Source organism: Marinomonas pontica (genome assembly GCF_026191375.1).
GTDB lineage: Bacteria > Pseudomonadota > Gammaproteobacteria > Pseudomonadales > Marinomonadaceae > Marinomonas > Marinomonas pontica.
The window spans coordinates 1-57671 of the sequence record NZ_JAODTL010000042.1; the positions used below are offsets into that span (position 1 = coordinate 1).

General features: G+C 44.4%; 53 protein-coding genes and 2 pseudogenes (1 of these 55 running past the window's edge). 19 read left to right on the top strand and 36 right to left on the bottom strand.

What is annotated here, in order from left to right; all coding sequences use genetic code 11:
• A partial coding sequence (locus tag N5P32_RS10925; protein ID WP_265729106.1) for an alcohol dehydrogenase catalytic domain-containing protein occupies positions 1 to 335 on the bottom strand: 335 nt, incomplete at its 3' end.
• Between the two features lie 157 nt (positions 336 to 492).
• Between N5P32_RS10925 and N5P32_RS10930 the strand changes: the two genes are divergently transcribed.
• Positions 493 to 1413 carry a LysR family transcriptional regulator gene (locus tag N5P32_RS10930; RefSeq protein ID WP_265216982.1) on the top strand — a complete coding sequence of 307 codons (921 nt, stop codon included), beginning with the start codon at positions 493 to 495 and terminating at the stop codon, positions 1411 to 1413.
• A 29-nt stretch (positions 1414 to 1442) separates the two neighbouring features.
• Here N5P32_RS10930 and N5P32_RS10935 read toward each other — a convergent pair whose 3' ends face one another.
• Complete coding sequence (locus N5P32_RS10935) at positions 1443 to 2342, bottom strand: LysR family transcriptional regulator (RefSeq protein ID WP_265729107.1); 900 nt, start codon at positions 2340 to 2342, stop codon at positions 1443 to 1445.
• 121 nt (positions 2343 to 2463) lie between these two features.
• Here N5P32_RS10935 and N5P32_RS10940 point away from each other — a divergent pair, with 121 nt between their 5' ends.
• From N5P32_RS10940 to N5P32_RS10950, 3 genes are read left to right on the top strand one after another with little or no spacing between them, the layout of a single operon-like run.
• A complete protein-coding gene (locus N5P32_RS10940; protein WP_265729108.1) occupies positions 2464 to 2916 on the top strand; it encodes an MBL fold metallo-hydrolase in 453 nt (150 codons plus the stop codon).
• Entirely contained in the window at positions 2849 to 3331 is a 483-nt protein-coding gene (locus tag N5P32_RS10945) for an MBL fold metallo-hydrolase (protein ID WP_265729109.1), read from the top strand. The genes N5P32_RS10940 and N5P32_RS10945 overlap by 68 nt, the downstream gene beginning before the upstream one ends.
• Positions 3325 to 3945: a DsbA family protein gene (locus tag N5P32_RS10950; protein WP_265729110.1), complete on the top strand. Its 621-nt coding sequence runs from the start codon at positions 3325 to 3327 to the stop codon at positions 3943 to 3945. Before N5P32_RS10945 ends, N5P32_RS10950 begins: the two co-directional genes overlap by 7 nt.
• Positions 3946 to 4021: 76 nt before the next feature.
• Here N5P32_RS10950 and N5P32_RS10955 read toward each other — a convergent pair whose 3' ends face one another.
• The 5 genes from N5P32_RS10955 to N5P32_RS10975 all read right to left on the bottom strand — a co-directional run bounded on the left by N5P32_RS10955 (position 4022) and on the right by N5P32_RS10975 (position 9388).
• Positions 4022 to 5086 carry a lipid A deacylase LpxR family protein gene (locus N5P32_RS10955; protein WP_265729111.1) on the bottom strand — a complete coding sequence of 355 codons (1065 nt, stop codon included), beginning with the start codon at positions 5084 to 5086 and terminating at the stop codon, positions 4022 to 4024.
• A 228-nt stretch (positions 5087 to 5314) separates the two neighbouring features.
• On the bottom strand, positions 5315 to 6688 hold the full coding sequence (locus tag N5P32_RS10960) for a TIGR00366 family protein (RefSeq protein ID WP_265729112.1): 1374 nt from the start codon (positions 6686 to 6688) through the stop codon (positions 5315 to 5317).
• 100 nt (positions 6689 to 6788) lie between these two features.
• Positions 6789 to 7964, bottom strand: coding sequence for an acetyl-CoA C-acetyltransferase (locus N5P32_RS10965; protein WP_265729113.1), 1176 nt, complete (start codon positions 7962 to 7964; stop codon positions 6789 to 6791).
• Positions 7965 to 7981: 17 nt separating this feature from the next.
• On the bottom strand, positions 7982 to 8641 hold the full coding sequence (locus tag N5P32_RS10970) for a CoA transferase subunit B (RefSeq protein ID WP_265729114.1): 660 nt from the start codon (positions 8639 to 8641) through the stop codon (positions 7982 to 7984).
• Positions 8642 to 8683: 42 nt separating this feature from the next.
• Entirely contained in the window at positions 8684 to 9388 is a 705-nt protein-coding gene (locus tag N5P32_RS10975; RefSeq protein ID WP_265729115.1) for a CoA transferase subunit A, read from the bottom strand.
• A 171-nt stretch (positions 9389 to 9559) separates the two neighbouring features.
• Here N5P32_RS10975 and N5P32_RS10980 point away from each other — a divergent pair, with 171 nt between their 5' ends.
• Both N5P32_RS10980 and fdhA read left to right on the top strand, forming a co-directional pair.
• Positions 9560 to 10441 carry a LysR family transcriptional regulator gene (locus tag N5P32_RS10980; RefSeq protein ID WP_265729116.1) on the top strand — a complete coding sequence of 294 codons (882 nt, stop codon included), beginning with the start codon at positions 9560 to 9562 and terminating at the stop codon, positions 10439 to 10441.
• 163 nt (positions 10442 to 10604) lie between these two features.
• On the top strand, positions 10605 to 11798 hold the full coding sequence (gene fdhA, locus N5P32_RS10985) for a formaldehyde dehydrogenase, glutathione-independent (protein WP_265729117.1): 1194 nt from the start codon (positions 10605 to 10607) through the stop codon (positions 11796 to 11798).
• A 66-nt stretch (positions 11799 to 11864) separates the two neighbouring features.
• Here the strand turns inward: fdhA and N5P32_RS10990 are convergent, their stop codons facing one another.
• Complete coding sequence (locus tag N5P32_RS10990) at positions 11865 to 13385, bottom strand: NAD(P)H-hydrate dehydratase (protein ID WP_265729118.1); 1521 nt, start codon at positions 13383 to 13385, stop codon at positions 11865 to 11867.
• A 185-nt stretch (positions 13386 to 13570) separates the two neighbouring features.
• Here N5P32_RS10990 and N5P32_RS10995 point away from each other — a divergent pair, with 185 nt between their 5' ends.
• The gene (locus N5P32_RS10995; protein WP_265729119.1) at positions 13571 to 13885 is read left to right on the top strand and encodes a VF530 family DNA-binding protein; all 315 of its coding nucleotides are present in this window, start codon (positions 13571 to 13573) and stop codon (positions 13883 to 13885) included.
• A gap of 134 nt (positions 13886 to 14019) precedes the next feature.
• On the opposite strand, the gene mdoH is transcribed toward N5P32_RS10995, so the two are convergent.
• From mdoH to N5P32_RS11010, 3 genes are all read right to left on the bottom strand, one after another.
• Positions 14020 to 16152 carry a glucans biosynthesis glucosyltransferase MdoH gene (gene mdoH, locus N5P32_RS11000; RefSeq protein WP_265729120.1) on the bottom strand — a complete coding sequence of 711 codons (2133 nt, stop codon included), beginning with the start codon at positions 16150 to 16152 and terminating at the stop codon, positions 14020 to 14022.
• A gap of 23 nt (positions 16153 to 16175) precedes the next feature.
• The gene (locus N5P32_RS11005) at positions 16176 to 17795 is read right to left on the bottom strand and encodes a glucan biosynthesis protein G (protein ID WP_265729121.1); all 1620 of its coding nucleotides are present in this window, start codon (positions 17793 to 17795) and stop codon (positions 16176 to 16178) included.
• A gap of 193 nt (positions 17796 to 17988) precedes the next feature.
• Positions 17989 to 18912, bottom strand: coding sequence for a LysR family transcriptional regulator (locus tag N5P32_RS11010; protein ID WP_265729122.1), 924 nt, complete (start codon positions 18910 to 18912; stop codon positions 17989 to 17991).
• 132 nt (positions 18913 to 19044) lie between these two features.
• Here N5P32_RS11010 and N5P32_RS11015 point away from each other — a divergent pair, with 132 nt between their 5' ends.
• Complete coding sequence (locus N5P32_RS11015; protein WP_265729123.1) at positions 19045 to 20958, top strand: FAD-binding monooxygenase; 1914 nt, start codon at positions 19045 to 19047, stop codon at positions 20956 to 20958.
• Positions 20959 to 21050: 92 nt separating this feature from the next.
• On the opposite strand, the gene N5P32_RS11020 is transcribed toward N5P32_RS11015, so the two are convergent.
• Positions 21051 to 21548, bottom strand: coding sequence for a MarR family winged helix-turn-helix transcriptional regulator (locus N5P32_RS11020; RefSeq protein ID WP_265729124.1), 498 nt, complete (start codon positions 21546 to 21548; stop codon positions 21051 to 21053).
• Positions 21549 to 21799: 251 nt separating this feature from the next.
• Between N5P32_RS11020 and N5P32_RS11025 the strand changes: the two genes are divergently transcribed.
• From N5P32_RS11025 to N5P32_RS11040, 4 genes are all read left to right on the top strand, one after another.
• Entirely contained in the window at positions 21800 to 22765 is a 966-nt protein-coding gene (locus tag N5P32_RS11025) for a PDR/VanB family oxidoreductase (RefSeq protein WP_265729125.1), read from the top strand.
• 54 nt (positions 22766 to 22819) lie between these two features.
• A complete protein-coding gene (locus N5P32_RS11030; RefSeq protein ID WP_265729126.1) occupies positions 22820 to 23893 on the top strand; it encodes an aromatic ring-hydroxylating dioxygenase subunit alpha in 1074 nt (357 codons plus the stop codon).
• Between the two features lie 87 nt (positions 23894 to 23980).
• Positions 23981 to 24994, top strand: coding sequence for a TRAP transporter substrate-binding protein (locus N5P32_RS11035; protein WP_265729127.1), 1014 nt, complete (start codon positions 23981 to 23983; stop codon positions 24992 to 24994).
• 282 nt (positions 24995 to 25276) lie between these two features.
• The gene (locus N5P32_RS11040) at positions 25277 to 26062 is read left to right on the top strand and encodes a cyclase family protein (protein WP_265729128.1); all 786 of its coding nucleotides are present in this window, start codon (positions 25277 to 25279) and stop codon (positions 26060 to 26062) included.
• Positions 26063 to 26153: 91 nt separating this feature from the next.
• Here the strand turns inward: N5P32_RS11040 and N5P32_RS11045 are convergent, their stop codons facing one another.
• The 15 genes and pseudogenes from N5P32_RS11045 to N5P32_RS11105 form a co-directional block, all read right to left on the bottom strand.
• Positions 26154 to 27119, bottom strand: a complete 966-nt coding sequence (locus tag N5P32_RS11045) for an NAD-dependent epimerase/dehydratase family protein (protein ID WP_265729129.1) — start codon at positions 27117 to 27119, stop codon at positions 26154 to 26156.
• A gap of 14 nt (positions 27120 to 27133) precedes the next feature.
• Entirely contained in the window at positions 27134 to 27466 is a 333-nt protein-coding gene (locus N5P32_RS18050) for a fumarylacetoacetate hydrolase family protein (protein WP_322783860.1), read from the bottom strand.
• Between the two features lie 29 nt (positions 27467 to 27495).
• Entirely contained in the window at positions 27496 to 28116 is a 621-nt protein-coding gene (locus tag N5P32_RS18055; RefSeq protein WP_322783861.1) for a fumarylacetoacetate hydrolase family protein, read from the bottom strand.
• A 24-nt stretch (positions 28117 to 28140) separates the two neighbouring features.
• Positions 28141 to 28716, bottom strand: a complete 576-nt coding sequence (locus N5P32_RS11055; protein WP_265729130.1) for a cupin domain-containing protein — start codon at positions 28714 to 28716, stop codon at positions 28141 to 28143.
• Positions 28717 to 28806: 90 nt separating this feature from the next.
• Positions 28807 to 29106, bottom strand: a complete 300-nt coding sequence (locus tag N5P32_RS11060) for a Rossmann-fold NAD(P)-binding domain-containing protein (RefSeq protein ID WP_265729131.1) — start codon at positions 29104 to 29106, stop codon at positions 28807 to 28809.
• Between the two features lie 5 nt (positions 29107 to 29111).
• Positions 29112 to 29936 carry an FAD-dependent monooxygenase gene (locus tag N5P32_RS11065; RefSeq protein ID WP_265729132.1) on the bottom strand — a complete coding sequence of 275 codons (825 nt, stop codon included), beginning with the start codon at positions 29934 to 29936 and terminating at the stop codon, positions 29112 to 29114.
• Between the two features lie 31 nt (positions 29937 to 29967).
• A complete protein-coding gene (locus N5P32_RS11070) occupies positions 29968 to 30327 on the bottom strand; it encodes a Rieske (2Fe-2S) protein (protein WP_265729133.1) in 360 nt (119 codons plus the stop codon).
• Positions 30324 to 32126 (bottom strand): efflux RND transporter permease subunit, encoded by a 1803-nt coding sequence (locus N5P32_RS11075; RefSeq protein ID WP_457920484.1) that lies wholly within the window; start codon positions 32124 to 32126, stop codon positions 30324 to 30326. Before N5P32_RS11075 ends, N5P32_RS11070 begins: the two co-directional genes overlap by 4 nt.
• On the bottom strand, positions 32110 to 32727 hold the full coding sequence (locus N5P32_RS18355) for a hypothetical protein (RefSeq protein WP_457920485.1): 618 nt from the start codon (positions 32725 to 32727) through the stop codon (positions 32110 to 32112). Before N5P32_RS18355 ends, N5P32_RS11075 begins: the two co-directional genes overlap by 17 nt.
• On the bottom strand, positions 32724 to 33806 hold the full coding sequence (locus N5P32_RS11080; RefSeq protein ID WP_265729134.1) for a WD40/YVTN/BNR-like repeat-containing protein: 1083 nt from the start codon (positions 33804 to 33806) through the stop codon (positions 32724 to 32726). Before N5P32_RS11080 ends, N5P32_RS18355 begins: the two co-directional genes overlap by 4 nt.
• 5 nt (positions 33807 to 33811) lie before the next feature.
• Positions 33812 to 34975, bottom strand: a complete 1164-nt coding sequence (locus N5P32_RS11085) for an MFS transporter (RefSeq protein WP_265729135.1) — start codon at positions 34973 to 34975, stop codon at positions 33812 to 33814.
• 237 nt (positions 34976 to 35212) lie between these two features.
• Positions 35213 to 36166 (bottom strand): VOC family protein, encoded by a 954-nt coding sequence (locus N5P32_RS11090; RefSeq protein WP_265729136.1) that lies wholly within the window; start codon positions 36164 to 36166, stop codon positions 35213 to 35215.
• A gap of 20 nt (positions 36167 to 36186) precedes the next feature.
• Complete coding sequence (locus tag N5P32_RS11095) at positions 36187 to 37344, bottom strand: alpha/beta hydrolase family protein (protein WP_265729137.1); 1158 nt, start codon at positions 37342 to 37344, stop codon at positions 36187 to 36189.
• A 170-nt stretch (positions 37345 to 37514) separates the two neighbouring features.
• Positions 37515 to 38810 carry a DUF1329 domain-containing protein gene (locus tag N5P32_RS11100; RefSeq protein WP_265729138.1) on the bottom strand — a complete coding sequence of 432 codons (1296 nt, stop codon included), beginning with the start codon at positions 38808 to 38810 and terminating at the stop codon, positions 37515 to 37517.
• Between the two features lie 83 nt (positions 38811 to 38893).
• Positions 38894 to 40509 (bottom strand): annotated as a pseudogene (locus N5P32_RS11105) (DUF1302 domain-containing protein).
• A gap of 146 nt (positions 40510 to 40655) precedes the next feature.
• Here N5P32_RS11105 and N5P32_RS11115 point away from each other — a divergent pair.
• Entirely contained in the window at positions 40656 to 41570 is a 915-nt protein-coding gene (locus N5P32_RS11115) for a LysR family transcriptional regulator (protein ID WP_265729141.1), read from the top strand.
• Positions 41571 to 41622: 52 nt separating this feature from the next.
• Here N5P32_RS11115 and N5P32_RS11120 read toward each other — a convergent pair whose 3' ends face one another.
• Together N5P32_RS11120 and N5P32_RS11125 are read right to left on the bottom strand one after the other, a co-directional pair.
• On the bottom strand, positions 41623 to 42858 hold the full coding sequence (locus N5P32_RS11120; protein ID WP_265729142.1) for an anaerobic sulfatase maturase: 1236 nt from the start codon (positions 42856 to 42858) through the stop codon (positions 41623 to 41625).
• A gap of 87 nt (positions 42859 to 42945) precedes the next feature.
• The gene (locus N5P32_RS11125) at positions 42946 to 44796 is read right to left on the bottom strand and encodes a sulfatase-like hydrolase/transferase (protein ID WP_265729143.1); all 1851 of its coding nucleotides are present in this window, start codon (positions 44794 to 44796) and stop codon (positions 42946 to 42948) included.
• Positions 44797 to 45400: 604 nt separating this feature from the next.
• Between N5P32_RS11125 and N5P32_RS11130 the strand changes: the two genes are divergently transcribed.
• Positions 45401 to 45748, top strand: coding sequence for a helix-turn-helix transcriptional regulator (locus tag N5P32_RS11130; RefSeq protein WP_265729144.1), 348 nt, complete (start codon positions 45401 to 45403; stop codon positions 45746 to 45748).
• A complete protein-coding gene (locus tag N5P32_RS11135) occupies positions 45732 to 46985 on the top strand; it encodes a type II toxin-antitoxin system HipA family toxin (protein ID WP_265729145.1) in 1254 nt (417 codons plus the stop codon). The genes N5P32_RS11130 and N5P32_RS11135 overlap by 17 nt, the downstream gene beginning before the upstream one ends.
• Before the next feature lie 848 nt (positions 46986 to 47833).
• On the opposite strand, the gene bamE is transcribed toward N5P32_RS11135, so the two are convergent.
• Positions 47834 to 48190, bottom strand: coding sequence for an outer membrane protein assembly factor BamE domain-containing protein (gene bamE, locus N5P32_RS11140; protein WP_265729146.1), 357 nt, complete (start codon positions 48188 to 48190; stop codon positions 47834 to 47836).
• Between the two features lie 833 nt (positions 48191 to 49023).
• On the opposite strand from bamE, the pseudogene abiEi reads away from it, so the two are divergent.
• The 4 genes and pseudogenes from abiEi to N5P32_RS11160 all read left to right on the top strand — a co-directional run.
• Positions 49024 to 49530 (top strand): annotated as a pseudogene (gene abiEi / locus N5P32_RS11145) (type IV toxin-antitoxin system AbiEi family antitoxin); the annotation flags it as partial.
• A gap of 1 nt (position 49531) precedes the next feature.
• Positions 49532 to 50422 carry a nucleotidyl transferase AbiEii/AbiGii toxin family protein gene (locus tag N5P32_RS11150; protein ID WP_067014182.1) on the top strand — a complete coding sequence of 297 codons (891 nt, stop codon included), beginning with the start codon at positions 49532 to 49534 and terminating at the stop codon, positions 50420 to 50422.
• A gap of 89 nt (positions 50423 to 50511) precedes the next feature.
• Positions 50512 to 50859: a helix-turn-helix transcriptional regulator gene (locus N5P32_RS11155; RefSeq protein ID WP_067014565.1), complete on the top strand. Its 348-nt coding sequence runs from the start codon at positions 50512 to 50514 to the stop codon at positions 50857 to 50859.
• Complete coding sequence (locus N5P32_RS11160) at positions 50843 to 52015, top strand: type II toxin-antitoxin system HipA family toxin (protein ID WP_265729148.1); 1173 nt, start codon at positions 50843 to 50845, stop codon at positions 52013 to 52015. Before N5P32_RS11155 ends, N5P32_RS11160 begins: the two co-directional genes overlap by 17 nt.
• Positions 52016 to 52311: 296 nt before the next feature.
• Here the strand turns inward: N5P32_RS11160 and N5P32_RS11165 are convergent, their stop codons facing one another.
• From N5P32_RS11165 to N5P32_RS11185, 6 genes are all read right to left on the bottom strand, one after another.
• A complete protein-coding gene (locus tag N5P32_RS11165) occupies positions 52312 to 52755 on the bottom strand; it encodes a DUF411 domain-containing protein (RefSeq protein WP_024024984.1) in 444 nt (147 codons plus the stop codon).
• Between the two features lie 23 nt (positions 52756 to 52778).
• Positions 52779 to 54371, bottom strand: a complete 1593-nt coding sequence (locus tag N5P32_RS11170) for a copper-translocating P-type ATPase (RefSeq protein WP_457920487.1) — start codon at positions 54369 to 54371, stop codon at positions 52779 to 52781.
• Positions 54356 to 55126, bottom strand: coding sequence for a YHS domain-containing protein (locus tag N5P32_RS18360; RefSeq protein WP_457920486.1), 771 nt, complete (start codon positions 55124 to 55126; stop codon positions 54356 to 54358). The genes N5P32_RS11170 and N5P32_RS18360 overlap by 16 nt, the downstream gene beginning before the upstream one ends.
• On the bottom strand, positions 55119 to 55346 hold the full coding sequence (locus N5P32_RS11175) for a hypothetical protein (RefSeq protein WP_031215207.1): 228 nt from the start codon (positions 55344 to 55346) through the stop codon (positions 55119 to 55121). Before N5P32_RS11175 ends, N5P32_RS18360 begins: the two co-directional genes overlap by 8 nt.
• Before the next feature lie 102 nt (positions 55347 to 55448).
• The gene (locus tag N5P32_RS11180; protein WP_265729149.1) at positions 55449 to 56162 is read right to left on the bottom strand and encodes a copper resistance protein B; all 714 of its coding nucleotides are present in this window, start codon (positions 56160 to 56162) and stop codon (positions 55449 to 55451) included.
• Between the two features lie 12 nt (positions 56163 to 56174).
• Positions 56175 to 57671, bottom strand: partial view of a copper resistance system multicopper oxidase gene (locus tag N5P32_RS11185; protein ID WP_265729150.1) — the 3' portion only. 600 nt of this gene lie beyond the right edge of the window; 1497 of the gene's 2097 nt are visible here — the last part of the coding sequence; its start codon lies off the right edge, out of view — the gene reads right to left on this strand; its stop codon occupies positions 56175 to 56177.

The following is a 57671-nucleotide window of genomic DNA, read 5'->3' on the forward strand; positions in this document are numbered from 1 at the left end:
CGGGTACGACAACCATCAGGATTATTCGCCTTACAAGCCGCACACTCACCACAGGTTACAGACGGACGAACAACAACCCGCTGTCCAACTTTTAGTCCTTGAACCTCAGCGCCAATGGCATTGATCTCACCCACAAACTCATGACCGAGGGTAACGGGCAATTTAGAACGCATCCATTCGTAGCTCTTCGTCCACTCATAAACATGCAAATCACTACCGCAGATGCCTGCTGCCAAAACCGAAATACGAACTTCCCTTGCCTCAGGCAAGCCCAACTCAGGAACCTCAGTTAACTCAATGCCCAATTCAGGCTTCGACTTTCTTAACGCAAGCATCAGATCTATCCCCAATCAACACCAAGCTCCATTGCACACCTTACAAAAGGAGGCATGGAAAAATTCATTATTGTGGGAAGCAGTATCTGACATTCAATTGATATATAACAAATATCAATTTAGTATGCTTTCTATATATTAAAGATATAGGTAAAACATGGAATTAAGACATTTACGTTATTTTATTACCGTCGCAGAAAGCGGTAGCTTCTCTGCCGCAGCGGAAAAGCTATTCATTTCTCAACCGCCTTTATCTATGCAAATTAAACAGTTAGAGGAAGAAGTGGGCGTCCCCTTATTAACGCGATTACCCAGGGGCGTGCGACTCACCCAAGCTGGCATTCGCTTCTTAGAAGAATCAAAAGCCATCCTGAACCACATTGAGCGAGCCAAAGATCTCGCGAAACATGAAGACAACGAACACGGTGGCCTCCTCAGCATTGGCTTCGTCCCTTCTGCCAGTCACACCGTATTGCCCAAATTGATCAGCAAACTTCGCAGTCTGCGGCCTAATATCGAAATCAAAGTCAAAGAAATGGTCACGGCAGAGCAAATTACCGCCATTGAAGAACACAAAATTGATGTCGGCATTGCACGACCTTCCACAGTCACACGAAATAATACCAACATCGTCGCTGAGCTTAATGACCCTTTTTGCCTAGCGTTGCCTCTGCATCATCCTCTAGCTAAGCAAAAATCGTTAACACTGAACCAAGCAGAACATGAGCCATTTGTTTTCTTCACCCGTTTCATTGCGCATGCCTACTACGACCAAATCATTGGATTGTGTATCGATGCAGGCTTTTTCCCAAAGACTCAATGCGAAGCCAGTACCATATACGGCGTATTAGACCTCGTCAGTTCTGGGCTTGGAGTGGCCATTGTACCCGCGTCAACCGTATTGCTGAGCACCAAAAACGTACAAATCGTTCCCCTCAAAAACCCAAGCCGCCCCAGCGGCATCGCACTCATGCACTCAGAAGAATCCGACAACGCCATAATCAAACTCGCCTCAACCTGTATGAAAGAAGCCCTATCAGACATTGAAGCAGAAACACGCGAACGGCTGATGCTCTGATGAACAAGTAATTAAAGGAGAACACACATTCACCAAGGATGCTTGGCAAAGTAGCGTTCTAGGTGATCGATCAAAGCACGAACATTGGGCGATAGATGTTTTCGCGAGGAATAAAGCGCGTAGATCATCAGGTCTTTGGGTTTCCAGTCGGGCAAAAGGTGTTGTAAGCGGCCATCTTGTATGTAGCGATTGGCTAAATACGTCGGTTGTAGACACACGCCCATGCCATTTAGTGTGGCGTGTAGCAGTGCCGTAGCTTCGTTGATACTTAAACGACAATCCAAAGAAACCGATTCAAATTGGTCGTTCTGGGATAGGTGCCAGATGTGACGTTCTAAGTTTTTATACCCCAAACAAGCATGATGTATTAAATCTTGCGGATGTTGAATCTCGCCTCTTGTTTGACGAGATTTTTCAAGATAAGCCGGAGACGCTACCAAGACAGATTCACACACGGCAATGGGTTTACCGATTAGGGAAGGATCTGGATTCGAGGCGATTCGTATGGCAAGGTCGATGCTTTTTTCAGTTAAATCTGCAGTGCTGTCTTCTAAATCAATATCGATATGAACTTTAGGATGTTGATACATGAAATCTTGAATAGCGGGCATAAGTTGGGAGAAACCAAATGACATGCTGGTGGTGATTCGCACTAGGCCCGATAGCGCGTCGCTAGTGTTGACCATGGCGGTGATTTTATCGGCTTGTTCTAGCCACTGCTCCACATCTTTTAAGCAGGCCTCCCCAGCACTGGTGAGGGAGATCTTTCGGGTCGTACGATGCAACAGACGAATTTTCAACCAATCTTCCATAGCTTCGATATAACGCGTCACCATGGGGCGTGACATATTTAAACGATCTGCGGTACGAGAAAAGCTGCGCGATTGGGCAACATCGATAAAAACTTTAGCTGCTGTCACTCTGTCCATCTTTTATTCACTTATTTGAACGATATAAGAAACAATCATGCTCATTTTTGTGTATTTTTCCGAGCACGTCAATTCTCTATGATGGCCACATGAATTAAACAATCACTCTTTGGAGAGAAACATGAAAAAATTGATTACATTGGCGGCTTCTGCACTTATCGCTCATTCTGCTTTTGCGGCAGACACTAAACCGTTAACGCTAGATATATATAATGCAGCGCCTGACAGCTTTGGTGTTACCTCTACTTTGGTTTATGGCGAAACAGAAGCTATGGTGATTGATGCTGGCTTTACTAAAGCAGACGCCTTGCGCATTGCCGCTAAAGTATTGGATTCTAATAAAGAGTTAAAAACGATCTTTATTAGTCAAGCAGACCCAGACTACTACTTTGGTGCCGAAACGTTGCATGACATTTTCCCTAAAGCTGAAATCATAACCACACCAGCCGTTCAAAAAGTTCTTGAAAAAGAAAATGGCGGGGAAATTGGCTTTCTGGGGGCCAAAAATGGGCGCGAACGCCCCTGTAGCACCTATCGTTCCGACTGCTTACACTCAGTCTACTTTGACTGTTGACGGTCAAACTATTGAAATTCGTGGTACTGAAGGTGTGTTGGCTCACCGTCCTTACCTTTGGATTCCTGCAAACAAAGCGATTTTGGGTAACGTAGCGATATTCGGAAACATGCACTTGTGGATGGCCGATGCACAATCGGATGAGTCTCAAGAAGCTTGGAAAGCACAATTGAAAGAAATGCTTGCACTTAAACCAACAACGGTTGTTCCTGGTCATATGGCAAAAGGCACAGCATTAACGGCTGATAACATTACGTATTCTCTTGACTACATCAATGCCTTCCAACAAGCAAAAATGGACAGCAAAGACAGCGCAGAATTTATTAAAACAATGACAGCAGAATACCCAAATGCACAAGGTGCTTTGAACCTAAACATCGCAGCTAAAGTACATAAAGGTGAAATGACATGGTAAAAGTACATTATTTTTTCGACCCAATGTGTGGTTGGTGTTACGGCGCATCGTCATTAATCGAAACTCTGGCTGAAATGACGGAGTTCGAGATCACCTACCACCCAGGTGGCATGATTCCGAAACGTGCCATTGACCCGTCTTTCAGACAGCATATTTTGCAGGCTGATGGTCAAATTGCCGCTATGACTAAAGCCCACTTTGGCGATGCTTACAAAGCAAGAGTGGCGGGAGCCGATGATTTCATTGTGGACTCCTACTCCACAACTCGCGCTTTTCTTGTTGGTCAAGAAATGGGGGTTGAAGCACACAAAATGCTTGCAGCGATTCAAAAAGCCCATTACCAAGATGGTAAGCATTTGGATAAGTTATCAGTATTAGAAGCTTTAGCTGTGTTTATGGGATTAGACAAAGTCATATGGAACGAAAAGATGGCAAAGTCTGAAGCAAACATGCTACGCCAAGTTCAAGAAAGTCACGATCTTATGGGGCAAATGAAGGTCAGCGGGTACCCCACATTTATTATTGAAAAGGACCATGGTTTATTGCGTCTGCCGCACGGTAATTACTATGGAAAAGCGGACGAATGGAAAGACTATTTGCGCTCGTTAGTGTAACGCTGTTGATCGCCTTTAAAAGAAGGCAAATCAGCCTTGTCTGAGTTAAAGAGAAGGCTGATTCAGAGCGGAAAAGTTACAACTTCCGTGAAAACGTGAGTGTTCCATAACGGGTAAACTTATCCATTTCTCGATCATAATCGTCGCCACCAATGGTAAACGGCGAGTTGATTGCAAATGACAAGGCACTTTCGCCCCAAGAGTACGTCAGTCCGGAAGACAGCATATTGTTGCGATGATCGTAGTCAATGGAACGACTGTCATGGAACGTATTGCCATCGGTGAAAATCTGGTTAAACGTGTAATTCAACGCCACTCCCATATACACAAACCAACCTTGGTTTACGGCAATGGGGTTAGAAGTTCTCGAATCCGCTAACAAAACCGTAGCAAAGGATTCTTCTAGATTTTTACCGTAGCGCACCATAAAGCCTGTACTAACAGCACTGCGCAATGTTCCTACGCTCATTTCAGCGCCCGACAACACGTCTATAGTATTACTATTGGACACCCAAGACCGCCATGTTCGCCCTCGGGACAGTTCAAACACCAGTTCATTATCCAGCTGAGTGTCCCAGCCTCTTGGCGTTCGTGCACTGATGACTTTGTGCACTGCTTTTTGCGTTTGCTCACCCATGGCCAACGGCCCAACAATCCCCAATGTTGTGCTTACCTTATCAGCGTAACGAGGGCCAACCACGATAAAGGTGTTAGTAAAGCTTAATAATCCAGAGTAAGGAAACGTTCCCTCAGCAGGCACCACTTCTTCAATATCATAGGGGGTATTTAGTGTCTGACCGACACTGTAAATGTTCACAGAGGTTTCAATACTACCGCTTGGCATGCTCCACATCAGTGGCTTCACCCATGCGTCTGGCAGATCAGCGGATGATTCTTTATCATTTACATCATAAAAAGAGACATAGATACCATTCGTATAACCATTGTCTTCATTAACAAAAAAATCGTTATCCAATGTGGCAGAAAACCAATTCACCTCCGCGAACGCTGGCATACCAAACAATAAAACCAATCCAAAAAGAGACTGCTTCAGTGTACTTACGCTGTTTTTCTTAATCACATCTCTGTGCTTTACCACTCCTTTTAAATCAATACGATGGTCTGTCATTGCCTTGAGCATTTTTCACCTATACACGCTTATTTCATATTCATACGATAGAACTGACACGTATTATAAAGTGAACCTATACGAACGAGGACAAATAAGAGTTATAACTTAAAGGAAATAAATGAAAGAAAGACATATAATATTCAAGAATACATCCTATTATGAAATAAATGGGTAAAAATGAAAAAGCCACCGCCTGACATTGATCAAACGATGGCTTTTACTGTCAATTAGATCCGTTTAGAAAATCAAAAATCCAAGAGAGATAATCACGCCAGACCCGATCAACGCCATCAAGCAATAGCCCATCACGTCTTTTGCACCTAGACCCGCAATCGCCAACGCTGGCAGAGCCCAGAATGGCTGAATCATATTTGTCCACGCATCGCCCCATGCAATCGCCATGGCCGTTTTCGCAGCGTCCACTCCTAATGCCGCACCCGCTGGCATCATGATTGGCGCTTGTACCGCCCACTGACCGCCACCAGAAGGCACAAAGAAATTAACAATGCCCGCGCTCAAGAAAGTAAAAAGAGGGAACGTGGTTTCATTAGAAATCGACACAAACGCCTGAGAGATCACACCAGCCAATGATGCACCAGTGTCACCGGTTGCCGTCATCATTCCCATGATCCCAGCGTAGAATGGAAATTGCAGCAAAATGCCAGAACAGTTGCGCGCTCCCTGAGAGATCGAATTCAACAAACTCTTCGGAGTGCCATGCAACAAAATAGCGGCAAACAAGAAAGTGAAGTTAACAATATTCAAGTTCAGCGCGAAGCCCTTGGTTATAAAGTAATAAAGGATGTAAGCAAAGCCCATCACCCCCAACAGCAACGACAAAGTTCGGCTGTTTTCCAAACGCTCTGCCGGTGTCATATCCGCTTTATTTGGTGTTTCGACCACCTGCTCTTTCAGCAATTCAGCATCAATGGTCACGGTGTCTTGCGGCGCTGGGTGCATCAAACGGTTTAACAGTGGAATAGTGACAAACATCACGGCCAAGATCGTTAAGTTCATGGTGGAGAAAATCGTCTCGGAGGTAGGAATCGCCGCTGTCACCGCCCCATTCGTGACTTTTTCTATGTTCGCACCACCCGCAATAGACAAGGGAATAGAGCCAGACAAACCACCATGCCAGAACAAAAAGCCGCTGTAAGCCGATGCGATCAACAAACGGTAATCCACGCCTTTAACGCGCGCAGCGATTTCACGAGCAAAAATAGCCCCCACAACCAAACCAAAGCCCCAGTTAACCCAGCAGGCCATCGCACTGATGACCGTAACCAAGATAATCGCTTGGCCAGGTGTGTTGGCCACACCCGCTAACATGGCAAGTTTACGTTTGAATGCTGGCGCACTTGCCATAGCATGACCCGTCACAACCACCATGGCCATCTGCATGGAAAAACTTAACAAGTTCCAAAAGCCGCCAGCCCAGGCATTAACGACTTGCATTGGTCCTTGCCCGGTGCTCGGCATCACCAAAAGGAAAACGACGAACGTCAGCACAATGGCAAAAATGAAAGGGTCTGGAAGATAACGCTGTAATAAGGTAACGAAGAATTGGCTTATTTTTTGTAAGCCTGTTTGCTTTTGATCAAAAGTTTTCATTAATTCATCCTGTCTTTTTATATTTTTTATAGAACAGATAAAACGCAAAAAAATGGGCTATCGCGAGATACCCATTTCCTGTTGTTTTATTGTGATTACACTAGCGTGACACCAACATCGCAACGCCCATGCCGCCGCCAATACAAAGCGTCGCCAAGCCTTTTTTCAGGTCTTGTCTCTGCATTTCATGAAGCAAGGTCACTAAAATTCGGCAACCTGACGCTCCAATAGGGTGACCCAACGCCACAGCACCGCCGTTGACGTTGACTTTATTTGTGTCCAATCCAAGCTCTTTGTTCACGCACAACGCCTGTACTGCAAAGGCTTCATTGGCTTCAATAAGATCCAAATCGGCGACTTGCCAATTGGCTTTTTTCAGCACTTTTTGCGTCGCCGCAATTGGCCCTGTCCCCATGATTTCAGGGTCAACGCCTGCGCCACTGGCTGCTTCAATCACCGCCAAAATAGGCAGCCCCAGACGCGCGGCTTCCTCGTCGGACGTGACGATAACCATCGCCGCGCCATCGTTCAATGTTGACGCATTGCCCGCTGTCACACTGCCATCTTTGTTAAAAGCAGGACGCAATTTAGCCAGCGACTCTGCGCTGGTATCCGGGCGAATTTGCTCGTCAGCATCGACAAGAATAGGATCGCCTTTGCGCTGCGGGATTGAGATAGGCACTATCTCTTCAACAAAGCGACCAGCGGCTTGGGCTTGAGTGGCTTTTTGTTGGGAATTTGCGGCAAACACATCTTGCTCGGTACGGCTAATCTCCCAACGGTTGGCGATGTTTTCCGCTGTTTGGCCCATGTGGTAATCATGAAATGCATCCCACAAGCCGTCTGTCACCATGGAATCCAACAATTCCCAGTTGCCCATTTTTTTACCTGAACGGCTGTTTGGTAACACATGCGCCGCTTGGCTCATGCTTTCTTGTCCGCCCGCCACCACCATAGTAGCGTCACCATTTAAAACGGCTTGTGCCGCTAGTTGCACGGCTTTTAAACCAGAGCCACAGACTTTGTTAATCGTCATAGCAGAAACATGGCTGGGCAACCCAGCGTGAACAGCGGTTTGGCGCGCCGGGTTCTGACCACAGCCCGCGGTCAGTACTTGACCTAAAATCACTTCTTCAATCTGATCTTTCAAAATAGGTTGTTTGGCCAACATGCCAGACAAAAGCTGAGTGCCAATCTGAACGGCACTTAACGAAGACAAAGCGCCATTAAAAGCGCCAATCGGGGTTCTTGCTGCTGCAACGATAACGGCTTTCATAGAAGCTCCTTTAATTATTAGGCAAAGACCATTTCTGGCACATGATCTGGCACGATCAATTTACCTTGCGTCTTTTCAATAATGTCTTCAACAGACACGCCCGGTGCTCTTTCTTTCAATACAAAAGCACCGTCTTCTATTTCAAGCCACGCCAAATCTGTGAGGACTTTTTTGATACAGCCTTTACCTGTTAATGGCAAAGAACAATTGGACAGCAATTTGGATTCGCCATCCTTGGAGGCGTGCGTCATGGTGACGATAATATTCTCGGCACCGGCGACCAAATCCATCGCGCCGCCCATGCCCTTGATCAATTTACTAGGAATCATCCAAGAAGCAATGTTGCCATTAACATCCACTTCAAAGGCACCCAACACGGTCAAGTCCACATGACCGCCACGGATCATGGCAAAAGATTCCGCGGAAGAGAAAATTGATGCACCTTTCACGGTTGTTACGGTTTGTTTGCCGGCGTTGATCATGTCGGCGTCGATGGTGTCTTCGGTCGGAAACTCACCCATACCCAACAAACCATTTTCAGATTGCAGCATCACTTCCATGTTGTCAGGAACGTAATTTGCCACCAAGGTAGGAATACCAATCCCAAGGTTGACGTAAAAACCGTCTTGTAATTCTTGGGCAACTCGTTGCGCCATTTGCTCTCTGGTCAGTGACATAGGAAACCTCTTTTTCTTATTCTGTTGTCTTATTCTGTGGACTTATTCGGCGCTCTTAACGGTTCTTTTTTCGATGCGTTTTTCAAACGTACCGAGCACAACTCGATTCACATAAATACCTGGCGTATGGATGTGAGCGGGATCCAGCTCACCAACCTCGACGATTTCTTCCACTTCTACTACGGTAATTTTGCCTGCGGTCGCAGCCAGAGGATTGAAGTTTTGTGCGGTATGACGGTAAATGACGTTACCGTAACGATCGGCTTTCCAGCCTTTAACGATGGCGAAGTCGCCGACAATGGCTTCTTCTAGTAAGTATTCACGGCCATGGAATTCTTTGGTTTCTTTTGCCTTCTGCAACTGGCGTACCCACGCCTGTTGCGGTGTAAAAGCCGGTATTCCCGCGCCGCCTGCGCGCATTTTTTCGGCTAACGTGCCTTGAGGTGTCAATTCGACTTCAAGCTCGCCGTTTAATAATTGCTTCTCAAACAAGGCATTTTCGCCCACATAAGACGACACCATTTTGCGCACTTGTTTGTCTTCAAGCAGAATCCCCAAACCAAAGCCATCCACTCCGCAGTTATTCGACACAATCGTCAAATCACGGGTGCCCTTGCGTTTGATCTCAGCAATTAAGTTTTCAGGAATACCGCACAAGCCAAAACCACCTGCCAGTATTGTCATGCCATCTTCTAACCCCGTCATTGCCTCTTCATAAGACGCAACAACTTTGTCGAAACCTGCCATTGTCTTCTCCTACTTTTATTATTTTGATTGCCGATCAGTTTGACTCATGCGGATCATTTAATTAAATTTGTTTTTCCTATTTATTAATAAGTTTTGCAAATATATTTAAGATCATAAAAATAACATAATTAAACTCAGTAGTAGCAAGCACAGATGTGCGTAAAGGACGTCATGAATATAAAACAAGTTAGAGCGTTTCTTGCCGTTGCCCAGTCAATGAGCTTTGCCAGTGCTGCCACACAGCTGCATTTGTCTCAACCCGCATTGAGCTTATCGATTAAAAGTTTGGAGGATAATTTAGGCGGCAAGCTGTTTACTCGCACCACGCGGCACATCACCCTCACACCAGAAGGCGAAGCGCTTGCTCCCATTGCGAGGCGGCTACTGGCGCAATGGGAAAACGCCGAAGACGAAATGAAACAACGCTTTGCCTTACAACTGGGCAAAATCACCATTGCGTCCATGCCGTCTTTTGCTGCGTCACTCTTGCCCAAAGCCATTCGCAATTATCACGCATCTTATCCCAGTATTCAGGTCGCCATAGACGATGTACTTTCCGATACCGTCGTCGAAATGGTGCGCAATAACCAAGTGGAATTGGGCATTACTTTTGAGCCAAACACCTTACTCGACTTGTCTTTTTATCCGCTGTATGAAGACAGGTTTATCGCCATTTTGCCTAACAATCATCCCTTAGAAGCAAACACAGAGATTCATTGGGAAGCCTTACTAAAATACGATTTTATTACCTTGCAGCGGCCTTCCAGTGTACGCACCATGATAGAAAGCACCTTGAATAAAGCGGGTATAGAGCTCAACGTCGCATTTGATGCTCACCAACTTGCCACTGTTAGCCGTATGGTCAGCGAAGGCATGGGCGTCGCCGTGGTCCCCGCACTGTGCCGACAACAAGCCAGCGAGCAAGGCGCCGTCTGTCGCCCTATCATACAACCTGAAATCCGCCGTCGCGTTGGCGTAATCTGCCATCCGAGGTCTCATTTATCCATCGCGGCCGCCGCCATGCTGGATGTGCTGATCAATACCTATGCTTGAACCCGCCCAATAAAAAAACATAAACGAAAAACAGCGAGGCTCCCTCGTGTTACGTCGTTTTCAGCCCCTGTTTCTGTCGTATAAAGACCCATCCTTTTTGCTACTGGTGACAAAATAACCAGTCACGCACACAACAAAAACAACAGCAAAAAAGGATGTCATTATGAGTAACCACGCAAACAGAGGCGTTATTTACCAAGGTAACGGTACCGTTAAAGTCGACGCTATTCCCTTCCCAGAACTGGCTATTGGCAAACGCCGATGCGACCATGGCGTTATTCTCAAAGTTGTTACCACCAACATTTGTGGTAGCGACCAACACATGGTTCGAGGTAGAACAACCGCGCCAAGTGGCTTAGTACTTGGTCATGAAATCACGGGGCAAATTATCGAATGCGGCCGCGATGTGGAGTTTCTAAAAGTGGGCGATTTGGTGTCTGTGCCATTCAATATTGCTTGTGGTCGTTGCCGTAACTGTAAAGAAGGCAAAACCGGCATTTGCTTAAACGTTAATCCGGCTCGCCCTGGCGCGGCGTATGGTTACGTGGACATGGGCGGCTGGGTTGGCGGACAAGCCGACTACGTCATGGTGCCTTATGCCGATTTTAATTTGCTGAAATTCCCTGATGCCGATCAAGCGCTGGAGAAAATCCAAGACCTGACTTTACTCTCTGACATTCTTCCCACCGGTTTCCATGGCTGCGTTACCGCAGGCGTAGGTCCGGGTTCTACTGTTTATATTGCGGGTGCTGGCCCTGTTGGTTTAGCGGCCGCAGCCTCAGCGCATTTGCTTGGTGCCGCCTGTGTTATCGTTGGGGACATGGTGCAAGATCGATTGGATCAAGCGCGTTCGTTTGGCTGTGAAACCATCGATCTAACTCAAGACGGTGACATTCAAGATAAGATAGAAGCCATTCTTGGTGATCGCGAAGTGGATGCTTTTGTAGATTGTGTGGGGTTTGAAGCACACGCTTGTGGCTGCAATCACCATCAAGAATCCCCTGCAGTAGTATTGAACTCTGCTATGCAGATGACCCGCGCGGGTGGACAAATTGGTATTCCAGGTTTGTATGTCACCGAAGACCCAGGTGCCACTGATGACGCTGCGAAACAAGGCAGCCTAAGCATGCGTTTTGGCCTCGGTTGGGCGAAGTCTCATTCGCTTCATACAGGCCAATGCCCAGTTATGAAATACCATCGTCAACTGATGCAAGCCATCTTGTTTGATAAGATCGACATAGCCAAAGCCGTTAACGTACAAGTCATCTCACTTGACGAAGCACCTCAAGGCTATGCTGACTTTGATGGCGGCGCCGCGAAAAAATTCGTTATCGATCCACATAAAATGGTCAGTTAATCCGCCCATTCTTTAGTGAATCTCTGACAAATAATGCAAAAGGCCAACCTATCGTTGGTCTTTTTGTTAGTTTTCCGTTGAACAATACTTCTGTTTAAAATCACTCAGTACAGCGGGTAAGCATTCAGGTAAATCTTCAGCAATAAGACCTATACCAAACACATTGGCCACTTCACCATGTAACCAAACTGCCGCCGCGGCAGCATCAAATGGCGCCATACCTTGAGCAAGCAAGCCGACAATAAAACCAGCTAGCACATCACCAGAACCACCCGTTGCTAAATGCGCCGGCGCGTTCGAATTGATAATTGCCTGACCATCAGGTGAAGCAATCACGGTGTCTGCGCCTTTTAGTAACACGACGGCACCGCTCAGTTTGGCGGCAAGTCGCGCCCGCGTTACTTTGTCAGTAGCGTGAACGTTATTAATCTCTGGAAATACTCTCGCGAATTCTCCTTCGTGGGGCGTCATCACACAAGAGCCATTAATAGCGCCAAAAAGCGTTTGCGGATCACCTGCAAAAGCACTGAGCGCGTCGGCATCCAACACTACAGCGCGTTTGGTTGCCAAAGCAGACAGCACAGCATGACGAGTGCGCGTTTTTTCTTCACCTTGTAACCCAGCTCCAGGACCAATACAAATAGCATTAAGACGCGCATCAGTCAGCAATTCGGCAAAAGCCTCTTGCTCGCGCCCTTCATCTAGCGATGTCGCCATCACGCTGGTCAATGAGGCCGCGTAAATAGGCCAAATTCGACTTGGTGCCGTTACCGTCACTAATCCGGCGCCTATACGCAACGCACTTCGAGCGGTTAAGCGACTCGCTCCCGTAGTACTTTCACCGCCGAACACGACCGCATGACCGCGATGAAATTTGTGCCCTTCTAACCTTGGCCAAGGGTAATGCTGACACCATAGTTCGGGGCTGTTTTCCCAAGTTTGAACCTTAATATCCGCTAACACCTGCTCAGGAATACCAATATCAGCAACAACCAATTCTCCGCACAAGGCACGACCAGGGAACAGTAAATGTCCTGGTTTTTTGCGAAAAAACGTCACGGTTAATACAGCTGGCGCAACCTGACCAAGCGCTTCGCCAGTAGAACCGTCAACACCACTTGGCACATCCACGGCAAAAATTGGCAGTTTACGCGCTATCATCGAATTCACCATATCACGATAACGAGCGTCTAGTGGCCTTGATAAACCTGCCCCAAACATGGCGTCAACGACTAATTCAACCCCATCAAAAAGCGCATCAGAAAAGGTTTCGACTCGCCCTTGCCACGCTTTGAAATGATGCATGGCTTCTTTCGAAAGAGACGTTTCATCCCCATGAAAAGCCAAGCACACTGGCCACCCTGCAATGTGCAAAAGTCGAGCAATCACAAAACCATCGCCGCCATTATTACCCGGCCCACACAACACCAGAACAGCACGTTTTGACCAACGTCGACGAATGGCTTCAACCACAGCAAAACCCGCTGCCGCCATCAAACTCACCGCTGGCAAGCCCTTCTTAACGGCAGCCGAATCCGCTAACGCCATTTCGGTTGGCGTTAACAGCATTTGGCTATCTTGTCTCATCCTGTACTCCATTACCTTTCACCTATTGAGCATCGTTTTTTTGTATTCATATTTTTTTAAAGACATACGATTGCAATCGTACTCTACATTAGAGCCTATACTAAGCATTGCTATATTGTCGCAGACGACACAGGTATGATGTCGCGAAAGACTTAACCTACTTTAGACTATGACCGGACACACTTATGAACGACGAGATCAACTACGAAAACAATCCGCTGCATGGCTTGGGTTTAGAAGAACTGCTTACCCAGCTGGTTGATCATTATGGTTTTGATATTCTCTACGCCTACTTAAACATCAACTGTTTCAAAACGAATCCAAGCATTGAATCCAGCGTGAAGTTTCTTAAAAAAACCGAGTGGGCGCGGGAAAAAGTGGAAGTTTTTTATCTTTATAAATACAAAAACTTACCACGCGTGTCATCGGAGCAATTCGATCTCCCCCCAGAAAACGCATCATCCCTAACGGCCAAACGCCCCGCGAGCCTGCTGAACTGAGTTTTGAAGACGCGGAGCGCGTACGAGAAAAGCAAGCCAAAAAAGCAGCAGAGCATGGCAAGTCAAAACGCTATAAAGAACGTGAGTTCGAAAATTTGTGGAAGCGATAAGCCAACGTTTTTGCTTCGTATTTTCTACGCCAACGCCTCTCTTTCAGCCAGCGCACCGACCCGCTGTTGGTCTGGTAAATACTTCGCCATTGCTGCCATCAGTTCTCGATGTTGCAGGATGGCAAGACACTCTTTTTCATTTAGATGATCTAGCAAACTTTGAATATTGTTGCTGTTAAGGATTTGCCATTCAGCGCATATCCAAGCACGGCAAAATTCTTTGTTAGGTTCATCGGTTGGCATTTGTGCTAGGTGCCAATAAAACAGTTCAGGATCAGACGATAAGCGCTTTAAAGAAGATGCCGCGCGATTAAAATCAAGCTCAGTTTGGTCATTATCATAACGACTTTGCATGGCAATAATTGGATGCGGACGTTTTTCTTCTGGCGCGCGCATCAATCCTAGGTAGTGAATCACATTGCCTCGTTTTGCGCCGCCGCTTAGCCAAGATAATGGAATGGACAAGATCAAACCAAAGCTGATCGGTAACGACCAATAGAAAAGCTCTTTGCTTAAAAACAGTGCTCCTCCCGCTAAACCCAGCCCTAGTAACGTATGGCTACAATGAGCACGAGCGGCGACTTTCCATGAGGTTGCGCCGTCGTCACGGGATTGCGGCTTCCAGCCACTGTCTCGACCTTTGAAGACATCGTATACCACCTGAAACTGAGACAGCATCAAAATCGGCGCGTACAAGGCCGACAAAATCGTTTCGGCCAAGGTGCTCAACGTCAGTAAAATCGGCCCGCCAAATTGCATGCAGCGACGCACGTTCAACATGGCCGACAACCAACCGTAAGCTTTAGGGGCTAACACCAACGCCATAGACAGGATGAACAAAGAGCGCGCTTTTTCGAAATCGAATACCGGCCAAGTCGGAAACAAAGAAGGATTAGCAAAATACTCTGGACGAACAAAATAGGCCTGAACTGCCAACGCAAAACCTACGACAATCAGCATCAGCCAAAACACAGCGCTTAAATAAGACATGATGCCAGACAGCAAATGCAATCGAGTCGCAATATGAAAACCCTTAGCAAACACAAAGGCTTTGTGCTGCAAATTTCCCTGACACCAACGACGATCGCGCACAATCACATCCACCAGCGACGGCGGCGCTTCTTCATAGGACGCGGTGAGGTCGGTATCAAAGCGAACGCCCCAACCTGCACGACGCAAAAGTGCGGCTTCCATAAAATCGTGGCTCATGACATGGCCACCGAAAGGTGCTTTACCTTCCAAAATAGGCAGACCACACGCATCAGCAAAAGCTTTCGTGCGAATAATGGCGTTGTGCCCCCAAAAATTAGACGAATAACCATGCCACGCCGCCAGACCAGACGCATAAATTGGCCCAAAACAATGATTAGCAAACTGCTGAATTCGGCTATATAAAGTGTTTGCACGAATGATGGTCGGCAAAGTTTGAATCAGACCTAACCCCGGTTCTGCCGCCATACGACGAGTCAGAGAAATCAAACATTCTGCGCCCATCAAACTGTCGGCATCCAATACGATCATGCATTCATAATCGTCTCCGTAACCCATCACCCATTCGGCAATGTTACCGGCTTTGCGTTCCGCATTATGGTAGCGACGACGATAATAAATAGGACAGGCCGCCGCATCGTCATTCAGCAGCGGATAAAACGCTTGTTCTTCGGCAACCCACGCATCGGCTCGGTTGGTATCACTCAAAATGAAGAATGCAAATTTGCCCGGAGCCTGCTTGGTCAAATCTTCGTGCATGGCCTGAATATTGGCTCGAATTCGCAACGGATCTTCATTATAAACCGGCAATAAAATGGCCGTCACACCCTCTACATCTTGTTCATGGCGTCGGCGCGAAAACGGCCATAATTGAAAAACCACACCCAATGTCGCTTGTGAAAAAGCAAATGAAATCCACGTAAAGTTAATGCAAAACAACACCAAAAACGCCCACTGTAAACCAGCGATCGCGTTGGTATTCAACACATCGTACATTTCCGTTGCGCCGTACCAAGACAAAGCCAAAGTGCTCGCCAAGACAAACAAACGCGCCAAAAAAGTCGTGACATTAAAGTGCTGCACTCTGAACTTACGCGCCTGAGAAGCCTCATTCACATCGTGTCGAGGCATGTCTAACGGCGCGCGGATAGGTAAAGCGGGTTTCATTGTGTAATCCTTTATTAGCATGACTATTCCTTCATCCAGCGATACAACCAAGTAGGTGCAACTGCTGTATCACCTTGTTTTAACTGCATTCTCAATTCAGACAAATCGGCGTCTTGAGGATCAAAAGACACGTATACGCGAACGCCGTTGTTATGTGGATTTTTTACAATAAGGGCTTCTAAAATACGTCCCTTGCTGATGCTTGCGTCTACGGTCAAGGTATCCACATTAATGTCTGGCATCTTATTAAAATCAATCACGACTTCTGGGCTTGTTTTAAACAGTTTCACCCCTTTGGCGCTGCGAACAATTCGAGGGGACTCCAATGACACCGGCGTGTCATTGGACCAAGTCATTAAATATTGATAGGTGTAAGTTTGGTCTTTTTTTAAGCCTTCAGCGGGCTGCCAATAGGCAACAATGTTGTCATTGGTTTCGGCTGTAGACGGGATTTCCACCAACTCAACATGCCCAGCCCCCCAGTCATTCATCGGTTTAATCCACGCAGATGGCCGCGTATGGTAATTGGCTTCCAAATCTTGATAGTCTTCAAAGCGACGATGTCGTTGAATCAAACCAAAGCCTTTGGGTGAGACATCACTAAAAGCGCTTACTTGCAGTGTTTTTGGGTTATTTAACGGACGCCACACCATTTCGTCTCGTCCAGTTAATATCTGTAGTCCATCCGAATCGTGAACCGCCGGGCGATAATCTGGCACCTCAGACACATCCAAAGACGTGTTGTGCATGAACATAGACGTTAATGGCGCAATACCAACGTGCTTCAAATCCACTCTAGGAAACAAGGTTGCCTTCACATCCACTCGTGTCGGTTTCCCCGGATAAATGCCAAAACGATAAGCACCAGTAATGCTTTTACTGTCTAATAAGGCATGCACCACAATAGCATCTTGACTTGATGCTGGTCGTTCAATCCAAAATTGTTTGAACATAGGAAACTCTTCGCCCTTTGGCTGTGCCACATCTACGGTGAGGCCGCGAGCCGATAACCCATAAGACTGCCCCTTTGAAACGGCACGAAAGTAACTTGCCCCTTGAAAGACAATAAATTCATCATTTATGTCCGCTTTATTGATCGGATAATGCAGCCGCAACCCAGCGTATTTGCCTACTTTGGCAATCAGTTCACCTATTTCATTATTCGGTGTAGAAAACGAATCGGATGACACACTGAGCGGCACCGCTCGGCCATTTTCAACCACATCAATTGACACCAAATCTTGGTACAAAAAACCTGGCGCAAACAACTGCACAGAAAATTTAGTGGGTGTATTGCCCCAAACCGCTTGGTTTTGTTGAAAATTGATTTGTCGATACATGGAATAATCCATGTTTCTTAATGTTTGCGGGGCTTTTTCAGCGGGCGTCATAGGAGATTTAGCCAACTCTTTTGCCAAATCAATCACTGTTTGGTGAGAAAAAGCATAGCCGTTTGGTATAGCCGCGGAGGTGGCTTCATTTGCGATCTGGAGTTGGGGTTGATCCACAACGGGCGATGTATCGACTTCCGTTTCCATGTCATTGGCTTGAACGTAGCCGATCGTGCTCAATAACAATGAGGTTAAAAAAGGCAATTTGATAAATCCAAACGCAGCGGAACGACATTGAGGGAAAAAAATCAAAAAAAGCTCTCTTGTTATTTACTATGGGAACAACTATTAAGGAAACAACCACATACAAAAAACCAATGGTGGCCGCTATTTGGTGAGTATCATATCGTCAAAGACACCTTAGATTAAGGCAGTAAAGTTGGAGGAAATCATAAGAATTAAGGAGAAAAAGTGGTAAACGTTTCTCTGTATCGTATCGCCAATATCATAAGGGCAGTTCGAACATGGGTATAGACGCTTCTAGATTTTTCATGAAATCCTGAAGCAAAACTTGCACTTTCATTCCATCAGGACGCTCCAGGTTATCGACTCGAGACCAAAGCGCGATGTCTCGCCTTGGCCCTAGCGGCCCTTCTACTTGAATCATCTGATCTGGCTGAATGTCGCCCGTCATCAACGCCAACCGAGCAGGCAATCGAACCAACATATCCGTCGTGTTTAACAAGTGCAAAACCGAACGAATGCTGCCCGTAAACGCCATGCTGGCCGCTTTTAAGCCAATCAGTTCACTTGGTCGATCCAAAAAACCCGCGTTTGCGCCAGCCACCAGCCAATTTTGTTGTTCTAGCACGGCTTGAGAGATTACCTTTTTCGCCCCTCTCAATGGTGATTTTTTGCCCACAAACACCCCAGACCGATCTTTAAAAAGAAGCTGCCTTTCTAGAGCACCTTGTTTCACCGACAAATGCGCAGGCGCTAATAAAAAATCTAATTCCCCCTTCTGTAATAACTCAATCTGCGCTGCGGCAGAACCCGTGCGAAAATGAAACACATAGCGCGTCTCTCGCATAAAAAATGCCGTCATTTGCTCAACGGTGGCAAATTCCCACAATGGGTCGATTCCAATCACAAATTCATTCTGATAACCGCTATGGAACTGACGAATGATCTCTTCGCCCTGCTCAGTTTCAGCCAAAATTCGCTCGCCAATTTGCGCCAACCTCGCCCCAATATCCGTGGGCTGAACGCCGTAACGCGTTCGCACCAACACAGGTGCGCCCACCTTCATTTCTAACTGCTGAATGCTGCGCGTCAGTGTCGGCTGCGTGATATAGAGCTGTTCGCAGGCGCGACTCAACGACCCCTGCTTCACCACGATGGCCAATTGCTTTAATAGGTTAGGATTCATCTATGCATTTTCTATTAGTCTTGGTCAAAAAATCTATTATTCCTGATATTTAAAAAGCATTAGAGTGGATTTAACACAAGACAGCAAGTCTTTTCCCAAACGAACACACTAACAATAATAAGAGGATTCACCATGCAATTTTACCAAGACGGTTTTCATCCAGGCGACCCTAGAATCAGCCACCCAGCCGATCGCGTTATCGCGCCACCGCTGAAGCAGCCGTTGCCAAAACAGGTTGACGTCATGATCGTTGGTTGCGGTCCAGCTGGGCTTAACCTCGCGGCACAATTATCAAAATTTGCGTCCATTTCGACCTGCATTGTAGAGCAAAAAGACGACCGACTTTTAGTTGGTCAAGCCGACGGTATCGCGTGCCGTACCATGGAAATGTTCGAAGCCTACGACTTCGCCGATCACATTAAACAAGAAGCCTACTGGGTCAACGAAACGGCTTTTTGGAAGCCCGATGCAGAGCAACCAGAGCAAATTTCTCGTAGCAGCAAGATACAAGATGTCGAAGATGACTTGTCAGAAATGCCGCACGTCATCATCAACCAAGCGCGCGTTCACGATGCTTTTTTAGAGGTTATGCGTCACGGCAGCCGCAAAATTGAGCCACATTATTCCCGCCAGTTACTCGATCTGACGGTCAATCACAACGACGCCGATTACCCCGTTACCCTGACCTTTGAACGCCTAGATTCACAACACCTTGGTGTCATTGAAACGGTAAAAGCCAAATACGTTGTGGGTTGCGATGGTGCTCGTAGCACAGTTCGTAAGTCGATTGGTCGAGAGCTGGTCGGTGACTCTATTAACCAAGCATGGGGCGTCATGGATGTATTAGCGACAACGGATTTTCCAGACATTCGCCTCAAGTCAGCTATCCATTCCAGTAACGAAGGCAACATGCTCATCATTCCCCGCGAAGGCGGCTACATGGTGCGTTTGTACATTGAATTAGACAAGTTGAAAAACAATGAGCGCCTCAGTAAACAAAACATTACGACGGATTATCTGATTGCCGCGGCTAATCGCATTTTGCATCCCTATACCATCGATGTGAAAGAAATTGCATGGTGGAGTGTGTATGAAATTGGACAGCGGCTTACTACGGCATTTGATGATTCCGACGAGACCCATTTGCCACATGTGTTCCTTGCTGGCGACGCTTGCCACACCCACAGCCCAAAAGCCGGACAAGGCCTCAATACATCCGTCAATGACACATGGAATTTGGGCTGGAAACTGGCTCATGTATTGACTGGCAGAGCCAACACAGAGCTGCTGAAATCTTACTCATTCGAGCGACAAACAGTGGCTCAGCAACTGATTGATTTTGATCGCGAGTTTTCAAAAATGTTCAGTGCAAAACCAAAATCTGCCACGAATCCAGAGGGAGTCGACCCTGCCGAATTTCAGAAATATTTTGTTCAATTTGGCCGCTTTACGGCCGGTACCGCCATCCACTATCCGCCGTCAGATTTGGTATCGACTGGACAGTATCAACATTTGGCTGCCGGACAGACCATTGGCATGCGTTTGCATTCTGCCAAAGTGACGCGTCTGGCTGACGCCAAGCCAGTTCACTTGGGACACAGCTTGAAAGCCGATGGCCGCTGGCACCTTATCGCCTTTGCAGGACAACAAGACACGATGGGAGACCAGTGCCGAATAAACGCCTTATGTGACTTTTTGCAGAATGACACAACATCCCCCATAGCGCGCGTGACGCCAAAAGAGGCTGACCTGGATGCCATCATCAACGTCCAAGCCGTCTTTCAAGCCAAGCATCGAGACATGAATGTCGACAGCGTTCATCCTCTGCTACAACCAGCAAAAGGCCCATACGGACTAAAGGATTACGAAAAAGTCTACAGCGCTGTCTGTGAAGGAAAATCGTTTTATGACCAACGGGGCATCGATAAAGCAAACGGCTGCATCATTCTCGTCCGACCAGACCAATATGTTGCAGATATTCTGCCGTTGGACGATTACAAAGGGATAAAAGACTTTTTTGAAAAAGTCTTAACGACACAAAGCTAAGACACCAGCCACACATGTAAAAAATAATAACCGAGCGCTACATCACCGGTGGCGCTCGGTTTTTTTGTGTAGACAGCAAATACCTTATTTATTTAAACATGATTTTTGTCATTTGGATCAAACGCGTTTACCAGACCCACTTTGCTATTTAATTTGTGTAATAAACGAATCAAGGTATCTAGCTCTTCTGATTCTAAATCGCCAATCAATAGTGCTTCGCGTTCTAGAGCGACTTGAAATATTTGATCATGTAAAGCGGCGCCTTCTTTTGTTAAGCACACTAACGAAGAACGCCCATCTTTTTCATCTTTTGTAAAGTTAATAGAACCTCGCTCATTCAATAGCTTTAATGCTCGACTCACCGCCGCTTTGTCCAGACCAATTACCTGACACATTCTGTTGGCGGTAATATTCTGTTCAACTTTTAATAACGCTAATAACCGCCATTCCACAACGCCAACATCAAAATTTTTACGGTAGCAAGCCGAAGCGCCACTGGACAATTTATTTGCAAGAAAAGTCACAAGAGCAGGGATATATCGCTCTAAATCCAGTTGATTTTTTTTAACGTCTACTAATTTTTTTGTCATTTCAAATTTGTCTCTGTGATCAGAACGACCATGCTACTCATGGATACAAAATATAGGAAGCATTTCATCCTACTTACTTTTCTTGGCGACTCACCCGTTTACATGCTTTCGGTAACCTTTTGATTTTAATTACATTAAAAAATAATAACAGAGAGGAAACCGAAATGTAGTTGACAACACAACCAAACTATAAATATAGTTGACATAGCAACTACATTTATACGCCATAAAAATATAAAAAGGCAATCTTTATGCTTGAAGTCACTATTCTTAGTAAAACACACGAAACCGCCGATATAATGAGTTATGAGCTGGCTAGTACCGACGGCTCAGCTTTGCCGGCTTTTGAAGCCGGCTCGCATATTGATGTGAAAGTGAATGAAAAAATACTCCGTCAATACTCCCTATATAACGCCCCAAAAGATCATCAAACCTACAAAATTGCCGTGTTGAAAGACCCAAATTCACGTGGTGGTTCATTAGCTGTTCATGACACATTTAATGTGGGCGACACCATTCAGATTTCGGCGCCTCGCAACTTGTTTCCATTAAAACATAACACCAACCGAACAGTGCTTTTTGCTGGTGGTATAGGAATCACGCCTTTGCTGTCCATGGCGCAAGTTCTAGATGAACAAGGCAATGATTTCGAGCTGCATTACTTCACTCGCTCGAAAGCCAACACCGCTTTTTTTGAAGAACTCAACCAGTCGCCCTTCGCTAGTAACGTTTTTTTCCATTTTAATGACCAAAACACAGACAAAGATCGCGTTCTAAAACACATCTTAGATCAAGAAAACCCCTCAAATAAAACGGCGCATCTTTATACCTGTGGTCCAAATGGCTTCATGGATTATATTTTCGATACGGCCCGTTCTCTCGGCTGGAAGGATGACAATCTACATAAAGAAGTGTTTAACGCAGAGCCTATTGTGTTGGATGAGAGTGATAAAAGCTTCACCCTAAATCTTGTACGTTCTGGCATTAGCTTTGACATACCCGCAGACAAAACGGTATTAGAAGTTCTCGAAGCTGCTGATATTGAGCTAGACACCTCTTGCGAGCAAGGTGTTTGCGGCTCATGTATTACCAAGGTAATCAGTGGCACACCAGATCACCGAGACCAATTCCTGACCGACAGTGAAAAATCTCTCAATAACCAATTCACGCCCTGCTGCTCACGATCGTTAACCGATTCTCTCAGTATTGATCTTTGATACAGCCCTTTTAACAAAAAACCAACAGCAAATAAGAGGTTAACCATATCAGTCATGACAGTACAACAAATTAACCCTAAAGAAATGACAGAAGTATCCACTCCGAGCAGATCATCTTTTCCGCTCGATATGTGGTACGTGGCTGCCCTGAGCAAAGAACTACAAGACAAACCCTTAGCGCGCACTTTACTCAATGAAGCCGTCGTACTTTATCGAACGACAGATGGCCAAGTTGGCGCCTTAGAAGATCGCTGCTGCCATCGAGCTTTACCTTTGTCTCTTGGTACTCTTGAGGAAACAGGATTACGTTGCGGCTACCACGGTTTGTTGTTCGACAGCTCAGGTAAATGCATCGAGATTCCGGGACAAGATAAAATCCCTTCTAAGGCGAAAGTCGCGGCTTATCCAGTGAAAGAGCAGGACGATATTATCTGGATTTGGTTTGGTTCTGAAGAACACCCGCAACCGACTTGTGAGCCGCCTGCTTACCCAGTCCATAATGATGATCGCTACCTATACGATGGCGACATTTACCATTATGAAGCACCTTATCAATTGATACATGACAACTTACTGGACTTGAGTCATTTAGGTTATGTACACATACATACCATTGGCGGCAATGCCAAAATTCACATGAATGCCGAAATGAAAGTAGAACAAGAAGGTAATTCGGTTCGCGTCACGCGCTATATGCCTAACTCAACACCGCCACCAACCTATACCGCCGCCTACCCGTTTAAAGGTCAAGTCGATCGCTGGCAAGAAATCGTTTTTCACCCTTCTCATCTTGAGATCTGGACAGGTGCGGTGGATGTAAACACCGAGTCCCTCGATGACCGAAATCGTGGTGGTTTTCATTTAAAAGGTTTTCACGGCGTTACTCCAGAAACCGACGAAACCAGTTTTTATATTTGGACACAAGCCAGTAACCCAACCAGCAACCCAGAAGAAAACATGAAGCTAGTGATCGAACAAACGGCATTAACCTTTGATGAAGATAAGGTTGTCATTGAAGCGCAGTACGCCAACATGAAACATTTTGGCGAGAAAAAAATGATCGATATTCACGTTGACGTTGGTGCTAATCGGGCACGTCGAATCATTAAACAATTGAAAGGAGAATAAATAGAAGATTTAACGGGAGTGACCGTAAAGGTCATCTCTCGAAACATAAGTAAACATCTAACAATACTAATAAAAGCAGGTGAGAACATGAAAATGAAGTCCGTTATGCTAACCATACTATCAGGAATGTTGGCTACCAGTGCAGCCTATGCAGACGTTCATAAATTACGTTTAGGGCACTTTTGGCCAGCCGGCTCCAGTGTTGACCAAGTTATTACAGACTGGGCAAACAAGGTAAAAACTGACTCAAATGGCGAGATAGCCATCGATATTTATCCATCACAGACATTAGCCAAAGCCGCGCAAAGTTATTCCGCTACAGTAAAGGGCATTCTTGACATTACTGTCACTGCCCAAGGCTATATGGCGGGTCGATTCCCGCTGACTCAAATCATCGAATTACCAGGCATTGTTACCAACGCAGAAAATACCAGTTGTGTACTACAGACCCTCTTCGATGACGAATCTATCGCCAGTGAATATAAAGACAGCCACCCTCTCTTTTTCTTCGCCCATGGGCCTGGCCATATCCATACCAATGGAAAAAATATTGCCGCTCCAGAAGACCTCAATGGCATGCGAATAAGACGAGCCACGACAGTCGTTGCCAATATTCTTTCATCATTGGGCGCGCAACCTGTTGGCATGCCCGCACCAGAAACCTATACCGCAGCACAACGCAATATCATTGATGGGGTCGCCTTCCCATGGCAAGCAATGAAAGACTTTAGACTGAATGAACAGCTCACATCTCATACCGAAATGGCTCTGTACACCCTATCTTTCATTACGACCATGAACACTCGCTCCTATAAAGCCTTGCCAGCTCACCTTCAAAAAGTCATTGATGATAACAGTGGTATGGAATGGGCACGCACCATGGGCAAAAAACTGGACGACCTAGATACGGCTGGTCGAACTCAGGCTATCGCAGAAGGTCACTCTATTAGCAATATTGATAACATAATGGAGAACCCCGCTTGGAAACCAGTACTCAGTATGGTCGTTGATGACTACTTAACGTCCGTCAGTAAGCCCAACTTGAATGCCAAAAACATCTATGAAAATGCGCTTTCTTATAAAAAAAGTTGCGCCATATAGACACCGTCATTCGCCATTAAATAGTTATCCGTCTTATTTTAGGCACAAACCAAAAGCCTTGGTTTGTGCCTTTTTTATTATTAAGTACAGTGTGAATATGGAATGAATAAAGAAGAACCGCTTAACAATGATTTTTCTTAATAAAACTAAAAGTCAAGTTGATAATATCAAAAGGTTACGTGGCGATTTTCAACTTAATGGCATGCCTTTTTTACTTACCATTAGTAGATAGGAGTTCTCCTTTCATTCACTTAAGACAAAATAATAAAAAGGTATCGCAACATGAAACCATCCAGCACCCGACGCATTGTCGATTTGTCCGTTACGTTGGACAACAACCCTTATACCGATCCACCGCCACTGCTGCCTAAAATAGACTATATGGACCATCAGGAAGGCTGGCCTGAAATGGGCCGGATGTTTCCTGGCTTGAAAAAAGAAGACATGCCAGGCGATGAGGCATGGGCGGCTGAAAAAATGATGATGAGCGCCCACAACGGCACACACATGGATGCGCCATGGCACTACGCCTCAACCACCGACGGCGGAAAACCCGCTTATGGTATCGATGAATTACCATTGGATTGGTGCTTACAACCGGGCGTAAAATTAGATTTTCGCGACTTCCCTGATGGTCACATTATTACCGCTGCCGAAGTCGAAGCCGAACTAAAACGCATCAACCACGAGTTACAACCACTCGACATTGTTTTGGTTAACACTCGTGCTGGCGCCATTTACGGAGAACCAGGGTATTTGGAAGCAGGAATTGGTATGGGACGCGAAGCCACCATGTACTTACTAGAACGTGGTGTACGCGTAGTAGGAACCGATGCATGGAGTTGGGATGCCCCATTCAAATACACCCGTGAAAAATTTGCTGAATCAGGCGATGCTTCTATCATTTGGGAAGGCCACAAAGCAGGTCGAGATATTGGCTACGGTCAAATGGAAAAGCTGTCTAACCTAGAAAGCCTACCAGCCAATGGTTTCATGGTGTCTTGCTTCCCTTATAAAATCAAAAACGGCTCTGCTGGATTTATCCGCGCCGTGGCAATTTTTGATTAAACACAACTCACTATAAAGGTTTAACTAAAAAGGGAATGGCTTTTACAGGCATTCCCTTTTCATAATTAACATCACATTGTTATCTGTCTACTTATAACGCTCTTTCTACCAACTTTTTTAAGTTCCCATCGTGTTTAAAGCCAGCCTCATCAGCCGCCAGTGTTTTTAAAGGCGGAAAGCGTCCAAACAAGTTTTCAATCATCTGATTCGGTTCATAACGAACCAGTGCTTTTGCATCTTGCCGATACACCGCCCCAATCGCCTCGGTCAGCTCCGCCATGCTGAAACATAACGTCGGCAAGGTGAAAGTACGGTGATCTTGTACTTTGTACTCTTCCACTGTGGCACCATGAATAAGATTTTCCACTACGTTGGGCAGTGATGAGGCCCAGGTGCGAGCTTCAGCGGACATGGGGCAGACAAAAGTACGACCTTGGGAAACATCACGAATAATATCGCTTAGAAAAGCGGATAACTGACCCGTTTCTGCTGGCGGACGCGCTAACACGCCAGGTAAACGCAATGAGCGACCATCCACCCAACCACGACGACTGAAGTCGTTGATCATGACTTCCCCCACCACCTTGTGCGCGCCATAACTAAGCTGAGGTTTAAGCAGTGTATTGTCAGTAACCAAATCGGGCATGGTGCCGAAAACCGCAATGCTACTAGCGAATACCAATACAGGTTTGTGCCCTGTCGACTCGGTTTGTGCTTTGCAGATTTCCAGCAAGGTCATGGTGGCGTCTATGTTTACCTTACGGGCAAGAACGTCATTCTTCTCAGCCATCCCGCCGGGGATACTCGCTAAGTGGAAAATAAAGTCCATGGGGAAACGCCCTAGAGTGTCTTTCAACCATTGATCGTCTGCAAGATCGCCGCTCTGTTGCTCAACCACTAAATCCAGTGATGAACTATCAACAACTGGCTCATCAAACTGACGATCTAACAAGGTCAAACGCGAGACCTTGCTTTCTCCAAGACAGCCTTGGGACAGAATATGGTTTGCCAGAGCTTGTCCAACAAAGCCATTGGCTCCCGTAATTAATACATGCATCTGACGGCCTTTATTTATTTGTTCGCTATGACTTTTTGCTCAATAACGCCAAATGGGCCGTCTGTACCATCGTCAAATTTGGCTTGCATTCGCACTGTATCGCCAAATTTCATAAAACCTGTTTTTATCTCACCAAGGTCTATTTTCTCGATCACGCGACGCTCCGAGATACAGGCTGATCCCGCTTCACGAGCGAAGTTAGAGACAGTGCCCGACCCCAAGATACAACCTGAGGTGAGTTTACGGCTACGTGCCGCGTGAGCGATTAATTGAGGAAAGGAGAAGTTCATTTCGCTGCCATGAGGCTCGCCGAAACGTTGGTTATTCCAGCTTACGTGTAATGGCATGTTCACTCTGCCATTGTCCCATGCATCGCCTAGTTCGTCAGGGTCACCGCCACTGGAGCGAAACTGGATGACGGTTTGGCTTGTAAAAAACCAAAGCCAGAATTCATTTCACGCGGGCCAAGTGCACGCAAGCTCCAATCATTAATCTGCACGATTAAACGAATTGCTTTGGCAGCGTCTTCTGGCGATGCGGACATAGGAACTTCCGCCATCACTACACCAAACTCACCTTCAAAATCGATACCGTCCAGTTCGCTTGGCATTGGAATGTCTACCGTCGGGCCTTGAAAATCGTCGCTTGCCCCTTGGTACATCACAGGAATCGTATCAAAGTCGGCGATGGGGTCGGTATTAAAGGCTTCTTCCATGAGTTTGCCATGATTTAAAAAAGCCGAAGCATCGAGCCATTGTGGACTTCTTGGTAACGGAGCAAGGCAAGCTGACGCATCAAAATCAAAAGCATCCGCTAATTCGCCGGCATTGAGTTGATCGTATAAAGCTTGTAAATCAGCGGATTTTTCTTGCCAATGTTGAACGGCTGATAACAAATTTGGCGCGATTGTCGTTGCATCAACCGCTTTTTTTGAGTCTTTAGAGACGATTATCAGACGGCCATCTAAAGTGTCATTAGGTAAGGTGGCAAATTTCATAAAAAATTCCTTGTTACAGGGCCGTTAACACAATGCTTCAGCCAATTCGTTGTTATATTGTCCGCCAATTAGAATGAACAAGATGCGACACATTTTTCCTGAGCGATTGGCCCAAGCGTGATTTGTGCCGCGCTGCACCACAACACTACCGGGCTTTAAAATCGCTTCGCCGTTATCGACGATCAAGGTCAATTCACCTTCAATGACAATGCCATAATCAACAGACTCTGTGCGGTGCATCAAAGGATGAGGTGAATCTTCTTTTACTGTAGAAATACCTTCGTCACCAACCTTTGAAAACACGTCTTTCATCTTGCCCTTCCCCTGAGTTAAAAACTCTTCAGTATCAGGCGGGATATCAACAAATCGAATTCGAGTACCGGATTTCATTGGTGGTAAAACAACCGGGCCAAGTGTTGGATCTTCTTGCGTATGAGTTATTTGGGCAGGGGTTTCGCCGGTATTCCAGACTTCATGAAACGTTGTACCTGGAACCGCATCTAGCTCCATCACCGTATTTAAAGGGCCGTTCTCTAAAATAATAGCGTTGCCATTTTCATCATGGCCAGTGACTACACGATAAATATCAGGGAAGTTCATAAGCAACCTTCATCAATAGGTTTTGTTCAACATTAAAAAAAGCAGCGATCCGCAAGCAAACAACGTATCGCTGCTAAAGGGAGTATAAAATTAAATAGGTTGCGCTAAGGCCGCTAAAGATTGCCCCATAATTTTCGAATGCTCTTGTCTGTCACCATCATTGATTTCTATGTGGCAGAGACGAGCTGAATTTTCAACAACTAGGCGACAACGCTCCCAACGGCGAGCATGAAATTTATCTAACGCAGCCTGAAGCGTGTCGTTCGCCGATAATTCGTCAGCCAACACAATGCCGCTCTCAATACCAATGCCAGCACCCGATGCTAAATGCGGTGTTGTGGCCGCTACCGTATCGCCAATCATGACCAAGCGGCCACGATTCCAAGGCATTGGAACTAACAAATTAGCCAATGGACGATAATCAATATTCGCTTCCGCTTTGAACACATGGGGAATAAGTGATTGAACGATCGGATTAGGGAAGTTCCCATTAGATCCGCAAAAACTTGTGGCCAAGTCTCTTTGTCGATGTGTTCTTTAGTCGGACGATCTTCGGTAATAAACATATACATGTGAGTGTCGGATACTGGGTTTACACCAAGTTTCAGATGATTACCCATCCACATAGTTACCTGATTAATCTCAGTGGGGCGAGGCATAATCGCGCGCCATACGCCTTGACCGATGTATTCTGGAGCAGGGACTTCTGGAAAGTATTCTTTGCGAAGTTGTGAGTGTACGCCGTCAGCACCAATAATCAGATCGTATGAACGAGTAGAGCCATCGGTAAATTCAACTTCCGCCCCCTCATCCGTCATGGTAATGCTGGTATAAGTACAACCAGGACGAGCATCAACACCCGCTTCAACCGTCGCCGCTGACATAATACGCGCCAGTGTAGGACGAAAAATGCCGCCACTACCACCAACAGTAGATCCTACTGGACTAGGTGTTGGCAGCTCCATTAAACGTGGGCCGTGAGGTAGGTTAATTGCAACTCCACTGGTTACACACCCCTTCTCGACCACTTGATCGTACAAACCAAGATCTTCCAAAGCTCGCATAGACGCGCCATTAATGGTAATCCCGGCACCCAATTCACACCATTCTGGATCAATTTCAACAAGATCCACGTCTATACCATGACGGCGCATTTTGATTGCTGCGGCCATGCCGGAGAAACCACCACCAATGACCAATACTTTATTTACTGCAGCCATTTAAGGACTCCTTCTTTTTGTTATTTTTCAATTAATGAATATCTGTTAATAAAATCGATACCACGCCCTTCGCATCGATGCGAATAGGCATTTTTTCTAATGTCTTACCAAGACATGGCCCCTGAACGCACAAACCAGTCTTGGATTCAAATAAGGCACCATGAGCGTGACAGGTAACATGAACCTTCTTTGCATCCATGTAGGCATCCTTGCGCCACGCCATTGGCGCACCCTCAACATGAGGGCAGGCATTACGCCAAGCGTATAGTTCGCCCTTTCTCTTAACGACAAAAAACAAATCATGTCCCGCGTCGTTTTCCAAAAAGCCTTTAGACGCGCCCTCTTCTATGTCATCGATATGACAAAGCACTTTGGCTTCAGGCACACTCATACATCAGACTCAATCGGAGTTTTATCTTGATTGGCGTATTTTGGTTTCAGTAAAAAATGCGCCAGAGCTGGCAATAGAATCAATGCTCCCAACATGTTCCAAATAAACATAAAGGCCAGCAATAACCCCATGTCTGCTTGAAACTTAATCGGGCTTGCCACCCAAGTAATGACACCTACAGACAAGGTAACGCCTGTCAGCATGACAACTTTTCCGGTGAAATTAAGCGCTCTCATATACGCTTCGGATAAACTATTGCCGTTACGAATTCCCACCAAGGTGATAGACAAAATGTACAAGGCATAGTCGATACCAATGCCAACACCTAGAGCAATCACAGGCAGAGTTGCTACTTTCACCCCCATACCCAGTTGCACCATCAGAGCTTCTACCATGATGGACGTCAGCATCAATGGCAGAATCGCAACGACAACCGCTTTAAAAGATCGGAAGGTAATTAGCGACAATAAGGCCACTGCACCATAAACAAGGAACAGCATTTGATACCATGCCGCTTTTACAGAAATATTAGTCGCCGCTTGAATACCCGCACTGCCTGCCGCCAATAAGAACTGAACCTCATCGGTATTATTTTCTTTTGCGAACGCTTCCACATGATCCACAATATTGGTCAAAGTGTCGGCTTTGTGATCTTGCAAATACACGTACACCGTTAGCAAGTTACAGCTATTGTTGTATAAGCCTCGTGGCGCACCCGCTGTGATGTAGTTCAACATGCTTTGATTCGGTAAAAACTCATACCACTTAGGGTTACCCTCGTTTAGACCTGACAGTACTCGACGAGATAATAAGGCCAAAGAGTTGGTAGATTCGACACTCGGTAATTGACGTAATTGCCACTCAAGCACGTCGATCTTTTTCAAGGTTTCATAGGCGGAACATTCGCCGTCTGGCGTTTTAACCATAATGGCCATGACATCACTCGACGCACCATAGTGTTGATTCATGAAGGCAATGTCTTGGTTATAACGGCTGTCTTTGCGTAATTCAGGGGCACCTTGGTCTAGATCACCGATCTTCAATTGGGTGCTCATTGCAAAAGCGCCTACCGTAAGAATAAAACCACCAATCAAAGCAAACGTAGCCCATTTTCGTTGCGTGAACTTATCTAACAAGGCCCACAAAGCCGGTACATTTTTTGCGTTTGAAAAATCAATGTCATTCACCACACTACGTTGCGCTGCTTTTGCACCAACACCAACATAGGACAGCATGACAGGCAATAAAATGAGGTTGGTAAAAATCAGTACCGCCACACCAATAGAAGCTGCTATGGCCAATTCTTGGATCACTTTAATATCAATCACAAGTAAGACAGCAAAGCCAACCGCATCAGCAAGTAAAGCGGTTAAACCAGCTAAAAATAAGCGTCTAAAGGTAAAGCGTGCTGCCACCAGTTTGTCAAAACCGCGACCTACATCCTGCATAATGCCATTCATTTTTTGTGCACCATGGCTCATACCAATGGCGAACACCAAAAACGGCACCAAAATCGAATAGGGATCCAGCACGTAGCCAAGTGTTGGTAAAATACCCAGCTGCCATACAACAGCTAACATAGAGGCAAATACAACCAAAAGGGTAGAACGTACGCAGCGGGTATACCAAAACACCATAATAGTGGCGATAACCACCGCTAATATAAAGAAGCCAAGAACCGCTTGAACACCTTCTATCAGGTCGCCCATTACTTTGGTAAATCCAGTGATGTGGATTTCTAAACCTTTTTCTTGATATTTAACCCGTAAATCTTCAAGTGCATCAGAATATTCTCGCATAATCCAATGCTTCCCCTGTCGCATCCGCATTGAGAAGCGGCATATAAATAATGGTGGACTCTTCATCTGCTGAGATTAACTGACCAATTTGCCCAGAACGCGCCACATTGGCTTTCAATTTCTGTAAGCTGGCTGGCGAGCCATCATAGTCTTCTGGAATAACGGGACCGCCATCCAAACCTTCTTCGGTGACACCGATCCATCGAGTAGAGGGTGTCCATAAGGATTTCATCTGGACTCGGTCGACACCAGGCAAAAGAAACACCTCATCACTGAACTGACGTAATAGTTCTAAATATTCCGCGTCATAAATTGTACCTTTAGGGTTAACAACCGCAATTCTTAAGGCATTACCTAGACCTGTTAACTCTTTTTCATAGGTCAAATAGTTCTGAATGTAAGCTTGATGCGTCGGCAAGGTTTTTTCAAAACTGGCATTGATAGTCAGCTTAGTAGCTTGCCAACCTAACAAAGCGGTAAGCAAAGCACATACGATGATGACCATTAAGCGATTGTTGAATAGTACCCTTTCAATAATGGATCCCGTATTGGGATCAAACTGGTCGTCTGGAGACGCGGGTATAGACGAATGATGTTTCATTTCAAATCTCCTACATCAATGGATACGGGTCCATTAATGCTTAAAGCAAGCACATTGCCATTGGCTTTTTCTAAAATATTAGTAAGAGGTGGAAGGCGTTTTCGAGTTAGTGGAACCAACCGATTCTCAGTTAATCCAAGTAAAATACCCGCCTGATTCGCCATAATAATTTGGCCGTTTGCACTAATATAAGACGCCAAAATTGAGGCGCTAATTGGGTTTTTAATGTTCTTCCAATCTGCCCCATTATCATTAGAAATCAATGTATTTCCTCGAAGCCCAGCCAAAACGATTTCACTATCACCCAATAGTTCAGCGGTGAAATAACTCCCTTCATAAGGCGTCTCAAGAGTCGTGAAAGTTTGTCCATTGTCCGTTGAAAGCGCCACAAAACCCTGTTCACCTGCAACCAAGATACGATCAGCCTGTTTGCGAATACTGTATAAATGAAGCCCAAAGTAGTTTTGAATACGGTTCATCCAAGACGCCCAAGTTTTTCCTCCGTCTTTTGTTTCGAGCACCAAACCATATGCACCAACAACAATCAAATGATCCGGTGAAAGCAGCAACATGTCTAAAAAAGGCTTATCTGGTCCATCAGAGACCAACAGTTTCGCTTGATAAATTGCTTCTTCATCATTAGAAGCTTCTGCTTTTTTCAGCAATGTCTGTGCAAGAGCACGGCCATCAAGTTGAACCTTCCACTCTGCCCCACCATCTGCGGTACGTAACACTATGCCGCCATGCCCAATGGCATAGCCGTTTTTATCGTCAGTGAAACGCACACCCGTTAAGGTCACACTGACTGGAGAAGGCAGCTGACGCCAGCTTTTACCATCATCATCTGAACGTAAAATCAAACCACGCTCACCAACTACAACAACATGATCTCCAACCTTTGCCGCAGACATTAGGGCAGCCTTTGGCCCTAATTTTGACTGAGTAGCTGAACGATCAAATGCATCAGCTACAGAAGAAAAAGCGTCAGTTGTTTGACACAGCATAAGAATAACTAAAGTCGTCTGAGTGAATCGACGAGACACAATAGACAATGTTTTTTTAGTTCGATCAAACATCATCCACCTCACACTACCGGCTCAGAATGAGGCATATTTGAACGGTTCTGAAATACTCGCATAAAGCACATAAGTGAAATCGCACCGAATACTAAAGAGGCGATGCCTATGCCATGGTAGCCAACCAATTTAATGAGGGTTCCACCCAAAATAGGACCAATTGCTGCACCTATCATTAACATGGCTGGTGTTGCCGCCATAGCACGCCCTGAAGTATCCAAACGCGCCAACAAACCAAAGACAAAGGTATGAGTGAAAAGCATAATAGAGACAAAAAATGCCGCAGAAGCCGCATACAAAACGAACCCAGTTGTGTTCATCATGATGTTAGAAAGTAGAATTTGTAGAATGGGACCTGCGAATAACACCGCACGGGCAGGAATGCGTTTTTCAAAAATACCGGCTAATGCTGCCGCAACAATATTGATCACCGCCAATGCAATTAAAACAACCGTAATGGAATCGGTTGCAAAGCCTCTTTCATGGCCTACTCGCTCCATAAAACTGAACGTCATGGCTTGAGTAATCGCCATTAAGCTTATGCCTACAATGCCATACCAGACGCTAGCGGGAATTTTGCTTGGCGTCTCAACCTGATTAGCCTGAGCCTTTTCAGTAACACTTAATGAAGGAAACATGAACAAACAAATTAAAGAAGCCAACAACATAATGCCACCAAAGATGACAAACAAGGCCTGCCCACCAACGGCTTGAGTAATATTAGGCGTCGCTCCCATAAAAACAAAACCCATAACCCCTAAGGTAAAACCAGCAATCGCAAACAACTTATGCGGATTCTCGCCACGAGCCAAGGTGCCATGCGCCATACTCAATGCAGAACTTGCACTCAAACCAGCGATAAAGTGCAAAGCAGCTAATACTGTAAATTCGTGGGATTGCGATGCGCCAATAAAACACACACCAGACACAAAAAAGCCAATAGTTGCCACCAAGCGCGTATTAAGTCGCTTGAATTTTGGAGCCACAAATAAGCTGGCGCACACTGCGCCGATTAAGAATAAAGTAACTAAACTACCAGACTGCTGAGTATCAAATTTATAATAAGAAACCAGAACCCCTATCCATAACGGAAGAGCGACTAAATCCAACATACCTGCACAATGGGAAACCATTAGAGCTAGGTTACCTTTAAAACCAAAACGATGGCTCATCGTACACCTCCTGACAGGCAGGTAGCTTCTCTTCGATCCGTAAAGCAAAAAATCCCGTATCGCACAGATATCATCAACATACAATTGTCATCCACTTTGTTTATTGTTATTTCGTGGTAATGGCTTATTTGCCACTTTATTAAGTGTTCATGGGGCAATGGCAAAAGCGACTGCTCCTTCCCATGAACGCTTGTCTATTTTAAAAATTGATTTATTTATATTTTCACGAAGACAGACTTACTCGTAAGCGCCATTTTTCCCTGAGTCTTTACCCGGTGCCCATTTATTTCTATAGCGCATCAAAAAGGTCTGAGATGTGTCTGCATCAGAGGTTGCTACACGAGGCACCCAATTTTGGTCATGCAAATCCATGTCTGCGTCCATTTCGATATGGCATGCAAATGGGCTGTTGAAATACCAAAACCAGTTTGAACCAAAAATGTGACGACCCGGTCCCCAAAATGCTTGATAGCCTTTCTCAATAAAACGCGAACCGTTTTGCATCATTTCTGTTGGGCCACCAAAGTGGAAAGTGAAATGCTCGACACCTTGCATAAATGGTGGCGCACCAATCAAAAAGTGAGTGTGATGATCCAAGGTTCCTGCAGGTTGTAAGAATGGTCCTGTACCTTCAAAACGATCAGTACAACGGAACCCTAAACGCTCAACGTAAAACGCTTCGGCTTTCACTGGATCTGGAACGAAATACACAATATGCGATAACGTACGCGGACGAATTTGCTCAGCGTCATCGTTCACAGCAAGGTGGTTTACTGGGCGTTGAAATGGCGAACCTGGCACATTCGAGATTTCACCTGGCAAGGTTAGCTGTTTACGCTCAGTGACTTTAAAACCAATCACAAAACCTGAATCATCTGTTGATTCAATCGAGCCATCGGCCAATGCTTTCACGTCTCTGTCTTTGCTTAATTCCGCAGTAATCGCATCAATCGTTTCTTGATCCGCAACGCCCATGATGGTTTTACGCATCATACAGCCATTACCAATGCTCGCAGGTAAACTCTCATTTGCAGAGTGTGCTAATACAACAGATGTCCCATCTAACGCTTCAAAACGGCCACCTTTTTCAGTGACATCAACAGGAAACAAACCGTAATCAGTCAAAAAAGTCGCGCAACCAGCTACATCCTCAACCCCAAAAACGATGCTTTCTAAACCTACTATTTTCATTCTTATTATCCTCTTTGGGTTTAAGCCGTATGGCCTTTAAGAGTTTCAGCCACCCAGTCAGCTATATACGCTCCGGCGTTGGCTGAATTATCAAAACTAGAGTGCTGTACGCCACCTTCACGATCAGTAAAGACTTTTAGCTCTCGATTAGGGCTGTTCACAAGTTGCTCATAAGTACGATGAGCCCATTTCAGCGGGATTTGTGAATCTTTTTCGCCGTGGGTCACAAGGAATGGCACCTTAATACGATCAAGAACGCCATCAAGATGAACTTTTTCTGCAATCTCCATGAACTCATCCATGTCTTTTGCACCCCAAACCCAACGCACGTGTTCCCAATAATGCGGAACAGGAAAACTGCCTTCTTTTTCTAAACGACGTTTTTGTACGTCACGCCAGTCATGGTTCGCTCCCCAGACCACGCCACAAGCAAATCTTGGCTCAAATGCAACCGCTCTAGGGCAGTAGTAGCCTCCAAGAGACACACCTTCCAAACCAATACGTTTCGCATCAATCTCTTCACGTGTTTCCAACCAATCCACTACTCGGCTTGCCCAATGCTCACTGTCGAAGCGCGCAGTGAAACCTTGTTGACGAATGGCATCGCCCGTACCTGGTTGATCCACAATTAATGAAGAGACACCACGTTTCGCTAACCAAGCAGGCAAACCTACTCGGTATTTCATTTCTTTTGTTGAGTCCAAACCGTTCACCTGAACGAGAACAGGCGCTTTACCTTCAACGCCTTCTGCTCGAACGTACAAAGCAGATAGGTGTTTGCCTTCGTATGGAATCTGAACTAGCTCACAATTCTCTTTGGACAATTCGATACCGCGGGCAAAAATATCTTGGAAGCGTTGGTACAACGCCTCTCGGCCAGGTGAACCATGACCTTGTAGACGTTCAGCAGTTAGGTAGTAAGTCGCCGCACGGCCATATTTATCACCGGCTGAAATTAAACGTCCACGTTCTTCATCTTCTTTCGCTAGCTCGCATAACTTATCAGCCATACGCTCCCAGCTATCTCGGAATGCTTTTGACCCTGCCGCATCTTTTGCATCAGCCGCTTCCTTCAATGGCGCGCACATTTCTTGAATTTCACCAATGCGAGCCCCCATCTCTAAAGCAAGGTTGATAGAAAGATCCCATGGATAATTAGTGGGAAAATAGCGAAACATATATACTCCAACATCTTGTATTTAAAAGCTGAAAACAGCTTGGTTTGTAAAATTAAGCGCCCCCATTTACTCCAAAACCTGCATCAAAGGACGAGCCAAGCCAAAAGGGGTAAGGCTAGACCCTCCCTTTGATACAAAAGGAAATTGGATAAATTGGGGATTAATAAAACTTAGCGTGAACCTTGGCGTGCCAACCCTTGTCCCGTAAAAGTACTGGTAGAAAAACGCTCTACTGGCTTGTTATGAAATTTTTTGTCATTCATCACGTTCGCCACATACGCTTCACCAGACAACAAGTTATAGAACCCAAAAGTCTGTGGAATGGTGCCTGGGAACTCCGGCATAACATAGTTAAACTGCCATAGTGTTTTCCAAAGCTGGCCTTTAGAATCCCAACGGTCGCCAAGAGAAGCCTGCCATGTATCTTCATCCAAGTAGTATCGGCTTCGTGTAGCCTGATGACGTTTACCATCTGCTAAAGTCGCTTCCACAACCCAAACACGATGTTTTTCCCAACGAACTGCCTCTGGATTTAAGTGATTACCAGTAATGGCTTGCTCATCACTATATTGCAAAAAACGGTTTTGGTTGTATGGAATCAAGATTTCTTTCTTGCCTAACAACTTCCAATCGAATACTTCTGTAGTGCCCGAAAAAACACTTAATTCATCAAAAGACATTAAGCCTGCGGTGGCTGGCGTTGGCGTATCACAGCACGCATTTGGTAATTTGCGAACACGACGCTGACCAGTCAAATATACATAGGCTGCACTTTTATCCGCGTCCAAATTAGTACGACCAACAATCCTTTCTCCGGCACGAATCGGTGGTCCATAGTTCTCAAGATTGACCTCCCAAAAGTAGCCATCAAAGCCATCGCTTGAGCCTTCCTGGAAGTAATAAGGCATTTGATTTTTCAGTAGACCATCAGTTGTCAATACAGTCTTGCCACTGGAGGTTATTTGATACTGGTTAATTTCTGACTCCCAGCTCACTCCGCGCCAGGACAAACGATGATTATTAATCGCTTCCAAGCCGTTTTGTGGAATTGGGAAAGGAATTCCGCCAAAAGCACCTTTAAGATCATCCCCATCAAGCGATGCTTTTAACGCATTTTGAGTAGTGTAGTTATACACCCAATCTGGCGCAGTCGCTGTTCGATGTGTTGGGTACACATCAAGACGGTAAGAATCTGGATATTTTTCCAACATGGCTTTTACACCATCTGTCAAATATTCAGCGTATTCATTCATATTAGCCGCAGTAACGGAATACAAAGGTTTTTCACTTGCAAAAGGATCTAAGCGTTTACCGCCTAACACTTCTCCAGGAATAGGGTCATTAAAACCACCCGTCCAAGCAGGAATAGAACCGTCCGCGTTACCTGCTTTTTCTGCGCCAAAAGGAGTTAAATCTGCCCCTAGCCGAGCGGCTTGTTCTGGGCTAACAGCGGCATTAGAAGCCATTGAAAAACAACCTAGTACTGCAGAAGTAACTAAAATACTAAGAGAGTGTTTTTTATTGTTATACATCATCATTCTCCAAAAAATTAAAAGGTCGTACTTATGGAAGCGGAGATAAAATCGCGATCTTTGAGTGATTGTTTATAGGTTTGGCTGTTGGTGTCATCATTAAACACCCCTTCAGGACCATAATATTTGACGTAACTTAAGGATGCGTTCCAACGGTTCAAATACAGTGCTTTCACACCAATATTGATATCACCACCTTTATCAATACCAAATGAAGAGCCAAGAGCCGAAGACTTACCAACGGTATAACTTGCACCAATAGATGGACTTAAATCCACGCCATCAAATACTTGACGATAAGTTGGTGTATAGACCAAACGTATAGAGGCTGCTGACTTATCGGAATTTGGGTTCAGCATGGTTTCATTTTGTGTGGTTTTTACACGAGTATTCCATGCAATTTCACCGACAAATGACGCTTCTTGAGCAATAAAACTAGGAACATTCGCAATCCAACTCACTTGCGCGTGGGCTGTCTCACCAATGGCATAACCTGGGTTACTGTCGTTGTTATATCTTTCTTGAGAGGTATTTCGAGCTTGCGGCGTACTATTTAGAGGCGTGTTTGTTCGATAAGACACCTCCCCGGCCCAACTCCATCTACCAATGGTTTTTGCAGCGCTGAAACCATAAGCCTCAATACCTTCAGCATAAGCCCAACGATAGTCTTGAGCACTTGGAGGTCCGCCAACCCCAGGCACCGTAGTTGTATAACTGTTGCTTGGCGCAGTGGCATGAAAGCGAATGGCATAAAGACCATAATCAATATCGTTGTTGTAATCGCTAAACTTCAACTGAACACCATACTGACCTGAGTCAGATGGCTCAGCATCATCGATATGATCAAAGTTACCAATAGAACCCGCGAGAATTTGGTCTCCATCTATGGTGTCACCAGAAGCAAGGTATGCTCCAGCAGGCTGCAATCGTGACTTCTCCCATTCGTAGGAATAATAAGCACCCACGGAAACACTTTCAGACACCGGCAAATCAATAGACACTTTACCCGTTGGTCTCATCGTTTCTTTAAATTGAGAGTTTGGAACAGACATGAGTTTGACAACATCCACTGGGCCTTGAGTGCCCGCAATGCCATTTGCGCCAAAGAACAAACTCTCTCCCCACAAAAGAGAATGTCGACCTACGCGTAACGTACCTTCCATGCCATCGACAACAGGAAAACGACCATACACAAACGCATCCATGAGTTCAGCATCCCCCCCATGATGTCTTTGGTTTGATCAGAGAATTCACTTGCGGAACCGTAGTTATTATTAGTGCTGGTCGTATTATCGGTGGCTCGATGGTATACATCGTCATACCATGCCGCACCACTAACACGAACCCCAAAACCATCGTAAGATGCATCAAACTCTGAAAATAAATCTAATCGATTAGATACCAGTCCTTTATTAAAGTTGTTGTTACCATCGTCATAGTTGTCATCTGATGTAAGGGTGTCTGACTGATCCTTAAGACGCATTGCAGTGCTGTACTTCAAGGTATTATCAAAGCTAATTCTTAGGTCACGATTACCTGTATCAATATTAAAGGCGTAACCTGTGCTTGCGCTTGAGGCAATTGCTAACGCAACGACCTTCAGCCTAAATGGCGTCGAGTTGATTATATTCACGCGTTCTTCCTCTCAAATTTTATTTTTATGTTTCAAGAACACGCTCAATGTAAATTAGTACGACCTTTCAGAAAAACCCTTTAAAGTGAAACAACCATTCGATATTATCGAATGATCAAAAAAAACAATAGTTGACGAGAACTCACATGCGCTTTAAAAAACTCGACCTGAATCTATTGGTCGCCCTAGATACCCTTCTTACAGAGCAAAGCATTACAAAAGGTGCCGAAAAGCTTAATATGAGCCCTTCCGCCCTAAGCAACTCTCTATCCAGGTTACGAGACTATTTTGAAGATGACCTACTAACACAAATTGGTCGGAGAATGGTTATTACCCCATTAGGTGAAAGCCTAAAAGGCAATGTTCGCAATGCCTTAAATAACATTGAAAGCACGATCCTAGTGCAGCCTAGCTTTGAACCTAAAACGACAGATAGGGTTTTCAGTGTGTTTTGCTCAGACTACACACAAACAGTACTGGCCCCGCATGCCTTAGAAATAGTAGGCAAACAAAAAAGTACAGCCAGGTTCCAGTTCTTACCCCAAGTAGACAACCCTGATGAGCAGCTCGAACAGGGCAAAGCCGATTTATTAATCATTCCCTCTAACTTTTTATCAACACAGCATCCTCATGATGTTCTTTACGAAGAAGAATTTGTTTGTGTCGTTTGGAAGGACAGTGACATAGCAAAAGGAGAATTAACGATTGAAAAATACGCCTCAGCAGGCCATGTATTAATGCGCCCAGCGGTCATTAAAAAGGATTTTTTTGAAACATCATTTGCCAAGCAATACGGAATAAAACGTCGCTTAATCGCGACAACGTTTAGCTTCGCTTCTCTTCCTGCATTGGTTATCGGATCAGAAAACATCGCAACCATTCACGCCCGCTTGGCGAGAAAAATGGCTAAGGTTTGGCCATTAAAAATACTCCCACTTCCTTTCGACATTCCACCCATGAAGCAATGTGTTCAGTGGCATCAATATAGAAATAATGACGAGGGATTAATTTGGCTGAGAAACACCCTCAAAGAAGCCGCATTTAATATGGACGCCGAATAAGTAGACTCTTTTTCGAACCATTCGAGACCTTCAAGAAAGTTTTATTCGCTGTTCACGAATAAAACTTTCGTTTTATCTCTTGCTTTACCTTTTTCATAGGAAGCTGATAACTCAACAAACCCAAGGTATGTGACATTTTGGGCACAACATGAGAAAAGTGTGACTTAAAACCATCGCACAGATAATTTCGATTTAACAACCCATCACTCGACTCTTCAAACCGATGCTTTGGACAGCCGCCATGACACACAGAACGCACCTCACATTGATGACAGTCAGTACTGATATTGTTCAGCTTATCCTGACCAAATTTACGGTTTTGTGGCAAGTTAACCAAATCAATTAAAGAAGTGTCATTGACGTTACCTAGCTTATGCTCTGAGTAGACATAATGATCGCAAGAATACACATCGCCATTTGATTCCATCGCCACGCTACTGCCACAGGTTTCATTAAACACACAAGCGCCAGGGCGCCCCGCTATCTGACTCATGGTTTGTTCAAAGTTCATGATAAATACTTTTCCTAAATCATTTTGAATCCAATGATCAAAAATCGTATTCATAAACTTTCCATAAGCTTTCGCAGGAACAGACCACTCTGCAAGATTTGACTCACCTTCAAAAGTAGGTTGTATCAGTATCAAACCATCACGATCAGGCACAATCGCCTTTCGCTCCACCAAAGGAATAAACTGCATATACTGACTGCCAATACGCTTTAAAAACGCATAAACATTGAGTGGGCGCTTTACATTCTCCGCATTCACTACGGTTAAGGTATTAAAGTCGACACCGTGCTTTTTAAGCAATTCTAACCCTTTGAGCGTATCGTCAAAGGTGCTTTTTCCCTTACGAGATAGGCGATAAGTATCATTACTTATACGATCACCATCTATCGAAACACCAATCAAAAAATGATGCTCTTTAAAAAACAACGCCCACTCTGCGTCCAGCAAGGTCGCGTTCGTTTGCAACGAATTGGATACCGTTTTATGACCTTTATGCTGCTCTTGAATGGCGACAGCTTGACGAAAAAAGTCTACCCCTAATAAAGTAGGCTCTCCTCCCTGCCATACAAACTCGATAACATCACCTTTTTGGGATTGAATTTGATCGCGAATGTAATTTTCTAGCGTCGTATCATTCATACGCCACTGCTTCTTTCTCTCTGGATAAAGATGTTCTTTTTCGAGATAGAAGCAATACGTACAATCGATATTACACACCGAGCTACTAGGCTTAGCCATAACACCAAAGTGCTCAATTCGATCTACAGTTTGATTCATTACAACACCTTCCCAAAAACAACGAAGCTGAGGCAACCCACTAAAGTTACCCCAGCCTCCATTTCAATATTTACTTACGCCCCATAATTATCGACCACTGTATGACGCAGCGTGCTCAATGACCTTTTTTTGTCGAATATACTCATTAAACTCACCTTTTAGCTCGCGTACAAGCTTTGGGTGTTGGGCAGATAAATCCTGAGTCTCTCCACGATCTTTAGACAAATCATAAAGCGCCCAAGGCACATCTTTTCTAAACACTGGCGTTTTACTCATTGGCGCCTGTTGACTCAGCTTCCAATTCCCGCGAACAACATAACTCGCCCCCATCAACTCATCCGCTAACACAGTGCCTTCAGGATGAACCATTGAAAAAGCTTGAGGTTGTTGTAAAGCAGCAAGTAAAGAAACCCCATCAGGTGCATGAATAACCTTACCTTGATAAGTTGACCCTGGCATATCAACACCCGCCGCTTCCAAGAAGGTAGGCAACATATCCGTTACTTGAACACGAGCCGGCGATGTCGGCCTTTGGTCTTTCTGACCATTCAGTTTAATTATTAGTGGCGATGCTGTTCCACCTTCAGCTCCTGTAAATCCTTTAAACAAGCGGAAAGGTGCAGAACCCACCTCAGCCCAACGAGAACCATAAGCGACAACAGACCCCGGTTTACCCATATTTTCTAATGAGTTATCCACCTTAGTTCCAGGAATTTGAGGCATAAACGCCGACGCACCTTCAGCACCGTTGTCTGACATAAAGGCAATAATGGTATTGTCATACTCACCTATTTCCTTCAAATGCGACACCAACCGGCCAACATGTCGATCCAAATTACTCACCATAGCCGCGTAAATCTCCATGGATTTAGCTTCTTTCAGTTTTTCGTCGGAATTCAATTCATCCCAATGCTTTGGACCAACCGAGTCTTTCGCTGGCTCTATCACATTAGCAATTAAACCAAGGCGTTTCATTCTAGCCAAACGCTGCTGCTTGATAACATCATAACCTACATCATAGCGCCCTTTTTGTGCGTCAATATCTGCTTGAGGCGCCTGTAGCGGCCAATGGGGTGCCGTATAGGCAGCATAAGCAAAGAACGGCTTGCCGTCTTTCAAGTTTGAATCAATGTAACTTATTAATTTATTGGTATAAAACTCTGTAGAATAGAAGTCTTTAGGCAGCATTTTAGATGGAAACACTCGATCATCTTCCGCATACATAGTGATGTCTAGCGGTGTCGGTGGACTAGATGGAGCAAAATGCGATCCTCCTCCATTTACCAATATAAATGATTTATCAAACCCACGTGCATATGGCAAAGCGCTTTTATTTATTCTGTACCACGTTTTATGATCTTTATCTGGCGCTTTAACATCGTATGCCAAATGCCACTTCCCAACCATATAAGTATGATAACCAGCATCAGATAACAACTCAGACATTGTGGCAGTCTTTTCACTTAAATGACCACGGTAACCTTCTGGAATGTTATCAAAATCGTAAGTGTTCGATTTCCCCCAAGGCGCCGTAATGGGCTTATCTTGCATAATATTAATGCCGACCACTTCTCCCATATTCCCAATACCCGCCAAATGATGGTCAACCCCCGTCATTAAACTGGCACGGGTGGGTGAACATACAGCTGCAGTATGGAAATTGGTTAAAATGCGTCCTTGATTAGCTAAGGCATCAATATTTGGGGTGTTTATTTCACTGCCGAAGACACTTAAGTCTGAATAACCCAAATCATCGGCCATAATCAATAAAATATTAGGGCGAGTCTCGTCGTTTAAATGAGCCGTGTTATACGTCGTCTCTGTTTGGGCCATTGTCGACGCACTTAATAACGAAGCAGCGACAACGCCAAGCGGTAAGTGAGGAACTTTGAATTTTGACAAGGTACTAGCGCCCTTCTCGTACAAGCGATCAATCATAGATATATCCACTAACGGTGTATTATTTTTGTTAGCGCTTAACCTATCAATAATTCAATTTAGATCAAGCCCTTTATATTGAACTCTTGTGTTCATGAAATCGAATGAAAGCTGAGATAGCACAAAGCTGACTTTGCGAGCATTTTTAGGTTGAGTGCGCCGGAGAAATCGCGGATATCCAATGTAACCATATCAAGAGCGCTACGGTAATCCCCCCGAAAATTAACAACAGCCAAAAGTAGAATTTCAGTAGAATTAAAACCTTAGCAGCACCACAAAAGGTGCTACAAAAAACAACCTATATCGTATTATTTTGTAGACCGATTCATAAGATCATTTGCTCGAGACCCCCCGCTTTCACGCTCAATTTTCCTCTATAGCAACTTTCACCAACTTAGTCTTCATAAAGGTGGTCATGAGATTATCTGCATTATTCAAATCACACCATGATATGAATAATGCAGGATATTTGAATTATCAACGGCTATCTCTATGCCACTTACACTAATCATTAAGCCCGAAAAAAGAAACATTTTTGTTTCTTTATAAAAAAATAGCAACTAATATGCTTCTATCTATTGAAAAGCTACTTATAAGTTTCCTTATGAAAAATCTACTACAGCAAATCAAACAGCGCCGCTTAGCACTAAAACTCAAGCAGAATGACATGCCTATGCGTATTGGTATTTCTAGACAGCAATATCAACGACTTGAAGCAAAAGGCAACCCAAGACTCGATACGCTTGAACTGATTGCCAAGGGCCTAAACAGCGATATCATGCTGATTCCAAAAGAAAAGTTGAATGCTGTTTTAGCTGTTCTTGAAAGTGATGGTAACAACACATCTTTACCGCACAAACAGCCAACTCATGCTGACGAACAAAAAAAACTATCGGATGATCCATGGAAAGGATTACTAGAAGATGGGGACGAAGATGACAACGGAAATTAGTGTTCTTAAGTTGACGTTACATGGCCATCTAGTGGGGTATTTGGCAGGGGCAAAAAATGGACGTAATATTCTTCATTTTGCTGAGAGCTATCAATCTAGTACAACACGCCCTACTTTTAGCTTAACCACTCACCCGAATTTCCCACATGCCAATGAAATGCTATCTGAGCCATGGGCGACCAACCAACGTCTGCACCCTATTTTGTCCAATCTATTGCCTGAAGGTTCTTTGCGAGAGCTAATCGCTCAAGGGCTCAAAACCCATGTAGATAATGAGTTCCATATTTTATCTTATCTCGGTATGGATCTACCGGGCGCATTAGTCGCTGAACCGATGGAGCCTGAAGATGTGCCTCTACATTTATTCTCATCTCATGGCCAAGTAAAAGCAGTTAAATTCGACAAACTCAGCCAAGAGAACAAGTTCTCCTTGGCAGGCGTTCAAATGAAGTTTTCCATGAAGGAAAAAGACGGTCGATACAATCTATCGCAAGACAATGTGCTTGGCGATTGGATTGTAAAAACACCTTCCACCAAACATAAGGAAGTACCCGCCAATGAGTTTACTGCCATGACTCTCGCTTCTCTCATTGGCGTGGATATTCCTGAAATAAAATTGGTCGAGATAGACCAATTAGACAACCTTCCTCAAATCAATCTTCCTGATGAAAAATTAGCTTTCGCCATAAAACGGTTTGATCGGCGTGACGACCAACGCATTCACATGGAAGACTTTGCTCAAGTTCTTGTGAAGTACCCACATGAAAAATACAGTTCAGGCAACTACGAACAAATAGCAAAAATCCTGTATCAGTTTTCTGGTGATGGTCTAAATGATGTCCAGCAACTTGCTCGTCGTTTACTCGCCAACATCCTATTAGCAAACGGCGACGCCCATTTGAAAAACTGGAGCTTACTGTATACAGATCAAGTCACACCCAGACTTTCCCTTGCTTACGACATAGTCACCACCAGTGTTTATATTGAAAACGAACAACACTTTGCCCTTAATCTAGCTAAGACAAAAGCTTGGTACGATGTCTCATATAAGCACTTTGAACATTGGGCTACTAAATCAGATATTCCATGGCGAGCGATCAAACCGCATCTGGATGATGTGATGAAAAAAGCGAGAAGCCTTTGGCCTGATGCTTTGAACAAACTACCTATGAATGAAGAACACAAACAAAAGCTAAGGACACATTGGCAAAGACTTCATGAAGATTTTCGAGTTTAAACTTTTTAGGGATCGTTTTTTGCGAGGTCAGTAAAATAAGTTTACAGATACAAAAAAGCCCCGACGCCGTGAATGATCACTAACTGTCGAGGCCTTATAATTTGGTAGGACTAAGCAGATTCGAACTGCTGACCTCATCCATGTCAAGGTTACTCTGAATATTCCCTTACATGGCGTTCAACGACTTTATATAACGTATTCAATGCCTTAGTAAACTCACACCCTTTGAATCAAAGCAATATAAGGCAATAAAACTCTATATCAGGGGATTTTGGCCCATTTTGATCCCATCTTGGCCCATGACCTCTACCCTTCGAATCAAAGCATCTCAAATTAGTCCATACTTTAAAGGCAAAAACACCCATAAATGCATGGTTTCAATTGCTTTGAATCAAAGCATACTTTTGGACATTTTTGTGGCTTTGATTCGTAGTAAACGTGAGTTTTCGTGAGATTACAATCTTCCCATCACCACAAAAGGTCTACAAAAAATAACCTATAACGTATTATTTTGTAGACCAATTTAAAGAATAATTTTCTGGAAACTAGCCTATTCACTATCAATTTCCCCTTAGCGACTTCCATTTAATTACTCTTCACAACGACTAGAATGTGATTGCCTACACCATTCACATCAAATTATGATTAGATTAATCATGTTATTCAAATCATAGTGTGTGTTATGTGGATATGGCAGCAAGATAATTTGCCTAACTTTATATGGGATAAAAACGCTGTAGAACCAATGTTAAGAGATTTGATCCAACCACACTATACGCCCTTCTTTACAGAAGCGGCTATAGTGGGATATGGGGAGTTACTTATCATCAAATACGAAAACGAGCTAATCAATAGACATTCGTCGTATTTGGTGATTCAGTATAAGAGTAGCTTTCTACAACATCACCTTTAAAGGTTACTTTAAGTGTTTTAGACTCAGTGGATGTTTGTACTTTCATTGCGAAGACCATACTTTGAGCGTGTGAAGAAGTCTTAATATATTGATATAGCCACACCTCAGTTCCATCAGAAGATTTACTTATCGTTGCAGGGCTACCGAAGCTGCTCTTTACATCTTCTTTAGTTGTAACCCCCTCTTTCATACTATCAATTTGTAGCGCGGTAAAATTAGTTCCAACTTCATAGTTGGATGTAGCACAAGCAGAAAGAAGCACACCTAGAACAATCGCACAAAGAAGTTTCATCAAAATCCCTTTTGTATCCAATAAAAAATTAATATAGATGTATGGACAATCAACTGCCCATTATTTTTTTCCCTATAAAATAAAGGGTGACAAAACCTAACATAGCAAATCTTACATTATAAACAAACTGTAGATTTTCCGACCCGTTAAGGGGCTGGTGACTAAAATAGAAACAAAAGGATTCTGGACACTATAAAAAAGGAGGTTTTTAGACAACCTAGGCGAGCACAAACCATAGCTTATTGGGAATCATATAGAATACTTTATAGTTTGCAGATACAAAAAAGCCCCGACGCCGTGAATGATCACTAACTGTCGAGGCCTTATAATTTGGTAGGACTAAGCAGATTCGAACTGCTGACCTCTACCATGTCAAGGTTACTTTGAATATTCCCTCACATGGCAATGAACTACTTTATATAATATATTCAATGCCTTAGTAAACACACATCCTTTGAATCAAAGCAATATAAGGCAATAAAACTCTATATCAGGGGATTTTGGCCCATTTTGATCCCATCTTGGACCATGACCTCTACACTTCGAATCAAAGCATCTCAAATTAGCCTATACCTTAAAAGCAAAAATCCCCATAAATACATGATTTCAATTGCTTTGAATCAAAGCATACTTTTGGACATTTTTTTGACTTTGATTCGAAGTAAAATAGAGCTTTATACCATTAAAAGCTTATCCCATCATAAGAGGTCTACAAAAAAACACCTTAAACGTAATATTTTGTAGACCTAAATCTTGTCTACTTAACTCATTAGGTCTACAATTTAACACCAATAAAGTAATAATTCGTAGACCATTATGAGAAAAAAGAAAAATTACTGTCCGCACTATCTCATGCTACTAAAGCCGGTGGAGGTGTTCATACGGCTACGGAGATAGCATTTATGCTAGGCGAAAAACATACACCTGCTTTTACCAAGTTTCTTACAGATTGCGTACGAAAAGGTGTGTTACGAAGAGTTGCAGCGGGTATTTTTGAAAGTACCATTACTCCTCCAGATGGATCCACGGCAATTTACAAGGTTGTAAATAAGCTCAGAGGAGACGTACTTAACTATATCAGCCTAGAGAGCCAACTTAGCTATACAGGCGATATTTCACAAATTGTTATGGACAGACTCACTGTGATGACAAAAGGTAGAAGTGGTATTTTTCCGACACCTTATGGCGTCATTGAGTTTACACATACAAAAAAAACGATCGAGACAATCGCTCCTAATATTTATTTCGATTCAGATATAAAAATGTATCGGGCCAAAACAACCCAAGCTCTTATTGATTTAAAAAACTGTAATCGAAATCTGCACATGCTGGAGGCATAACATGCTCAAAGAAGTCATAAAGCAAATTGTTAACACCAATCCTGAGTATGCAGGGATAACACCTGTTATAGAAAAAGAAATATTGCACCATGATATTATGGCGGTCATGGTAAAACAGGGGGTTATGCAATCACTGACTTTTATTGGCGGCACATCACTTCGCTTATGTCACAACAGCTCTCGATTGTCTGAGGATTTAGACTTTAATGGAGGGCATGACTTTAAACCTGATGATTTTGATGGTCTGGAAGTCGAGATTCAAAAGTACATACAAAAAAAATATGAAACAGAAGTCTGGGTAAATAAGCCGAACCAAGACAAACAAGGAGACACATCTTCTTGGAAAATTAGTATCGAAAAAGAAGCCAACCGCCCTGATCTACCACGTCAAAAAATGCATATCGACATTTGTGCTATCCCTTCTTTCGACATTGAGAGAAGACCACTGATAAATCATTACGATGTCGTCGTTCCAACAGAAGGACTTTTGATCCCAGTACAGTCGTTAGAAGAAACCTTGGCAGATAAATTCATTGCTCTAGCATACCGTTCCAGACGAATTAAACCTCGTGATGTTTGGGATATTCTTTGGATCAAGCAAAGAGGTATTGACGTATCCATAGAGCTGATCAGCAAAAAACTTGCAGCAAGAGAAAAAACAAAATCTCACTTCATAGAATCGCTTAGCCTTCAGGTCGAAAAATTACTCAACGAAGAAGAGGTAAAAGCCGACTTCAACAACGAAATGAGCCGTTTCATTCCAAGCCAAATTAAACAGCGAACAATTGATAATCCAGAATATTGGCAATACGTGCAACTTGAAATTAAAAGCATGACAGACCTGATACTCAAACCTGATTTACAGACAAAGAAATTTGATATGGGACTTTAAACGCCGAAAAAGAAACTCTTAAGTTGCCTTAAATAAAAATAGCAACTAATATGTTTCTATATATTAAAAAACAACTTATTAGTTTCCTTATGATAAACCTACTACAGCAAATCAAACATCGCCGTTTAGCACTGAAACTCAAGCAGAATGACATGCTAATGCGTGTTGGCATTTCTAGGCAGCAGTACCAACGGCTTGAAGCAAAAGGCAATCCAAGACTCGATACGCTTGAACTGATTGCCAAGGGTCTCAATAGCGACGTCATGCTGATTCCAAAAGAAAAGCTGAATGCTGTTTTAGCGGTTCTTGAAAGCGATGGTGACAACACATCTTTACCGCACAAACAGCCTGATCATTCTGATGAACAAAAAAAACTATCGGATGATCTATGGAAAGGATTACTAGAAGATGGGGACGAAGATGACAACGGAAATTAGTGTTCTTAAGTTGACATTACATGGCCATCTAGTGGGGTATTTGGCAGGGGCAAAAAATGGACGTAATATTCTTCATTTTGCTGAAAGCTTTCAATCTAATATAGCGCGCCCCACTTTTAGCTTAACCACCCATCAAAATTTTCCGCGTGCTGATAAAATGCTATCAGAGCCATGGGCGACCAACCAACGCTTGCACCCTATTTTGTCTAATCTATTGCCTGAAGGTTCTTTGCGAGAGCTGATCGCTCAAGGACTCAAAACCCATGTTGATAATGAGTTTCATATTTTGTCTTATCTGGGCATGGATTTACCGGGCGCATTAGTCGCTGAACCGATGGAGCCTGAAGATGTTCCTCTACATTTATTCTCATCTCATGGCCAACTAAAAGCGGTTAAATTCGACAAACTAAGCCAAGAGAACAAGTTTTCCTTGGCTGGTGTTCAAATGAAGTTTTCCATGACGGAAAAAGACGGTCGATATAATTTGTCGAAAGACAATGTGCTTGGCGATTGGATTGTGAAAACACCCTCCACTAAACACAAAGAAGTGCCCGCCAATGAGTTTACTGCCATGACTCTCGCTTCTCTCATTGGCGTGGATATTCCTGAAATAAAATTGGTCGAGATAGACCAATTAGACAACCTTCCTCAAATCAACCTTCCGGATGAAAAATTAGCTTTCGCCATAAAACGGTTTGATCGGCGTGACGACCAACGCATTCACATGGAAGACTTTGCTCAAGTTCTTGTGAAGTACCCACATGAAAAATACAGTTCTGGCAACTACGAACAAATAGCAAAAATCCTGTATCAGTTTTCTGGTAATGGTTTAAGTGATGTCCAGCAACTTGCTCGTCGTATACTCACCAACATCCTATTAGCAAACGGCGACGCCCATTTGAAAAACTGGAGCTTACTGTATACAGATCAAGTCACACCCAGACTTTCCCCTGCTTACGACATAGTCACCACCAGTGTTTATATTAAAAGCGAGCAACACTTTGCCCTTAATCTAGCTAAGACAAAAGCTTGGTACGATGTCTCATATAAGCACTTTGAACATTGGGCTACTAAATCAGATATTCCATGGCGAGCGATCAAACCGCATCTGGATGATGTGATGAAAAAGCGAGAAGCCTTTGGCCTGAGGCTTTAAAAAACCTACCGATGAATGAAGAGCACAAACAACAGCTAAAAGCGCATTGGCAGAAACTTCATAAAGATTTTCGAGTTTAATACTGTATAGCAAAGTCTAATAAATCCAGATTAATCATATTCTTTATAGACATATAGATAGGGATATATACCGAAGTATGAGAATTGAACGTCTATTGTACTTAGACATAAAAAGACCCCCAGTAATTGGATAGTCCAACTATTGGGGGTCACTTCATAGCTCGGCTTTTTCCTTTCAGCTTGATAACCTGTTGGATTTGATGGATTTATCGTTTATCAATATTGTTGATAAACTGTCATCGTTCCTTTTTGGCTAAACTGAATCACATTAAAATCTTTGTATTGCTGACCTTTTTCAGCCATGCCAGGAGAATACCTTGGCATTCCAGACACAGCCAACCCTGATACATTTTCAGGTTTCTCAAGTATTAAACGTGCCACATCTTGTTCTGGCACATGCCCTTCAATTAAGTAACCGTCGATAACAGCGGTGTGACACGATTGTAGTTGCATGGGCAGACCCGCATCTTTCTTTAAAGAGGACCAGTCTTCTGTGTGATGATAATTAACGGTATACCCTTCTGCCTCCATTAGCTCACCCCATTTAACACAACAACCACATGCCGGAGACTTATAGAGATCTATTATAGGTTGTGCAAACACGCTAGCACTTACTAACGTTAAGATTGAAGTTGCAATGATTTTATTGAATACCTTCATATTTTCACCTCTTTCAAAATTAGCTATTTACTATTAATTTGGCTATCTGATAATTTTACCGCACGCAACCTTAAAGCATTTAGTATGACACTCACCGAGGAGAGCGACATAGCTACAGCGGCAAAAATAGGCGATAAAAGAATACCTGTAAATGGATAAAGTACCCCTGCCGCAATCGGTACACCTGCCATGTTATAAACGAATGCGAAGAACAGATTCTGTCGAATATTACGCATGGTTGCCAGGGATAATCGCCGTGCCTCCACGATGCCCATCAGATCGCCACGTAATAGAGTAATACCCGCACTTTCGATAGCCACGTCGGTTCCTGTCCCCATGGCAATACCTACATCTGCGGTTGCCAAGGCTGGCGCATCATTAACACCATCACCAGCCATAACAACAACACGACCCTCATTTTTAAGCTGTTGAATAACATTGCCTTTATCTTCCGGCAATACTTCTGCCTTCACTTCATCAATGTGGAGTTTTCGAGCTACAGCTTCGGCAGAGGTACGATTATCTCCGGTCAGCATCACCACACGAATCCCTTCATTCTGCAGAGCGGCTATTGCCGCTTTAGTGGTGTCCTTGATCGGGTCTGCAATCGCCAGCAAACCACAAACCTTTCCATCAACTGCGGCAAAAATTACTGTTGCACCGTCCTCTCGAAGTTGATTGGCTTCTTCCTCAAAGGCGGATGTATCAACATTTTCTGACTGCATTAACAATCGATTACCAAGCAGAACCCTTTTTCCATCGACTTCACCAGTAACGCCTTTGCCGTTTGGAGAGTCGAAATCTATGGCGTCTGGTAATGTTAGGTTCATTGTTTTAGCTTTATCCAAAATAGCATGTGCCAAAGGGTGCTCGCTGCCCTTTTCAAGGCTACCGGAATAACGCATCAAGTCCTCATCGCTGAAACCATTTGCCGAGACCAGCTTTGTCACCTGAGGTTTACCCTCTGTTAAAGTCCCGGTTTTATCCACTACCACTGTGTCTACTTTCTCCATCCGCTCTAACGCCTCGGCATCTCGTATCAAGACACCAACCTGAGCACCACGACCGACACCGACCATGATAGACATAGGCGTCGCCAGACCAAGCGCACAGGGACATGCAATAATCAGCACACTCACAGCGGCAATCAGACCAAAGGCCATGGGCGGCGTTGGACCGACGATAGACCAGACCCCGAACGCAATGATAGAGACCAGCAGAACAACTGGGACGAACCAACCAGCCATTTTGTCAGCCATTCCCTGAATAGGCGCACGACTTCGCTGCGCACTGGCGACCATCTGGACGATCTGAGATAGCATTGTGTCTCGTCCGACTTTGTCGGCTCGTAAAATAAAACTGCCTTGCTGATTTATGCTACCACCAATTACCTGATCTCCAGTTTTCTTAGTAATAGCCAAGGGTTCACCAGTGACCATGGATTCATCAACGTTGGAACTACCCTCAAGCACTTCGCCATCTAGAGGCACCTTATCGCCTGGCCGAACTCGCAATCGATCACCAACCTTTATTTGATCGAGCGACACATCAGACTCACTACCGTCATCGTCCAGTTTTCTTGCCGTGGCTGGAGCCAGATCTAATAGGGCTTTGATAGCCCCAGAGGTTTTTCTCGAGCTTGGAGTTCAAGTACCTGTCCCAGCAACACTAGTACAACAATGACAGCGGACGCCTCGAAGTACACTGCGACCGAGCCATCGTCCGCGTGAAAAGCGTCAGGAAATATCTGCGGAGCCAAGGTCGCGACAAGACTGTACAACAGAGAGACGCCCGTACCGATGGCAATAAGTGTGAACATATTAAGATTGCGACTGAGTACTGATTTCCAACCACGTACAAAGAATGGAAGACCACACCAAACGACCACTGGCGTCGCTAAAACTAACTGAATCCAGTTGGATGTTTGTGGCGACACAATGTGGTCAATATTAAAAAGATGACCTCCCATTTCGATCAAAAAAACCGGAAGAGCAAGGGCCAAACCAATCCAGAATCGACGAGTCATGTAAGCAAGTTCTTCGGAAGGGCCGTCGTCGAGGCTTACCGCCTCAGGTTCAAGCGACATGCCACAAATTGGGCATTCACCCGGGCCTTGTTGACGAATTTCTGGATGCATAGGACAGGTAAACATGGTTCCGGATGCAACCGACTCTGTCTGCTCATTTTCTTCACTGAGATACTTTTCTGGATTATTATCGAACTTCGACTGACAACCGGAAGAACAGAAATACCAAGTTTTTCCGGCATGCTGACTGCTATAATCTGCAGTTTGGGGATCCACTGACATTTTGCACACAGGGTCATGTACACCGTGGCTTTTATGTTCATGATGATTCGAATGCTCACTCATCCTGTGCTCCTTTTTTACTCGCAGGCCAGTCAGAAAAAGCAATAAAATACAACAAAACCAGATTGACCATTGGAACCAGTATCAGCAACCCCAGCCAACCAGAATATCCAGCTCGCTGGCATATTCGATAGACAGGTACAACAACTAAAATAGCAACAACCAACATCCACAACCAGTGACCTGCCCACATAGTGCTACCAAACATACTTTCGTTCATCATGGTATTGTCCTTTCTTTCTATATCGTAGAAATTAATGGTGATGCAAATGAGACTTTTATCTTTCGTCTCATCGACCACCCCTTTTATTTCTTGTTAAAAAGTTTAAAACCAAGCCGTTACGCCAATGACAAACTGAGAGTTGTTAATGCTATCTCCATTATCACGAGCAAGATCAGCCGTAGCACCGAGCTTTTTACTCCAGTCTATACCTATATAAGGTGCAAACTTACGTGTTATTTCATACTTTAGTCGAAGGCCTGCATTGATATCAGTAAGACCAGCACCCATGCTTAACTCGTCATCACTCTTACCATAGGCGTTCATTTCAAATTCAGGCGTTAATATCAGTTTTTGAGTGATTAACCATTCCTGTTCGATGCTTAAACGAATGGAGGTTTGCCCTTTTTCTCCAACAAAGAAAGCACCGTCAATGTCGAAAAAATACGGAGCCAAACCTTGGAAACCAAGCACCAACCAATCACGAGATGGGGACGGTTTAATATCTCGCCTTACGCCCATCTGCATATCCCAATACGGCGCTACGGCATGACTGTATAGAGCCTGTACTTCTAGGTCCTGGTCGTCACTATTCTGGTATTCACCTGACGTTTTAAGCCAGATTTTATCCATATCATAACCAACCCATGCTTGAAAACTAAAGCTGATTGGATCGTCTGACTCAAGGCCTTTTTCTAATTGGTCGATGGCGACATAACTTAATAAAGGGTCATCTTCCGCACCTGCATAAGACAAAGAGCTCATAACAGAAGCCGTTGCCATCACTAATGTAAAGCCTAGTGAATTAAAGTTTTTCATTTATTACTCTCCTTATTTGATGACCACTTTTCTAAACATGCCAGGCATGTGATATAGCAAATGGCAGTGATATGCCCATTGCCCCAAGGCGTCTGCGGTGACTAAATAGCTGATTTTTGAACCAGGCTGAACCATCACAGTATGCTTACGTGGAATGTAATCAGGGTCTCCTGTTTCTAACTCGCTCCATACACCATGTAGATGCATGGGATGAATCATCATGGTGTCGTTCACCAAGGTAATTCGCACTCTTTCGTTATACGCCAATTCAAGTGGAGCGGAATCAGCAAAATTGATTCCATTAATTGACCACATATAACGATTCATATTGCCCGTTAGATGCAGCTGGATTTCTCGAGTGGGTTGACGTTTATCATGAGTAGGATGCAAGCCTTTTAGGTCTGCGTAGGTCAGTACTTTACGGTTATAGTTCGCTTGATGATCCCTTAAGCCAATACCTGGGTCGTTAAGGCCGCTTTGAGGCATGCCTGATTGCATGTCTACTTGAGGACCATTTTCTGAATCTAGATGCTTAATCTCATTGTCACTGCCGTAACCTGCTAAACCTAAAGTAGGCATAACCATACTTGGCTGACTGAGATCCATCCCTTCCATGCCAGTCATTGAGCCTGAACCCATTGCCATTTTGCTGTGATCCATGCCTTCCATGCCAGCCATTGAGCCTGAACCCATTGCCATTTTGCTGTGATCCATGCCTTCCATGCCAGCCATTGAGCCTGAGCCCATTGCCATTTTGCTGTGGTCCATGCCTTCCATGCCCGACATAGAGTCTGAACCCATTGCCATTTTACTGTGGTCCATGCCTTCCATGCCTTCCATGCCCGACATAGCGTCCGAACCCATCGCCATTTTACTGTGGTCCATGCCTTCCATGCCCGACATAGAGTCCGAACCCATCGCCATTTTACTGTGGTCCATGCCCTCCATATTCATGCCCATATCGCCATGCCCTAAGATCGGCATAGGGTCCATATCAGGGATTTTGGCCGTGAACATTTCATCTGACGTGAAGTTACCAACGGTATAACCAGAACGGTCAATGCTCTGAACGAAAATACAATAAGCATCCTCCATCTTCGGCTCGACTATCACATCGTACGTTTCCGCAACACCAATTCGAAATTCATCGATGGTAACAGGCTGAACATTTTGTCCATCACTCGCTACCACGGTCATTTTTAAACCTGGAATTCGCACATCAAATATCGTCATCGCAGAGCTATTAATAAAGCGAAGACGAACTTTTTCTCCTTGTTTAAAGAGTGCTTGCCAAGGTTGTGCCGGTGGGTTCCCATTCATTAAATACGTATAGGTGGCGCCCGTGACATCAGAAATATCTCGGTCACTCATACGTTCCTGATTCCACATGGAGCGTGCTCTCCATGTGTTCACCAACCCTTGTTTTTTGATATCAGAAAACAAATCAGACATCGTTCTTTCACTGTAATTGTAATAGTCTGATTGCTTCTTTAAATTCGCATATATCGT

Coding starts and splice junctions, on each gene's coding strand:
- N5P32_RS10930 (WP_265216982.1), top strand. CDS start 493: ATGGAATTAAGACATTTACGTTATTTTATTACCGTCGCAGAAAGCGGT.
- N5P32_RS11085 (WP_265729135.1), bottom strand. CDS start 34,975: ATGAGCCATCGTTTTGGTTTTAAAGGTAACCTAGCTCTAATGGTTTCC.
- N5P32_RS11125 (WP_265729143.1), bottom strand. CDS start 44,796: ATGATTGATCGCTTGTACGAGAAGGGCGCTAGTACCTTGTCAAAATTC.
- N5P32_RS18355 (WP_457920485.1), bottom strand. CDS start 32,727: ATGAAACATCATTCGTCTATACCCGCGTCTCCAGACGACCAGTTTGAT.
- N5P32_RS11155 (WP_067014565.1), top strand. CDS start 50,512: ATGATAAACCTACTACAGCAAATCAAACATCGCCGTTTAGCACTGAAA.
- N5P32_RS11100 (WP_265729138.1), bottom strand. CDS start 38,810: ATGGCTTCTAATGCCGCTGTTAGCCCAGAACAAGCCGCTCGGCTAGGG.
- N5P32_RS11020 (WP_265729124.1), bottom strand. CDS start 21,548: ATGACAAAAAAATTAGTAGACGTTAAAAAAAATCAACTGGATTTAGAG.
- bamE (WP_265729146.1), bottom strand. CDS start 48,190: ATGAAACTTCTTTGTGCGATTGTTCTAGGTGTGCTTCTTTCTGCTTGT.
- N5P32_RS10940 (WP_265729108.1), top strand. CDS start 2,464: ATGAAAAAATTGATTACATTGGCGGCTTCTGCACTTATCGCTCATTCT.
- N5P32_RS11040 (WP_265729128.1), top strand. CDS start 25,277: ATGAAACCATCCAGCACCCGACGCATTGTCGATTTGTCCGTTACGTTG.
- N5P32_RS11120 (WP_265729142.1), bottom strand. CDS start 42,858: ATGAATCAAACTGTAGATCGAATTGAGCACTTTGGTGTTATGGCTAAG.
- mdoH (WP_265729120.1), bottom strand. CDS start 16,152: ATGAAACCCGCTTTACCTATCCGCGCGCCGTTAGACATGCCTCGACAC.
- N5P32_RS11165 (WP_024024984.1), bottom strand. CDS start 52,755: ATGAAGGTATTCAATAAAATCATTGCAACTTCAATCTTAACGTTAGTA.
- N5P32_RS10980 (WP_265729116.1), top strand. CDS start 9,560: ATGAATATAAAACAAGTTAGAGCGTTTCTTGCCGTTGCCCAGTCAATG.
- N5P32_RS11025 (WP_265729125.1), top strand. CDS start 21,800: ATGCTTGAAGTCACTATTCTTAGTAAAACACACGAAACCGCCGATATA.
- N5P32_RS11060 (WP_265729131.1), bottom strand. CDS start 29,106: ATGCCTTGGAATCGTGGCCGCTTGGTCATGATTGGCGATACGGTAGCG.
- N5P32_RS10965 (WP_265729113.1), bottom strand. CDS start 7,964: ATGAAAGCCGTTATCGTTGCAGCAGCAAGAACCCCGATTGGCGCTTTT.
- N5P32_RS11070 (WP_265729133.1), bottom strand. CDS start 30,327: ATGAGTGTGCCTGAAGCCAAAGTGCTTTGTCATATCGATGACATAGAA.
- N5P32_RS10975 (WP_265729115.1), bottom strand. CDS start 9,388: ATGGCAGGTTTCGACAAAGTTGTTGCGTCTTATGAAGAGGCAATGACG.
- N5P32_RS11090 (WP_265729136.1), bottom strand. CDS start 36,166: ATGAAAATAGTAGGTTTAGAAAGCATCGTTTTTGGGGTTGAGGATGTA.
- N5P32_RS11095 (WP_265729137.1), bottom strand. CDS start 37,344: ATGTTTCGCTATTTTCCCACTAATTATCCATGGGATCTTTCTATCAAC.
- N5P32_RS10970 (WP_265729114.1), bottom strand. CDS start 8,641: ATGTCACTGACCAGAGAGCAAATGGCGCAACGAGTTGCCCAAGAATTA.
- N5P32_RS11150 (WP_067014182.1), top strand. CDS start 49,532: ATGCTCAAAGAAGTCATAAAGCAAATTGTTAACACCAATCCTGAGTAT.
- N5P32_RS11175 (WP_031215207.1), bottom strand. CDS start 55,346: ATGATGAACGAAAGTATGTTTGGTAGCACTATGTGGGCAGGTCACTGG.
- N5P32_RS11055 (WP_265729130.1), bottom strand. CDS start 28,716: ATGAACTTCCCTGATATTTATCGTGTAGTCACTGGCCATGATGAAAAT.
- N5P32_RS18360 (WP_457920486.1), bottom strand. CDS start 55,126: ATGAGTGAGCATTCGAATCATCATGAACATAAAAGCCACGGTGTACAT.
- N5P32_RS11180 (WP_265729149.1), bottom strand. CDS start 56,162: ATGAAAAACTTTAATTCACTAGGCTTTACATTAGTGATGGCAACGGCT.
- N5P32_RS18050 (WP_322783860.1), bottom strand. CDS start 27,466: ATGCCATTACACGTAAGCTGGAATAACCAACGTTTCGGCGAGCCTCAT.
- N5P32_RS10955 (WP_265729111.1), bottom strand. CDS start 5,086: ATGCTCAAGGCAATGACAGACCATCGTATTGATTTAAAAGGAGTGGTA.
- N5P32_RS11160 (WP_265729148.1), top strand. CDS start 50,843: ATGACAACGGAAATTAGTGTTCTTAAGTTGACATTACATGGCCATCTA.
- N5P32_RS11030 (WP_265729126.1), top strand. CDS start 22,820: ATGACAGTACAACAAATTAACCCTAAAGAAATGACAGAAGTATCCACT.
- N5P32_RS10995 (WP_265729119.1), top strand. CDS start 13,571: ATGAACGACGAGATCAACTACGAAAACAATCCGCTGCATGGCTTGGGT.
- N5P32_RS11010 (WP_265729122.1), bottom strand. CDS start 18,912: ATGAATCCTAACCTATTAAAGCAATTGGCCATCGTGGTGAAGCAGGGG.
- N5P32_RS18055 (WP_322783861.1), bottom strand. CDS start 28,116: ATGAAATTTGCCACCTTACCTAATGACACTTTAGATGGCCGTCTGATA.
- N5P32_RS11045 (WP_265729129.1), bottom strand. CDS start 27,119: ATGCATGTATTAATTACGGGAGCCAATGGCTTTGTTGGACAAGCTCTG.
- N5P32_RS11115 (WP_265729141.1), top strand. CDS start 40,656: ATGCGCTTTAAAAAACTCGACCTGAATCTATTGGTCGCCCTAGATACC.
- N5P32_RS10960 (WP_265729112.1), bottom strand. CDS start 6,688: ATGAAAACTTTTGATCAAAAGCAAACAGGCTTACAAAAAATAAGCCAA.
- N5P32_RS10935 (WP_265729107.1), bottom strand. CDS start 2,342: ATGGACAGAGTGACAGCAGCTAAAGTTTTTATCGATGTTGCCCAATCG.
- N5P32_RS11135 (WP_265729145.1), top strand. CDS start 45,732: ATGACAACGGAAATTAGTGTTCTTAAGTTGACGTTACATGGCCATCTA.
- N5P32_RS11130 (WP_265729144.1), top strand. CDS start 45,401: ATGAAAAATCTACTACAGCAAATCAAACAGCGCCGCTTAGCACTAAAA.
- N5P32_RS11015 (WP_265729123.1), top strand. CDS start 19,045: ATGCAATTTTACCAAGACGGTTTTCATCCAGGCGACCCTAGAATCAGC.
- N5P32_RS11035 (WP_265729127.1), top strand. CDS start 23,981: ATGAAAATGAAGTCCGTTATGCTAACCATACTATCAGGAATGTTGGCT.
- N5P32_RS11065 (WP_265729132.1), bottom strand. CDS start 29,936: ATGGCTGCAGTAAATAAAGTATTGGTCATTGGTGGTGGTTTCTCCGGC.
- N5P32_RS10950 (WP_265729110.1), top strand. CDS start 3,325: ATGGTAAAAGTACATTATTTTTTCGACCCAATGTGTGGTTGGTGTTAC.
- N5P32_RS11080 (WP_265729134.1), bottom strand. CDS start 33,806: ATGATGTTTGATCGAACTAAAAAAACATTGTCTATTGTGTCTCGTCGA.
- N5P32_RS10945 (WP_265729109.1), top strand. CDS start 2,849: ATGGGCGCGAACGCCCCTGTAGCACCTATCGTTCCGACTGCTTACACT.
- fdhA (WP_265729117.1), top strand. CDS start 10,605: ATGAGTAACCACGCAAACAGAGGCGTTATTTACCAAGGTAACGGTACC.
- N5P32_RS11075 (WP_457920484.1), bottom strand. CDS start 32,126: ATGCGAGAATATTCTGATGCACTTGAAGATTTACGGGTTAAATATCAA.
- N5P32_RS10990 (WP_265729118.1), bottom strand. CDS start 13,385: ATGAGACAAGATAGCCAAATGCTGTTAACGCCAACCGAAATGGCGTTA.